55 protein-coding genes and 8 pseudogenes are annotated in these 54714 nt (G+C 51.5%); 33 read left to right on the top strand and 30 right to left on the bottom strand.

The annotated features are described in order from the left end of the window. Positions 1 to 128 precede the first annotated feature (128 nt). Positions 129 to 275, bottom strand: a pseudogene (locus ACK3CV_RS00315) (IS481 family transposase); the annotation flags it as partial. Between the two features lie 75 nt (positions 276 to 350). Between ACK3CV_RS00315 and ACK3CV_RS00310 the strand changes: the two are divergent. Further along, positions 351 to 1528 (top strand): IS3 family transposase gene (locus ACK3CV_RS00310; RefSeq protein WP_489009785.1). Its coding sequence is split into 2 segments (ribosomal slippage): positions 351 to 618 and positions 618 to 1528, totalling 1179 coding nucleotides; the frame shifts between segments, so codons are not numbered across the junction. Here ACK3CV_RS00310 and ACK3CV_RS00305 read toward each other — a convergent pair. The 5 genes and pseudogenes from ACK3CV_RS00305 to ACK3CV_RS00285 all read right to left on the bottom strand — a co-directional run. Continuing rightward, positions 1504 to 2142, bottom strand: a pseudogene (locus ACK3CV_RS00305) (helix-turn-helix domain-containing protein); the annotation flags it as partial. The gene ACK3CV_RS00310 and the pseudogene ACK3CV_RS00305 sit on opposite strands and share 25 nt — an antisense overlap. Before the next feature lie 131 nt (positions 2143 to 2273). Next, a complete protein-coding gene (locus tag ACK3CV_RS00300) occupies positions 2274 to 2564 on the bottom strand; it encodes a type II toxin-antitoxin system RelE family toxin (protein ID WP_164142104.1) in 291 nt (96 codons plus the stop codon). Further along, a complete protein-coding gene (locus ACK3CV_RS00295; protein ID WP_000104338.1) occupies positions 2554 to 2808 on the bottom strand; it encodes a type II toxin-antitoxin system RelB/DinJ family antitoxin in 255 nt (84 codons plus the stop codon). Before ACK3CV_RS00295 ends, ACK3CV_RS00300 begins: the two co-directional genes overlap by 11 nt. Before the next feature lie 156 nt (positions 2809 to 2964). Continuing rightward, complete coding sequence (locus tag ACK3CV_RS00290) at positions 2965 to 3675, bottom strand: tyrosine-type recombinase/integrase (RefSeq protein ID WP_164142101.1); 711 nt, start codon at positions 3673 to 3675, stop codon at positions 2965 to 2967. A 588-nt stretch (positions 3676 to 4263) separates the two neighbouring features. After that, a complete protein-coding gene (locus tag ACK3CV_RS00285) occupies positions 4264 to 4512 on the bottom strand; it encodes a hypothetical protein (RefSeq protein WP_164142099.1) in 249 nt (82 codons plus the stop codon). 283 nt (positions 4513 to 4795) lie between these two features. Between ACK3CV_RS00285 and ACK3CV_RS00280 the strand changes: the two are divergent. Further along, a pseudogene (locus ACK3CV_RS00280) lies at positions 4796 to 5234 on the top strand (transposase zinc-binding domain-containing protein); the annotation flags it as partial. Positions 5235 to 5288: 54 nt separating this feature from the next. Here ACK3CV_RS00280 and istB read toward each other — a convergent pair. Then, entirely contained in the window at positions 5289 to 6089 is an 801-nt protein-coding gene (gene istB, locus ACK3CV_RS00275; protein WP_128868979.1) for an IS21-like element helper ATPase IstB, read from the bottom strand. Then, the gene (istA, locus tag ACK3CV_RS00270; RefSeq protein WP_164142076.1) at positions 6089 to 7261 is read right to left on the bottom strand and encodes an IS21 family transposase; all 1173 of its coding nucleotides are present in this window, start codon (positions 7259 to 7261) and stop codon (positions 6089 to 6091) included. The genes istB and istA overlap by 1 nt, the downstream gene beginning before the upstream one ends. A gap of 102 nt (positions 7262 to 7363) precedes the next feature. Here istA and ACK3CV_RS00265 point away from each other — a divergent pair. Next, a pseudogene (locus ACK3CV_RS00265) lies at positions 7364 to 8128 on the top strand (IS91 family transposase); the annotation flags it as partial. 242 nt (positions 8129 to 8370) lie between these two features. Here ACK3CV_RS00265 and ACK3CV_RS00260 read toward each other — a convergent pair. Then, entirely contained in the window at positions 8371 to 9135 is a 765-nt protein-coding gene (locus ACK3CV_RS00260) for a tyrosine-type recombinase/integrase (protein ID WP_239504679.1), read from the bottom strand. A gap of 429 nt (positions 9136 to 9564) precedes the next feature. Between ACK3CV_RS00260 and ACK3CV_RS00255 the strand changes: the two genes are divergently transcribed. The 5 genes from ACK3CV_RS00255 (at position 9565) to ACK3CV_RS00235 (ending at position 13301) form a co-directional block, all read left to right on the top strand. Beyond that, complete coding sequence (locus ACK3CV_RS00255; RefSeq protein ID WP_164142078.1) at positions 9565 to 10128, top strand: TIR domain-containing protein; 564 nt, start codon at positions 9565 to 9567, stop codon at positions 10126 to 10128. 52 nt (positions 10129 to 10180) lie between these two features. Beyond that, positions 10181 to 11017: a macro domain-containing protein gene (locus ACK3CV_RS00250; protein WP_164142080.1), complete on the top strand. Its 837-nt coding sequence runs from the start codon at positions 10181 to 10183 to the stop codon at positions 11015 to 11017. A gap of 120 nt (positions 11018 to 11137) precedes the next feature. Then, positions 11138 to 12058: an Rpn family recombination-promoting nuclease/putative transposase gene (locus tag ACK3CV_RS00245; protein WP_164142082.1), complete on the top strand. Its 921-nt coding sequence runs from the start codon at positions 11138 to 11140 to the stop codon at positions 12056 to 12058. Positions 12059 to 12086: 28 nt separating this feature from the next. Next, entirely contained in the window at positions 12087 to 12701 is a 615-nt protein-coding gene (locus ACK3CV_RS00240) for a DUF2913 family protein (RefSeq protein WP_164142085.1), read from the top strand. Between the two features lie 36 nt (positions 12702 to 12737). After that, the gene (locus tag ACK3CV_RS00235; RefSeq protein WP_239504680.1) at positions 12738 to 13301 is read left to right on the top strand and encodes a transposase; all 564 of its coding nucleotides are present in this window, start codon (positions 12738 to 12740) and stop codon (positions 13299 to 13301) included. A 102-nt stretch (positions 13302 to 13403) separates the two neighbouring features. Here ACK3CV_RS00235 and ACK3CV_RS00230 read toward each other — a convergent pair whose 3' ends face one another. Then, the gene (locus tag ACK3CV_RS00230; protein WP_164142087.1) at positions 13404 to 13649 is read right to left on the bottom strand and encodes a helix-turn-helix domain-containing protein; all 246 of its coding nucleotides are present in this window, start codon (positions 13647 to 13649) and stop codon (positions 13404 to 13406) included. Positions 13650 to 14150: 501 nt separating this feature from the next. On the opposite strand from ACK3CV_RS00230, the pseudogene ACK3CV_RS00225 reads away from it, so the two are divergent. The 9 genes and pseudogenes from ACK3CV_RS00225 (at position 14151) to ACK3CV_RS00185 (ending at position 19535) form a co-directional block, all read left to right on the top strand. Continuing rightward, positions 14151 to 15353 (top strand): annotated as a pseudogene (locus ACK3CV_RS00225) (IS91 family transposase). 295 nt (positions 15354 to 15648) lie between these two features. Next, a complete protein-coding gene (locus ACK3CV_RS00220; protein ID WP_489009784.1) occupies positions 15649 to 16500 on the top strand; it encodes a ParA family protein in 852 nt (283 codons plus the stop codon). Beyond that, a complete protein-coding gene (locus ACK3CV_RS00215; RefSeq protein WP_435968824.1) occupies positions 16501 to 16794 on the top strand; it encodes a hypothetical protein in 294 nt (97 codons plus the stop codon). 211 nt (positions 16795 to 17005) lie between these two features. Continuing rightward, positions 17006 to 17338, top strand: a complete 333-nt coding sequence (locus ACK3CV_RS00210) for a tyrosine-type recombinase/integrase (protein WP_489009783.1) — start codon at positions 17006 to 17008, stop codon at positions 17336 to 17338. A 272-nt stretch (positions 17339 to 17610) separates the two neighbouring features. Beyond that, a complete protein-coding gene (locus ACK3CV_RS00205) occupies positions 17611 to 18081 on the top strand; it encodes a hypothetical protein (protein ID WP_489009782.1) in 471 nt (156 codons plus the stop codon). Positions 18082 to 18337: 256 nt separating this feature from the next. Next, positions 18338 to 18484: pseudogene (locus tag ACK3CV_RS00200) on the top strand (phage integrase family protein); the annotation flags it as partial. Positions 18485 to 18781: 297 nt separating this feature from the next. Then, positions 18782 to 19057 carry a DUF2913 family protein gene (locus tag ACK3CV_RS00195; RefSeq protein WP_489009781.1) on the top strand — a complete coding sequence of 92 codons (276 nt, stop codon included), beginning with the start codon at positions 18782 to 18784 and terminating at the stop codon, positions 19055 to 19057. A gap of 24 nt (positions 19058 to 19081) precedes the next feature. Continuing rightward, positions 19082 to 19417: a hypothetical protein gene (locus ACK3CV_RS00190; RefSeq protein ID WP_489009780.1), complete on the top strand. Its 336-nt coding sequence runs from the start codon at positions 19082 to 19084 to the stop codon at positions 19415 to 19417. A gap of 25 nt (positions 19418 to 19442) precedes the next feature. Further along, positions 19443 to 19535 (top strand): STM2901 family protein, encoded by a 93-nt coding sequence (locus ACK3CV_RS00185; RefSeq protein WP_489009779.1) that lies wholly within the window; start codon positions 19443 to 19445, stop codon positions 19533 to 19535. Here the strand turns inward: ACK3CV_RS00185 and ACK3CV_RS00180 are convergent. From ACK3CV_RS00180 to gspG, 6 genes and pseudogenes are all read right to left on the bottom strand, one after another. After that, positions 19512 to 19658 (bottom strand): annotated as a pseudogene (locus ACK3CV_RS00180) (IS21 family transposase); the annotation flags it as partial. The gene ACK3CV_RS00185 and the pseudogene ACK3CV_RS00180 sit on opposite strands and share 24 nt — an antisense overlap. A 219-nt stretch (positions 19659 to 19877) precedes the next feature. Beyond that, positions 19878 to 20531: a hypothetical protein gene (locus ACK3CV_RS00175; protein WP_489009778.1), complete on the bottom strand. Its 654-nt coding sequence runs from the start codon at positions 20529 to 20531 to the stop codon at positions 19878 to 19880. Next, the gene (locus ACK3CV_RS00170; protein ID WP_489009777.1) at positions 20512 to 22146 is read right to left on the bottom strand and encodes a GspE/PulE family protein; all 1635 of its coding nucleotides are present in this window, start codon (positions 22144 to 22146) and stop codon (positions 20512 to 20514) included. Before ACK3CV_RS00170 ends, ACK3CV_RS00175 begins: the two co-directional genes overlap by 20 nt. Then, the gene (locus ACK3CV_RS00165; RefSeq protein ID WP_489009776.1) at positions 22146 to 23315 is read right to left on the bottom strand and encodes a type II secretion system F family protein; all 1170 of its coding nucleotides are present in this window, start codon (positions 23313 to 23315) and stop codon (positions 22146 to 22148) included. Before ACK3CV_RS00165 ends, ACK3CV_RS00170 begins: the two co-directional genes overlap by 1 nt. Before the next feature lie 8 nt (positions 23316 to 23323). Further along, the gene (locus ACK3CV_RS00160) at positions 23324 to 23776 is read right to left on the bottom strand and encodes a lytic transglycosylase domain-containing protein (RefSeq protein ID WP_489009775.1); all 453 of its coding nucleotides are present in this window, start codon (positions 23774 to 23776) and stop codon (positions 23324 to 23326) included. 3 nt (positions 23777 to 23779) lie between these two features. Further along, on the bottom strand, positions 23780 to 24199 hold the full coding sequence (gene gspG, locus ACK3CV_RS00155) for a type II secretion system major pseudopilin GspG (protein WP_489009774.1): 420 nt from the start codon (positions 24197 to 24199) through the stop codon (positions 23780 to 23782). Between the two features lie 242 nt (positions 24200 to 24441). On the opposite strand from gspG, the gene ACK3CV_RS00150 reads away from it, so the two are divergent. From ACK3CV_RS00150 to ACK3CV_RS00140, 3 genes are all read left to right on the top strand, one after another. After that, on the top strand, positions 24442 to 25125 hold the full coding sequence (locus tag ACK3CV_RS00150; RefSeq protein WP_489009773.1) for a LuxR C-terminal-related transcriptional regulator: 684 nt from the start codon (positions 24442 to 24444) through the stop codon (positions 25123 to 25125). 169 nt (positions 25126 to 25294) lie between these two features. Then, the gene (locus ACK3CV_RS00145) at positions 25295 to 27286 is read left to right on the top strand and encodes a PKD domain-containing protein (protein WP_489009772.1); all 1992 of its coding nucleotides are present in this window, start codon (positions 25295 to 25297) and stop codon (positions 27284 to 27286) included. Positions 27287 to 27484: 198 nt separating this feature from the next. Continuing rightward, positions 27485 to 29368, top strand: coding sequence for a carbohydrate-binding protein (locus tag ACK3CV_RS00140; protein ID WP_489009771.1), 1884 nt, complete (start codon positions 27485 to 27487; stop codon positions 29366 to 29368). Between the two features lie 130 nt (positions 29369 to 29498). On the opposite strand, the pseudogene ACK3CV_RS00135 reads toward ACK3CV_RS00140, so the two are convergent. After that, positions 29499 to 29654 (bottom strand): annotated as a pseudogene (locus tag ACK3CV_RS00135) (IS21 family transposase); the annotation flags it as partial. 432 nt (positions 29655 to 30086) lie between these two features. Between ACK3CV_RS00135 and ACK3CV_RS00130 the strand changes: the two are divergent. The 8 genes from ACK3CV_RS00130 to ACK3CV_RS00095 are packed head-to-tail and all read left to right on the top strand — an operon-like array spanning position 30087 to position 35572. Then, the gene (locus ACK3CV_RS00130; protein ID WP_489009770.1) at positions 30087 to 30584 is read left to right on the top strand and encodes a hypothetical protein; all 498 of its coding nucleotides are present in this window, start codon (positions 30087 to 30089) and stop codon (positions 30582 to 30584) included. After that, positions 30577 to 31110, top strand: coding sequence for a hypothetical protein (locus ACK3CV_RS00125; protein ID WP_489009769.1), 534 nt, complete (start codon positions 30577 to 30579; stop codon positions 31108 to 31110). The genes ACK3CV_RS00130 and ACK3CV_RS00125 overlap by 8 nt, the downstream gene beginning before the upstream one ends. After that, entirely contained in the window at positions 31107 to 31610 is a 504-nt protein-coding gene (locus tag ACK3CV_RS00120; protein WP_489009768.1) for a hypothetical protein, read from the top strand. The genes ACK3CV_RS00125 and ACK3CV_RS00120 overlap by 4 nt, the downstream gene beginning before the upstream one ends. A gap of 1 nt (position 31611) precedes the next feature. Beyond that, a complete protein-coding gene (locus ACK3CV_RS00115) occupies positions 31612 to 33486 on the top strand; it encodes a secretin and TonB N-terminal domain-containing protein (protein WP_489009767.1) in 1875 nt (624 codons plus the stop codon). A gap of 9 nt (positions 33487 to 33495) precedes the next feature. Then, complete coding sequence (locus ACK3CV_RS00110; protein WP_489009766.1) at positions 33496 to 33969, top strand: type II secretion system protein; 474 nt, start codon at positions 33496 to 33498, stop codon at positions 33967 to 33969. After that, entirely contained in the window at positions 33956 to 34315 is a 360-nt protein-coding gene (locus ACK3CV_RS00105) for a type II secretion system protein (protein ID WP_489009765.1), read from the top strand. Before ACK3CV_RS00110 ends, ACK3CV_RS00105 begins: the two co-directional genes overlap by 14 nt. Further along, entirely contained in the window at positions 34305 to 34823 is a 519-nt protein-coding gene (locus ACK3CV_RS00100) for a hypothetical protein (protein ID WP_489009764.1), read from the top strand. The genes ACK3CV_RS00105 and ACK3CV_RS00100 overlap by 11 nt, the downstream gene beginning before the upstream one ends. Beyond that, positions 34820 to 35572 carry a prepilin peptidase gene (locus ACK3CV_RS00095; RefSeq protein WP_489009763.1) on the top strand — a complete coding sequence of 251 codons (753 nt, stop codon included), beginning with the start codon at positions 34820 to 34822 and terminating at the stop codon, positions 35570 to 35572. Before ACK3CV_RS00100 ends, ACK3CV_RS00095 begins: the two co-directional genes overlap by 4 nt. Here ACK3CV_RS00095 and ACK3CV_RS00090 read toward each other — a convergent pair. From ACK3CV_RS00090 to ACK3CV_RS00030, 13 genes are all read right to left on the bottom strand, one after another. After that, the gene (locus tag ACK3CV_RS00090) at positions 35549 to 38188 is read right to left on the bottom strand and encodes a response regulator (protein ID WP_489009762.1); all 2640 of its coding nucleotides are present in this window, start codon (positions 38186 to 38188) and stop codon (positions 35549 to 35551) included. The genes ACK3CV_RS00095 and ACK3CV_RS00090 overlap by 24 nt on opposite strands. Positions 38189 to 38263: 75 nt before the next feature. After that, positions 38264 to 38869 carry a response regulator gene (locus tag ACK3CV_RS00085; RefSeq protein ID WP_489009761.1) on the bottom strand — a complete coding sequence of 202 codons (606 nt, stop codon included), beginning with the start codon at positions 38867 to 38869 and terminating at the stop codon, positions 38264 to 38266. 26 nt (positions 38870 to 38895) lie between these two features. Continuing rightward, positions 38896 to 40119 carry an MASE1 domain-containing protein gene (locus tag ACK3CV_RS00080; RefSeq protein WP_489009760.1) on the bottom strand — a complete coding sequence of 408 codons (1224 nt, stop codon included), beginning with the start codon at positions 40117 to 40119 and terminating at the stop codon, positions 38896 to 38898. A gap of 290 nt (positions 40120 to 40409) precedes the next feature. Further along, complete coding sequence (locus tag ACK3CV_RS00075) at positions 40410 to 41345, bottom strand: LysR family transcriptional regulator (protein WP_489009759.1); 936 nt, start codon at positions 41343 to 41345, stop codon at positions 40410 to 40412. 935 nt (positions 41346 to 42280) lie between these two features. Continuing rightward, entirely contained in the window at positions 42281 to 43060 is a 780-nt protein-coding gene (locus ACK3CV_RS00070; protein ID WP_489009758.1) for an MrpH family fimbial adhesin, read from the bottom strand. Between the two features lie 341 nt (positions 43061 to 43401). After that, positions 43402 to 43974 (bottom strand): fimbrial protein, encoded by a 573-nt coding sequence (locus tag ACK3CV_RS00065; RefSeq protein ID WP_489009757.1) that lies wholly within the window; start codon positions 43972 to 43974, stop codon positions 43402 to 43404. Positions 43975 to 43984: 10 nt separating this feature from the next. After that, on the bottom strand, positions 43985 to 44473 hold the full coding sequence (locus ACK3CV_RS00060) for a fimbrial protein (RefSeq protein ID WP_489009756.1): 489 nt from the start codon (positions 44471 to 44473) through the stop codon (positions 43985 to 43987). A 13-nt stretch (positions 44474 to 44486) separates the two neighbouring features. Continuing rightward, complete coding sequence (locus ACK3CV_RS00055) at positions 44487 to 44978, bottom strand: fimbrial protein (protein WP_489009755.1); 492 nt, start codon at positions 44976 to 44978, stop codon at positions 44487 to 44489. Positions 44979 to 44988: 10 nt separating this feature from the next. After that, a complete protein-coding gene (locus ACK3CV_RS00050) occupies positions 44989 to 45558 on the bottom strand; it encodes a fimbrial protein (protein ID WP_489009787.1) in 570 nt (189 codons plus the stop codon). A gap of 140 nt (positions 45559 to 45698) precedes the next feature. Next, the gene (locus tag ACK3CV_RS00045) at positions 45699 to 46454 is read right to left on the bottom strand and encodes a fimbria/pilus periplasmic chaperone (protein ID WP_489009786.1); all 756 of its coding nucleotides are present in this window, start codon (positions 46452 to 46454) and stop codon (positions 45699 to 45701) included. A gap of 112 nt (positions 46455 to 46566) precedes the next feature. After that, complete coding sequence (locus ACK3CV_RS00040) at positions 46567 to 49110, bottom strand: outer membrane usher protein (protein WP_489009754.1); 2544 nt, start codon at positions 49108 to 49110, stop codon at positions 46567 to 46569. A gap of 45 nt (positions 49111 to 49155) precedes the next feature. Then, complete coding sequence (locus ACK3CV_RS00035; RefSeq protein ID WP_489009753.1) at positions 49156 to 49686, bottom strand: fimbrial protein; 531 nt, start codon at positions 49684 to 49686, stop codon at positions 49156 to 49158. 81 nt (positions 49687 to 49767) lie between these two features. Continuing rightward, positions 49768 to 50310 (bottom strand): fimbrial protein, encoded by a 543-nt coding sequence (locus ACK3CV_RS00030; RefSeq protein WP_489009752.1) that lies wholly within the window; start codon positions 50308 to 50310, stop codon positions 49768 to 49770. A 121-nt stretch (positions 50311 to 50431) separates the two neighbouring features. Between ACK3CV_RS00030 and ACK3CV_RS00025 the strand changes: the two genes are divergently transcribed. The 5 genes from ACK3CV_RS00025 (at position 50432) to ACK3CV_RS00005 (ending at position 54596) form a co-directional block, all read left to right on the top strand. After that, positions 50432 to 51100, top strand: a complete 669-nt coding sequence (locus tag ACK3CV_RS00025) for a hypothetical protein (protein ID WP_489009751.1) — start codon at positions 50432 to 50434, stop codon at positions 51098 to 51100. Positions 51101 to 51193: 93 nt separating this feature from the next. Next, a complete protein-coding gene (locus ACK3CV_RS00020; protein WP_489009750.1) occupies positions 51194 to 51607 on the top strand; it encodes a hypothetical protein in 414 nt (137 codons plus the stop codon). Continuing rightward, positions 51604 to 53043 carry an FKBP-type peptidyl-prolyl cis-trans isomerase N-terminal domain-containing protein gene (locus ACK3CV_RS00015; protein WP_489009749.1) on the top strand — a complete coding sequence of 480 codons (1440 nt, stop codon included), beginning with the start codon at positions 51604 to 51606 and terminating at the stop codon, positions 53041 to 53043. Before ACK3CV_RS00020 ends, ACK3CV_RS00015 begins: the two co-directional genes overlap by 4 nt. After that, positions 53040 to 53702: a helix-turn-helix transcriptional regulator gene (locus tag ACK3CV_RS00010; protein ID WP_489009748.1), complete on the top strand. Its 663-nt coding sequence runs from the start codon at positions 53040 to 53042 to the stop codon at positions 53700 to 53702. Before ACK3CV_RS00015 ends, ACK3CV_RS00010 begins: the two co-directional genes overlap by 4 nt. A gap of 312 nt (positions 53703 to 54014) precedes the next feature. Then, complete coding sequence (locus ACK3CV_RS00005) at positions 54015 to 54596, top strand: ABC transporter ATP-binding protein (protein WP_489009747.1); 582 nt, start codon at positions 54015 to 54017, stop codon at positions 54594 to 54596. The last annotated feature ends 118 nt before the right edge of the window (positions 54597 to 54714 follow it).

Raw genomic sequence — 54714 nt, 5'->3', positions numbered from 1 at the left:
GCCTTTTCGCCTGCCGGCGACAACATTTTTCTGCATATCTGACATTTTGGTTCCCACTACTATTTGGTGGGAACCACTTTGTCGAATGTGTCAGAAAATCACCAGACGGTACACGGTGTACGCTTACGATAAAGCTGGTAATCATGCTGCTCCACTTTGCCGCAGTACTCTGTGCCCCTGTCAGTCAGTATTCTCAGCATTGGCAGGCCCTCAGATGCATAAAATGGCAACACGCGATCATTCAACAGATCTGCCGCTGTAATCGGCGTTTTAGTAACTGTAGTGGCACAGTGAATTTGGCCACCTGATTAAAGGTGATATTCTCACCTCAACATAAAATAGGTGACTTAATGAACAAGAAAACTAAGCGTACTTTTACCCCTGAGTTCAGGCTGGAATGTGCACAGTTGATCGTTGATAAGGGTTACTCATATCGACAAGCCAGTGAAGCGGTTAATGTTGGTTCTACCACGCTTGAATCTTGGGTACGCCAGCTCAGACGAGAGCGCCAGGGTATTACGCCTTCTGCCACCCCCATTACCCCAGAGCAGCAGCGTATCCGCGAGCTGGAAAAGCAGGTTCGCCGCCTGGAGGAGCAGAATACGATATTAAAAAAAGCTACCGCGCTCTTGATGTCCGACTCACTGAACGGTTCACGATAATTGCCAGGCTGAGCGACAGCCACACGGTAGTCAGACTTTGTTCCGCTCTGGGAGTACACCGTAGCAGTTACCGGTACTGGCAGAAACGATGCGATACTGTTAATCCGGCGCGAGTCAGGTTGTACAGCGAGATACGCCGGGCATGGAACCAGAGCCGTGGCTCTGCTGGCGCGCGCACTCTGGCTGAAATGCTGACCCAAAACGGCATTCCGATGAGCCGTTACCGTGCCGGGCGTCTGATGAAGTCCCTGAGCCTGAGCAGTTGTCAGCCCGGAAAATATCAGTACAAAAATGCCCGTCAGGAGCATACATGCCTGCCAAATCTGCTCGAGCGCCAGTTCGCTGTACCGGAGCCAGACCGGGTATGGTGCGGAGATATTACTTATATCTGGGCAGGAAATCGCTGGTGCTATCTGGCGGTCGTAATGGATCTTTTTGCCCGCAGAGTTATCGGCTGGAGTCTGTCAGCGAATGCCGATACAGCATTGATAAGCAACGCTCTGCGGATGGCATATGAGACGTGTAGCCAACCGCGTGATGTCATGTTCCATAGCGATCAGGGAAGCCAGTATAAAGGCCTGAAATATCAGCAACTTCTCTGGCGTTACAGAATAAAGCAAAGCGTCAGTCGGCGGGGAAACTGCTGGGATAACAGCCCGATGGAACGCTTCTTCCGCAGCCTGAAAACAGAATGGGTGCCAGCGAATGGCTACGTGGGAAAAGACGAAGCCCGGCGGCAAATCAATCGCTATATATTGAATTACTACAATAGCGTCAGACCACATCATTATAACGGTGGACTGACGCCAGAAGAATCAGAGAACAGATACCGTTCTTACTGTAAAACCGTGGCCAATATTACTTGACCACTACAAACATACAGCTTGCAGTGCGCAACCTTCGAGTACGTATCAACGAACGTCTGCTGATAAATACGTCCGACACCTTTCAGGTTGCCCACGTAAAACGTGTCCTGAGAACCCAGATAACCAGGATGCGCGGTTTCAATTTCGCCACAGGCCTCGTCATCACTGGCTTTGCGTTCCAGTGCGGCGATCTGGCTGTCAGTCAGTTCGATACCCTCACGAGCCACTTTTTCTTCCAGTGCTTTCAGACGCTTTTTGAAGTTTTCAAGATTGTGGCGCAGCCAGACAGAGCGGACACCACTTCCTGAGAGAAAAACGCCCTGTTTACGCAGCTCATTGCTGGTCCGGTGCTGACCATGTGCAGGGAACGCGACAGCATAATCAACAACAGCCTGTTCAGTTGCGTCGTCGGTACGATTTTTGAGATTGGGAGCGCGTCGGCTGCGGTTAATCAGCGCGTCCACACCGCCTTCATCAGCCAGTTCGCGATAGCGGTAAAATGTATCACGGGAGACACCCATGATTTTACAGGCTTTAGATACGTTGCTGAGTTCTTCAGCCAGATTGAGCAAACCGGTTTTGTGTTTTATGACGGGATTGGTAGTATGAAGCATGAGAGTTACCTCGTGTTTTGTATAAGGATTCGACACCTATATCAAAACCGGTAACTCTCAACCTTTCAAGGTCATATGTCAGATCAAGTCGCGACTAATACACATTAAATGTAATACTTTTGTATTTCTTTTTATAAGATCCGCTTGCGGGCTGTTTCATAGGCCTTGTCGTCTTCCCGTTTACCTACAGCGACTACCCATATAACAATCTCGTCATCGATAACCTTATAAATCAATCGAAAACCAGAGGCTCTCAGCTTTATTTTAAAGCAGCCGGTCAGATCACCATGAAGACGAGCTGATTCGACGTAAGGGTTTTGCTGAAGCTTTTTTAACTTTTTTTTAAATTGCTCTCGGATCGTCTTGTCGAGCTTGTTCCATTCTTTAAAAGCCCTTTCGTCAAATTCAACATTAAAGGTCATCAACGTTAACCCTGATCCGTCTGGCCGGATTTTTCAGCCTTTCCCGAACGACAGCCAGAATATCAGCGTCTTCATCATCTTCACTGACCATTACGGAGACTTCGGCAAAGGGGAGTTTTTCATTCTCTGCGACATACCGCAGAAACAGACGAAGAGCATCTGAAGGAGACAGGTTAAGTTTTTCAAAAGCTTGGTAGGCATCTTTTTTCAGTTCGTCATCTACTCGGATCTGGATTGTGCTCATTGATGTAACTCCGGTAACGTCATGTGCGACTATTATACCTGTATTATATGTGTAATTACAAATGTAATGCATGGTTCGCCTTGAAAGTAATGACGGCAAAAACTAATGCAATACAAAAAGAAGAAAAATGAATTGCAAGTGTAATACATTGGTATTCTATTTTTGCATCAGCAGGTGCGTATACTCGCGGTGATCCAGTGAGAACGTCACCCCCAACTGCGGCGCCACGTCCAGCGCAAACACCTTCAGGTACACCTCCGTGCTTTCATAACGTTCATGGCCCATGTAGGCCTGCACCACTTTCGGCGGTACGTGATTGAAGAACAGGTGCATCGCAAAGCTGTGCCGGAGCGTCTTGGGATTAATGGCCGGCAGCGCAAATTCAATCCCCTCCTCCCTGGCGCGCGCGACGGCCTGCTGCAGCCACAGCCAGGCTGTTTTCCGGCTGACGTCAAACAAGGGGCGTCGACGGCCGGGCCTGAATGTGGCCAGGAACCGACGCAGCTGATCGACGTAGCCGGCATCGAGCAGCGGCACTATCCGGGCTATCTTTTCATCGGCCGATGGCCGTCCTCTGCCCCGCCGACGCTGTTTCAGCGTGCGCAGCCGAACACAGGGGCGCGGTCCCTCGAGCAGCAGATCTTCCGGCGTCAACGTCAAGGCTTCGGTAATGCGGGCGCCGGTGTTCCACAACGTGGCATACAACATGCGCTGCCGCTCATCAGGCAGATAATGCAGCAACACCGCCACCTCGGGCGCCAGCAGGTATTTAGGGAGGTAAGGTTGCAGCAGCGCCATGCGCCGCAGCGCGAGTGCGGTCTCATACTGCGTCACGGCAATCGGCCGATCGCTGCTGGTCATCAACATGGTACCCCCTCGTAAAAAGCTTATATGTATGTCTTTTGTATTACATATGTAATTCTATTAAATTACATTACCCGCAGATGATCCCCTGCAGGCTGGGCGATGGCCAGCGGAGTGTTGGGCGCCGGCATGTGGTCGGTGCCTGGTCGGTTGCTGATGATCGCTTCCCCCTGGCGGAATTTTAAAGTGAAATACAGATGTATTACATCGGTGCGCTGTGAAAAATCTGCAGGGTAACGGCCCTTGCCCGTTATAAATTTTTCACGTAGCGCAATCTTGCCGACTGCGTCTATTTTGACAGCCCCGTAAAGCGGACGCCACGGGAATAAATCGCCGATGCACCGGTACTGAGGTAACAAAATTCGAAATGAGCGGAAGTTGTTACCACTCTATTTTAGACAAGATGGGGCGAGCGGTAGGCAAAAACCTCCTGCTTTATCGGCGTGTCAGGCGGGAACGGGGCTGGCGGCGATCGGCGGCCGCGGGCTCGCCGGCGAAACAGTCACCTGTTCGGTTACATGCGGGGAAAAAGTGAGATGAAAATGACATTCGGGGGGGGTTAACGTTGTCGCGATGCCGGGGGCGGGAGTCCTAAAGTTTACGGCGCCGCAGTTCGGCATCGATGGCCTTGAGTTGGCGCTTGTTAACTTGGAGCCACTCATGACTGGTCATTCCCCCGCGCGAAAAGATGCGCTCGCGCCATTCCGGGCTTTCCCATCTCGCAATGCGTTGCACATTCTCGATGCCGAAATAGGACAGCGGGAAAATGCGGAAGTAGCGATCCCAAATGATGTAGGCCACCGGAATGGCGGCGATGATGACAGCGAGGAATACTTTCATTCTGTTACTCAAGTAGGGTTGGACAGAAAAGCAGCAGGCGCTGCCTTTTTTATCTAATCACACTCTGGTTCAGGTGGCTTCTGACCGCCGCCAGCATCTGTTCGCATTCCCTCTCTAACTCTGGGTTTTTATCGCGGTACATTGCGTACTCCTGCACCGCTTCAAAAATACGGCAAACTATCAGGCTATCCGTTTGGTGAACAGTAGCCCGCCTGCGGTGGGAGCTAAGACTTTGTAAGAAAGGCGCTTTTTTCAGCTGCTGTAACTCGTTATAATCCCGTGCATGTATATCCCCAGACCCGCAAAACTCCTCTTCCAGATTGATGATGGCTGAGGCCAGTTACTCGCTAAACACGGCGATTCCATCCCTGAATGGACCCAGCTGGTCATAGAGCGCATGCTCGCCTGCGGCACACCCCCATGGACTCCCGCCGATACTGTTGCGCCTCACCCCATTGCTCCCACACCAAATACATTTGCCACAGTTGTAAAGGCAAAGGCTGCAGCGCCTGTGCATGAAGGCCACCGAGCAGTGGATTGCTGAGCAACAGCACATTCTCCCCGACTGCGAATGGCAGCACGTCACCTTCACCATGCCCGACAAACTCTGGCCCGCCTTTGCCAACAACTGGCCGCTGCTCAACCGGCTATTTTCCTGTGCGGCCAACACACTGCTGAAGTGGGCCAAAAAGCTCGGGGTAGAAATTGGCCTGTTTGTTGCGTGTCAACGCCACGATCTTTGACCGTTTTTCACCATTCTTAATGTCCGCTATTCATCAACCAGGTTGACCGCTTTTCTCCAGCGATGCCTCGTTGTTTTCTGGCGCCAGATTTTTGCTCAGCACGCCTGCTTTTCGTTTCTCTCTTAGCCGGTAGCTCTCCCCCTTGATATTCAGCGTCGTTGAGTGATGCAGCAACCTGTCCAAGATCGCCGTTGCCAGCACATTGTCGCCGAACATCTCTCCCCAGTCCGCGAACCCCTTGTTCGACGTCAGGATGATGCTTGCCTTCTCGTAACGTCGATTCAGCAACCTGAAGAACAGGCTCGCCTCCTCACGGTTCATCGGCAGGTAGCCGATTTCATCGAGGATCAGCACGCGCGCATAACTCAGCTGCTGCAGCTGGCGCTCCAGCCGGTTTTCCTGTCGCGCCTTCATCAGCGTCGCTATCAGCCTGTCCAGCGGCATGAACAGCACCCGATGCCCTGCATCGGCGGCCTTTACGCCCAGCGCCACCGCCAGATGCGTTTTCCCCACGCCCGGCGGACCCAGCAGGATCACGTTTTCGCTGCGTTCCACGAACGCCAGGCCAGCAAGCTCTCTCACCACCTTACGGTCGATGCCCGGCTGGAAGCTGAAGTCGAACTGTTCCAGCGTCTTCACCCAGGGGAGTCGGGCCTGTTTCAGTCGCGACTCCATACCGCGCTGATGGCGCCCGCTCCATTCCTGTTGCAGCGCGCGGCACAGAAACTCGCGGTAGTTGAGTTCTTCCTTCGCCGCCTGCTCCAGCAGGTTTTCCACCTGGTACCCCAGATGCTCCATTTTCAGGCGGCCCAACAGCGTTTCCAGTTCATGCATCACAACAGCTCCTCATAAGCACTCAGCGGTCGGTGTTCTACCATGCTCACCTGTTGCCACAGCGGTGCATGGTGCTCCGGAACGGTCTGCCACCCGGCACCACGGTTGTTCAGGCGATGAGTGGCCACAAGCTGCTCATTGCCGTAGATCCTCAGCTCATCATCCAGTGTGATCCGGATGGAGACCGGGCGGCCGCACCAGGCTTCCGGCACGGAGTAACGATTACCCCGTACCTCGATATAGCCGTCCCAGGCCACGTGACGGATATCGAAGTAGCTGGTATCGAAGTCCGTTGCCGGCAACGCCTGCAGGTGCGCTTTTTCTTCCTCGAAGCGGGTCGTCGGCGTTTGCCGGAACTGGCGCAGCTCACGCTGGTCCGCGACCTCAGCAAGCCACTGCTCCAGCAACTGGTTAACGTGCGCGAAGCTGTCGAACTGCGTGTAACGGACGAAGAAGTTGTATTTCAGGTATTCGACCATGCGTTCAACCTTGCCCTTGGTTCGCGCGCGGCGGGGGCGACAAGCCCGGGGCTGGAAGTCATAGTGCTGCGCCAGTTGCAGGAAGCCTGCGTTGAACACCACATTGCCGTTGTGATTTTTCAGCACGGCCGCTTTCTGGTTATCGACCAGCACGGTTTTCACGCCGCCACCGAAGTAACGGAAGGCCCGCACTAGGGACTCGTAGGTGTGCTCCGCATCCTGGCTCGGCGCCGCAAAGACGTGGAGGCGACGCGAGTAACCCAGCGTGTTCACGGCGAAGTTGATTTTGCAGCGCTCACCGGCCACTTCCGCCTCGATTTCTCCCCAGTCATGCTGCAACTGGTAACCTGGCTGGGTTTCGAAGCGTACAGTCTTTTTACCCGGCCGCATTTTGCGTTTGGGCTGGATGTAAGCCCGAAGCGTGGAGCGTCCGCCGGGATAGCCCATCTTTCTGATTTCATGGAATATCACTTCGGCGTTCCAGACGTTTTCGGTCAGCCGCATATCGATGTACTCCATAAAAGGGCGGAGTTTTTCCATTCGCAGTCGCGTCTTACGCGCCGGCGGTGACGGATAACGCAGATACCGTCTGACGGTGCGCTCGGAACAGCCGATTTGGGTGGCAATATCGACAATGTAAGCGCCCTGATGGCGCATTTGCTTTATCATGAAAAAGACCTCTCTGCTCAGCATGTTGATATCCTTTTCGGTGTCGGAACCATCAGGAAACAACATGTTGGATGGAGCGGACAAATCAAATGGTGATTTAGGGACTTATATCACTGGCGCTGACATGCGCTGCATACCTACGGCCGGCAGCTTAACCGGCACCCGCATATTCACCTGTCCGTAACCCGCGGCGGATTGTGCCTTAAACACAACGTCTGGCGGCCGATGTACTTCAAAAAGAAGGTTGTCGAAGCTTACTGGCGTCAGGCTGTCATCAAACTGCTGCGGGAAAGCTACGCCGCGCTGGACTTGCCCGCCGCCGGCTATGAGCACATTCGGGATTATCGCGAGTGGTGCCAGTTCCTTGAGGTCCAGTTCCTGCGGCGCTGGAAAATCCACTTTGCGAAAAAGACCAAACACGTGAGGCAAAACGTCAACTACCTGGGCCGTTACCTGAAGCGCCCGCCGATGGCGGCGTCCGCGCTGCGGCATTACACCGGCGGCGCCGCTGTGCATCACTATTATGACCACCGTACACAGCGGCACCAAAGGCAGGTGCTGAGCCAGGAAGAGATGCTGCTGCGCTACATCAGCCATGTTCCATACCGGCATTTTAAAATGGTGAGGTATCACGGCGTCCTGTCCAACCGTAAACGCGGTGCTCTGCTGCCAAAGGTATATGCGGCTCTGGAGATGGAGGTAAAGATGAAGATGGCCAAACCGGGCTATGCCTCATTGATGAAGCAATTTACGAATGTGGATCCGTACCAGTGCGTGCTGTGCGGCAGCCGGATGGTATTTTCGAGTGCAGAAGCGGGTGTTCGTGCAGAAGACTTGCTGGCCCAACGGCATCAGCGGCTGGAAAAAGAGCGCTGGTTGCTGACAGCATAGGGAAGATCTGCCTGAAATTTGGGTTTACGCTGAAAAGCAATTACTTTTCAGTCAATTGACAATCATGCTGTATTTTTATGGTTTACTTATGAAAGAGGGAAATAATAAGCAACCATATAATCAATATTAGAAATTTAATAATAACCGATTGAGATTCCTAACCATCAAGGTCAATACTGAAATCATTAAATGCGCTTTTCTGTAAAATCGTATTTGTAATTAACAGTAAATACGACTAAAAACTATCTTGCACCAGGCAGTGCCAACAACCGCCGTGCCTCATCGGCCGGCAGAGAGAACGCCAGATCCGGCGTTACATCCAGCGCAAAGATCTTCGTATAGACCTCTGTGTTTTCCAGCCGCTTGTGCCCCATCAACGCCTGCACCTGTTTGATGTGCACACCGTTCATCAACAGATGCACCGCGTAGCTGTGCCGAAACGTGTGCGGGGTGATGGGGCGTACCGAGAAGATCACACCATCCTGGGCGGCACGATGGACCGCCGCTCGCAGCCAGTTGCGCGGTGTTTCCTGACTGGCCACATCCCACATCGGCGTCGCCCGTCGGGTGAGCAGTTTGAACGTCGCAAAGTATTCCTGCAGTCGGCGCACATAACCGGCATCTGGCAACGGTACCGCCCGAAACGGGGCCTCCCACAGCTGCTGTTCTTCTTTGGTTGGCCGACGGCGCGGACGGGGGACGCGTTGCTTTAAGGTGCGTAACCGCACAAAGGGCAACTCGTCATTGAAAAAAACATCGGCCGGCGTCAGCGCCAGCGCTTCGTTGATGCGGGCACCGGTATTCCACAACGTTTCAATCAGCATGCGCTGGCGTAGATCGGGAAGGTAGTCGAGCAGCACCGCAATTTCCGGTGCCAGCAGGTAGCGGGGCACATCCAGTGAGGCGGCAAGGGCCATTTCGCGCAGCCGAACGGCGCGCGCGAAGCCGCCAGGCAGACTGATCGCGCTACGTGAAATCTGTCCCATCTCGAGGGGGATGATACTCAATTTTTTATTCTCCGCACTCTGCGCACTTTTCGGCCTTCAGACTGCTATTGTGCCGTACCGGCACCGGCGCAGTGAAGCCGAATAAATCGGTGATCGGTCAGGACAGCATCGCATAAAAATTGGGGAAAAAACGAAATGTGCGTAAAAAACGCATCCTCTACCGACGCCGGTTTGCACTGGCCTGACGGAAGGGAACCGAAGGTAAGCACCAACCCTCTGTTATCACAGGGTAAATCAGGCGAACACCGGCCGGGCAGGGCGGTTGGGGAGTCTACCGGTAATGCCCAACCGGGGACTTCTCCGTGTAGTTGTAGATAACCACGATCTTAACCTTGGTAACCCTGACTCACATTTTGCTGTATTAGGCCGCGATTTTATGAAGCAGCACAAGTATAATTATTAGGCTAAAATCAATCATAGGAAAATAAAATGTCGTATAAGAATGGAAACTATTGTGCCTTTTACGTACAGTCGCCCTTTAATGAAACCTCATTAGGTGCGCACGCCACAAAGGATTTTGTTTATTACAGTATGTTGAAAGCATGGAAAGGTGCTGACTCCACATTTCCTTTTAATAACTCACATGACAAAACATACAACGTCCGTGATGGAAGTAACTGGGAATCAACACTAAAACCCAGATTACGTGAAAGACTAAGTAATTCAAAAAATATCATTCTATTCCTAAGTGTTCGCACGGTGAGTTCATTGGCATTGAATGAAGAAATAGATTATGGGGTAAATACTTTGGGGTTACCTGTAATTGTTGTCTACCCGGACTATAAAACCAAAACTGACCTGTTAGATGGACAAAGCTTAAAGCAAGCAATACGGAACCTATGGGACAAGCTACCTACTTTCAGAGATTTAATGAGTAAAGTGCCAACCTTGCATGTCCCCATGGATAAGGAACTCATTAAAACCGCATTAAACGATAAAGACTTCATGGTTAACAGTAAAAAGGAAGCTAATATCTATCGCTATAACCCATGAAAAACAAAACGCCATACTCTATGGCGCTACATTTCAATTTCAGGATGAAATCATGAGTAAAGTAGGTTTCTTTGATCGACGGATTTTCGAAAGGTTTTTTAAACTTGCCTCTGCTATAACGGCGTTCATTTCTGCTGCCGTGATTTTTAAAGATATACCAACAGACTCAAAAATAAACTGTGGTATTGCTCTGATCGTAGTTTTAATAATTCTCTACATCTCCTTATGGTTACGGGCAAATAATTTAAAAAGCATAATTTTATCTGTAGAGGGTAGCGAAGTAAACATAATAACCGGTGACATATTCAAACAGGATGGGTTCAAAACCATTGCATTTAATGATTACTTTGACACAATGGTTGACGAAAAAATAATATCAAGCAAAAGCCTCAATGGGGTCTTTTTAAAACAACATTTACCAGGCAGCATTGCAGCGCTAGATGCTCATATTGAACACTATCAATTTGATGATGGTGATTTTTTAGAACACGATGAAGAACGTAAAACCGGGAAAACCAAGAAATTCAACATTGGCACATTGTGCGTTTATGATGACTATCTCATAACTGCATTTTCAAAATTCGACAAGAATAACCAAGCTCGGCTTACCATGCCTGAGTATCTTGAATTCTTGATAAAGTTCTGGGATAAAGTAAATAAAGTTTACGCCCAAAAAAGCGTTTCCGTACCGATCTTTGGTTCAGGAATAACACGTATAAAAGAGCATAAAAACATAACAGATGAAGAACTTCTTAAGATCATGCTCTGGACATTTCGTATCAGTGAAATGCGTTTTAAGCACCCGGCAAAGCTGACTATAGTCATTCATGAAGATAAAATAGATCAGATTAGCCTTCTCGATTTGAAACTGGCTAGGAATGGATTGTAGAACCATTATCGGATAGACCAAAAACATCACAGAAGCCTAATGCAAATTATATTAGGCTTTATGAATGACCAGAAAAATTTAGCTTATTAGACGGATAACGGAACGTGTTACTCTACCATCATGAAAACGACACCTACGGCACACGATGCCTTGTTTAAACAGTTTTTGACTCATCCGGAAACCGCACGTGATTTTCTGGAGGTTCATTTGCCGCCGGCATTACGCCAAGCGTGTGACTTAAACACTCTACGACTGGAGTCCGGGTCGTTCGTTGAAGATGATCTGCGTGCCTACTATTCTGACGTACTGTATTCGTTGAAAGCTGGGCAGGGTGATGGTTACATTTACGCGCTGATCGAGCACCAAAGCTCCCCAGACAAGCATATGGCCTTCCGGTTGATGCGGTATGCGATTGCCGCCATGCAACGCCACCTCGCAGCTGGAAACGACCAGCTACCGCTGGTTATCCCGATTCTTTTCTATCATGGACAAGTTACGCCGTACCCTTACCCGATGAGCTGGCTGCAGGCATTCAATGATCCAACACTGGCCAACCAGCTGTATGGTGGTGACTTTCCGCTGGTCGACGTCACGGTCATTCCGGATGACCAAATCATGCAGCATCGCCGCGTCGCCATTTTAGAATTGCTGCAAAAACACGTCCGTCAGCGCGACCTAGCCGAACTGCTGGAACAACTGGTCACGTTGCTATTGGCCGGTTACACTACAAATGAGCAGCTGACGTCACTGATGAATTACATGCTGCAGGTTGGTGAAACCCGCAACCCGGGCGAACTATTATCAACCCTGGCATCACGGGTGCCGGAACATGAGGACACACTGATGACGATTGCAGAAAAACTAAGAGAAGAAGGGCGCCAGAAAGGGCACATGGAAGGGTGGCAGGAAGGACGTCAGGAAGGAGAGCATGAAGCCGCCATAAAAATTGCCTGCGCCATGTTGGACAGCGGTCTCGATCGCGACTCGGTAATGAAAATGACTGGGCTCACCGCCGACGACCTGGCGCAAATCCGTCATTAATCCATCGTCTTAACGGGCAGGATAGGCATTGTTAGACAAGACCGAATCTATTACCACAGAAAACACCACTTCAACACTCAGCCATCTGGCGTTCTGCGCCCTGGTGGCGCTGGGGCTGGCACGCCAGAACGGTATGGCCAGCACACCGTATGCCGAAAATTTGTTTCTTATTCGCTGGCTGGCCACCGCCCAAAAGCAGAAGCGGTTCCCCAAAAGCGTAGCCATCGACATCAGCTGGCTACTCGAACGCGGGCGTAAGCACGGGCCGGCTGGCAAACTGCGCCAGCACCTGGACTACCTGTGGCGCTCCTGCAGTGGCAATCTGGCCGCACAATCCGATCTGTTCCGACTCACCTACGCCTCAGAAACGCTGAAAGACCAGGGTTGGGACAATTACGTGATGGATGCACGGGAGTGGAAATCCGGAGTTATCCTGACGCCGTCACTTAACAACGGCTTCTACGTCGAAAAAACAGCGCTGAATGCGGCCTTTACCCAGGACGGACGCCACCTGCACCCCGTACCCTTTCGCATCATTGGTGACACTGTCACCTTTATTCGTATCATGACGGAATATGGCCTGAACGCGAGGCTCGTTGACAGCACCCCAGATCACCATACGGTCGCGCTGGAGCCCGCGTAGCATTGCTCCCTGCCAAACCGGTAAAAGGAAACACCGATGACAATGGCCGATTTTCGCCGAATGGCGGCAAAAATGGATCAGCATATGCAGCAGTTGGACGCGCAAGGCGTCACGGAGCCGCACCAGGTTATCAACCGCATGATGGGCTATACCCCTGAACTGCATCAGATTTGGACCGGCACCACGGATAAAGAACTGATGGCATTAACCCAGGAATATCCGGGGTTTTACCGTTACGCCCTCATCATGGAAACTGCGTTCGAGCAGGAGAGCCAGAGGTCATCCCGATCTTATGACGGCATGCCTGAATTCTCTGCAGCCCATAAACACACCATGGAACAGATACTCACCACGGCCGCAACCCTGGAACGGGGATACCTCGCTTATCAGGGCAATGCCCTGTCGGTGTTTGATGAACAAATAATCCGGCTGGGCCAGTCGTTCAGGCTATGGCAGGAATGCGTAGAAGACTTCAGGAAAGTGCTAAATGCCGATGAGAACGTCACCTCCATGCAGCGTGACTACGTTCATGCGGGGTTGACACGGATTGCCGATCGGCTCATGGATTTACAGGCAAAAATCCAGATGCATAGAAAATGATGTCTATGCCGGAACCCCGGAAAATTCCGCATTATTTTTCACTTCATGCGACAACTTATTTGGCTCTATGGGGCGAAGCTGCAACATGCGACATTTGTTTACTCAGCCAGTGGAGATGTCGCCCGCCAGTATTCTGATCCGCTGGCGTAGAGTATGCACCGGCAGAGTATCAATGTCCGGTAACATGGCCACCAGGGACAATGCCTGGATAGCTAACACAATAACCCTCGGCGGCTTAGTCTGCTCATAACGGATGTAAGTACGCATCGAGATACCAAACTCCTCCGCCGCTCGCGCCTGCGTCCAGTCAAGCCCCGTCCGCCAAAGCTTTAACTCGAATCCCGTCATATTTCATCACTCTAAACATGCCAATTTGTCACATTATATCTTTATAACCTTGTTTTTCATACCGGCCAAAATTTTGGCGGGTTCCCGCTAAGAACCCCAATCAGGGCGTCGGAAATTTCGGCGGTTGCGGCGAGCAGGCATAAAATCGTAAGTTTTTGGGTTCAATGCGCGTTAGCGCATGAAGGCGACAAATATGGCCATAAAGAACTTAGATGATGAGGGTCGCCGGTCGCGCGGCGTAGCCGCCCAGTCCAGATAGGTTTCGCCTATCCCATCCCTCGCCCTGGAGAGCCAATCCAGTAACAGCGATGTGGGAGGTTAATTACGCGGTCGGAGTGGTCCCGACAAGGCGTAGCCGCAGACGGGGCGTATCTCCGCGTTGGTGCCCGTTTACGGGCGCTTACGAGCGTGTTAATGAACAGTAGCCCGCCTGCGGCGGGAGCTAAGACTTTGTAAGAAAGGCGCTTTTTTCAGCTGCTGTAACTCGTTATAATCCCGTGCATGTATATCCCCAGACCCGCAAAACTCCTCTTCCAGATTGATGATGGCTGAGGCCAGTTACTCGCTAAACACGGCGATTCCATCCCTGAATGGACCCAGCTGGTCATAGAGCGCATGCTCGCCTGCGGCACACCCGCCATGGGCTCCCGCCGATACTGTTGCGCCTCACCCCATTGCTCCCACACCAAATACATTTGCCACAGTTGTAAAGGCAAAGGCTGCAGCGCCTGTGGCATGAAGGCCACCGAGCAGTGGATTGCTGAGCAACAGCACATTCTCCCCGACTGCGAATGGCAGCACGTCACCTTCACCATGCCCGACAAACTCTGGCCCGCCTTTGCCAACAACTGGCCGCTGCTCAACCGGCTATTTTCCTGTGCGGCCAACACACTGCTGAAGTGGGCCAAAAAGCTCGGGGTAGAAATTGGCCTGTTTGTTGCGCTGCATACCTACGGCCGGCAGCTTAACCGGCACCCGCATATTCACCTGTCCGTAACCCGCGGCGGATTGTGCCTTAAACACAACGTCTGGCGGCCGATGTACTTCAAAAAGAAGGTTGTCGAAGCTTACTGGCGTCAGGCTGTCATCAAACTGCTGCGGGAAAGCTACGCCGCGCTGGACTTGCCCGCCGCCGGCTATGAGCACATTCGGGATTATCGCGAGTGGTGCCAGTTCCTTGAGGTCCAGTTTCTGCGGCGCTGGAAAATCCACTTTGCGAAAAAGACCAAACACGTGAGGCAAAACGTCAACTACCTGGGCCGTTACCTGAAGCGCCCGCCGATGGCGGCGTCCGCGCTGCGGCATTACACCGGCGGCGCCGTTGTGCATCACTATTATGACCACCGTACACAGCGGCACCAAAGGCAGGGGTTGAGCCAGGAAGAGATGCTGCTGCGCTACATCAGCCATGTTCCATCCCGGCATTTTAAAATGGTGAGGTATTACGGCTTCCTGTCCAACCGTAAACGCGGTGCTCTGCTGCCAAAGGTATATGCGGCTCTGGAGATGGAGGTAAAGATGAAGATGGCCAAACCGGGCTATGCCTCATTGATGAAGCAATTTACGAATGTGGATCCGTACCAGTGCGTGCTGTGCGGCAGCCGGATGGTATTTTCGAGTGCAGAAGCGGGTGTTCGTGCAGAAGACTTGCTGGCCCAACGGCATCAGCGGCTGGAAAAAGAGCGCTGGTTGCTGACAGCATAGGGAAGATCTGCCTGAAATTTGGGTTTACGCTGAAAAGCAATTACTTTTCAGTCAATTGACAATCATGCTGTATTTTTATGGTTTACTTACGAAAGAGGGAAATAATAAGCAACCATATAATCAATATTAGAAATTTAATAATGACCGATTGAGATTCCTAACCATCTAGAATACACTAGTAATCCATAATAAATACCTGTGTATTGCATTTGTATTACTACAATCTGCACAGATGACGAAGTTACATCCGCGTCTAAACGTAATACAATAGTATTTCATTGAGAGGGAAATCCCGATGACAGAAGCTCCTGTGCAGTCCATCCTCACGCCGCTGAGCAACACGGTGGCCAGCATCATCGCCATCATGAACAACAAAGGCGGAGCAGGTAAAACCTCCACGATCACTAACCTCGCCATGACTCTTGCGCAGGCAGGCCGTCGCGTGTTGCTTATCGATGGGGATCAGCAAGCCAACTCAACCGAGGTGATGGCCAACGGCAAAAAATACTATGCGCAATATGGCCATACCATCTGCGACCTGTATAACAACCCGCGCTTTAATATTTTTGATGCCATTATTCCGGCCGTCAGCGGCGAAGAGGTGATCGATAACCTGTTTATTATCCCATCAGATCCGTCGTTTGAACGCGTTATGGAAAATTGCCTGACACGTCATCACCGGGAAAAGATTCTGTTTCGCCATTTGCAGCCCGTGATGGACAGGTTCGACTATATTCTGATCGACTGCTCACCCGGTCTGAACCTGTCGACCACCAATGCAGCCTTTATGGCCGATCACGTGCTCATCCCGGTCGATGGCGGCAGCTTCGCCCTGACGGGGCTGGATGTGGTTCTCGACTACCTGGACGAGATCAGGGAGACCCGCTTTACCCAGTTCAGCGTATTCCGCAACGAGTACAATGGCGCCAAGAAGAAAATGAATACCTATCTTCACGATCAACTGGAAAGCAACGATCGGACCAAGGATAACTACCTGAAAACGCGCATCCGCGCCGATGAGAACATCTCACAGGCACAGGTAGCCTGCGTACCGCTCTACTTTTATAACAAGGGCTCGCTGGCCCTGAACGATTACCGCGCGTTGATGCGTGAACTCGAAACCGTCTTATCGAAAGAGGCTGCATAAATGGCTAAAGGCCCCCTCACCCGTCCCGCGATGGTCAAACCGGAACCTGCCCAGGGCGAGACTAAAACCCGCCTTTCCAACGTAAAGGTTAACCGGAACAGAACGACCAGCGAGAACCCGAAGACCATCCGTATGACGCCGGCAGAAAAAGTCATGTGCAGCGAGCTGGTCGATGAGATCCAAGATCTGACCACCAAGACCATCACGGACTCGACGGTGTTACGCGCCGCACTGTACCTGGCCAAAGAAGTTGGCCCGGAGAAAATGCTGGAGATGATCAAAGAGTACCTGTAATACAGATGAATTACATAAGTAATCTTTGTGATCTGCAGCTCGAGGAACCTCGCCCCTGTGTTCGGCTGCGCACGCTGAAACAGCGCCAGCGGGGCAGGGGACGGCCATCGGCAGATGAAAAGATAGCCCGGATAGTGCCGCTGCTCGATGCCGGCTACGTCGATCAGTTGCGCCGGTTCCTGGCGACATTCCGACCCGGCCGCGACGCCCCTTGTTTGACGTCAGCCGGAAAACAGCCTGGCTGTGGCTGCAGCAGGCCGTCGCGCGCGCCAAGGAGGAAGGGATTGAATTTGCGCTGCCGGCCATTAATCCCAAGACGCTCCGGCACAGCTTTGCGATGCACCTGTTCTTCAACCACGTACCGCCGAAAGTGGTGCAGACCTACATGGGCCATGAACGTTATGAAAGCACGGAGGTTTACCTGAAGGTGTTTGCGCTGGACGTGGCGCCGCAGCTGGGGGTGACGTTCTCGCTGGATCACCGCGAATACACGCACCTGCTGATGAAAAATAGAATACCTATGTATTACATTGGTAATTCATAGTGATGTGATATTGTATTACATTATATGTGCTGAAGCCGATGATAAGCGGGCTTTTATCCCGAGCAAGAACGTCGGTGCCACCTGTGTTAGCATGACGGCCATCCGTTGTTTCGTGTGTCAAGATCATCAGGGAGAGTCATGTTGGGAGAGTTTCAAACGTGAAAATTGATATTATTCCATTGGACTTTAAACCTCTATGACAAACGTGCTCAATGCGCGGGGCTTCAACAGAGCGACCGGGCAGATGTGGATGCGGGACATTGGATTGATGAATGGCTAGGCAGAATAAGTACGTCGGCATTGCTGGCTCTCCAAACAGCCCCATAGGTCACCCGGACGGGTTGGCTTGTTATGGGCGCGTGCCGGAGATAGAAACGAAAAATGACTTTATTCCAGCAGGTGACATTTTCCTGCGTGTGGGGAGGCATACAGGGCCTAATCGTGGCTTTGGTGTTAACCATATTTGGGCTGAGCATGAGAAGGAATTAGCCCGGCTTGGCTATGAGACGATCAGTGATGTTGCTCGCTTTGTGCGGGATATTATTCAGCCGGGAGCACCAATTTATTGCGAGTTTAATCATCCGGGTGGGAAGCACAGAACGACCGTTCTAAAATCTGCTTTGGGTATAGTGATACTGGAGCCCAGAGAAGCACCAGAAACTGATTCTGGTTGGATCTATGTGGTTGTAACAACTTACTCGAAGCGTAATCCACATGGCGTACAGATAGGTAGAATTGAATAAGAAAAGGGCGCATATGGCGCCCTTACGAAGGTGTTGGTAGTCGCAGCATTTCTTTAGCACTAAGGGTTCAGAAACCGACTCGTGTCGTAACTACCCGGCAGGTGATCAGCCACCTGACTGCCCGGCACAGAAGGCCTGTATCTGATTTGCGCCCCCTGCGTATGCTCTTGCAGTAAGACAATACTAGACTAATATGGCAGGATATGCAACCGCCATTATCAACGTCAGACGGCACAGGGAGCGACTTCACCGTTGTCTGGCTGTCGCTGCCGATGTAAATCTGACACTCCCTGTCTGGCCATCATACGAGACCGCACTCGCGCTGCGGAGCATGACGCTGCTGCAACCTTACCTCCCTAAATACCTGCTGGCACCCGAGGTGGCGGTGTTGCTGCATTATCTGCTGACGAGCGTCAGCGGGGCAGGGGACGGTCATCGGAAGAGGAAAATATAGCCCGGATAGTGTCGCTGCTCGATGCCGGCTACGTCGATCAGCTGGCGCCAGTTTCGGGCCACATTCCGACCCGGCCGGCGACGCCCCTATCGCTTGAAGCCAGGATAATGAACACAAAAGAAATACACCTGTATTACATTTTTCGCAATGCGTTGCTGGTCACTGTCCGGATTGCCAGTTACACTGGATGGTGATGGATCGCAGAGTCCCTTTAACCATTCGTCAACACGGGCAGGGCAGACAACGTTGTTAGACAAAACCAAATCCGTTACTACGGATAACTCCACCGCAGCACTCAGCCATCTGGCGTTCTGTGCCCTGGCAGCATTGGGGCTGGCCCGCCAAGACGGCATCATTGGCACACCCTACGCCGAAAATCTGTTCCTGATCCGCTGGCTGGCCACCGCCCAAAAACAGAAGCGATTTCCCAGAAGCGTCGCCGTGGATATCACCTGGCTGCTCGAACGTGGCCGCAAGCACGGCCCAGCCGGTAAACTGCGCCAGCATCTGGAATACCTGTAGCGCTCCTGCAGCGGCAATCTCGCCGTGCAGTCCGATTTGTTCCGGCTCACTTACGCGACTGAAACCCTGAAAGATCGGGGCTGGGACAACTATGTGATGGATGCCCGCGAGTGGCGGTCGGAAACTACACCCACGCCGTCCCAGCACAACGGTTTTTACGTCGAAAAAACGGCGCTCAATGCCGCCTTCTCTCAGGATGGCCATCACCTGCAGCCGGTCTCTTTTCGCATTGTCGGCGATGCCGATACGTTCATTCAGGTCATGGCAGAGTATGGACTGCAGGCCCGCCTTGCAGACAGCAGGCCGACATATCAAACGGTAACACTGGAGCCAGGCGAGCACAGCAACGCGCCAACCTGACATCCCCTACGGTAAAGGATAACCTATGGATACGGTTGAAGAATTAAGCGGTACGTATTTCTACAAGGGATATACCCAGTTGACTCCCCAGCAGCCGAGCCTTACGCGCCGGTGGTGACGGATAACGCAAATACCGTCTGACGGTGCGTTCGGAACAGCCGATTTGGGTGGCGATATCGACAATGTAGGCGCCCTGACGGCGCATTTGCTTTATCATGAAAAAGTCCTCTCTGCTCAGCATGTTGATATCCTTTTCGGTGTCGGAACCATCAGGAAACAACATGTTGGGTGGAGCGGACAAATCAAATGGTGATTTAGGGTCCTATATCACTGGCGCTGACACCTGAACCTGTTGTCGGCAATGAGCCTGGTGCCGGCCAACAAAGTAAGTAGCTTGGCGCATCGCGGTGAGAGGGGAGGCTCGCGTCAATTCAGGAGGCCTGTGGCCTTGTTCATGCTATCAGACATAACAGGGGGCATGACGCATGCCCGTCAGGTTGGCCACTAACGCTAATTGTTGCCCACTCTCCAGCTCGGGGAGTGCCATGTGGTAGATGTGCCGCCATTCCCCGGCAGACCGGCAGGCGAAAGTGCTGCCTGGTTCCTTGATGAGTGCAAAGATACCCTCCTCGGGCAGGGGATTCTGCCAGGACAGGAGTAGAGCGCGCAGGGGCGTAGTGATGTCAGACAGGCAGAGATTGATTTCCCGAGTGACCTGATACAGTGTTTGCCAGAGCGTTTCTTCTAATACGAATGCCAGCGCGTTGTGCCCATATCGCATTTCCTCAAAACCGACCCTGATTTTTTTTCCTGACAGATGTGGATAATCTTTCTGCGCCAGTATGGCGCTGTACTGACGTAGTTCATCGGGGGTACCGATCCCTGTCTGCCACGGCACGACCAGATGGGTCACCAGGCTGGCGTCCAGCACGAATTTGACACGGCGGCGCCAGGGCAATCGGCTAGCGCAGGGGCGCAGGAGTCTTTGCAGCACCGTCCCCAGCGATTCATCCGCCTGGCGCTCCGCGTAGCTTATTTCTTTATCGCTCTGAACCAGGCGAACCTGTTGCGGTAAAATCTCGCAGGTCAACACGTTAGGTAGGCGCAATAACACGATTAATCTCCTGTAATGTCGTTTTGCCTTCCAGCACAGCGCGCAAGGCGATGTCGTTGAGCGGAATAAAGCCTTCGCTGAGGGCTATCTCACGCAGATGGCGAGCGGATGAACGGGCCAGTAGCGCGTCTTTCATTGATTCACTGAACGTCAGTACCTCCGCGAGAGCCAGACGCCCGCGGTAACCACTCTGGCGGCATGATTCGCAGCCCTGTCCGCGCATCCAGCGCGGCTGCACGTCGTGCAAGGGGCTTTCTTGCCAGGCGGCCAGTTCCCGATCATCGGGTGTCGTCTCAACCGCACAGGAGGGACAAATGCTGCGTACCAAACGTTGGGCGACCACGCCATTCAGCGCCGTGATCAGGCTGGCGGGTTCAACCTGCATATACAGAAAACGCTCCAGTACGCTAAACGCGTTATTCGCGTGTACGGAAGACAAAACGACGTGGCCGGTGAGTGCCGCCTGGACCGCGATGCCTGCCGTTTCGCTATCTCGAATCTCGCCCACCAGGATCGTGTCCGGATCATGGCGTAAAATTGCGCGCAGCCCTCGGGCAAAGGTTAACCCCTTTTTATCGTTTACCGGGATTTGCAGTACGCTATTGAGTTGATATTCCACCGGATCTTCGATAGTGATGATTTTGCTCTCCCCGCTGTTAAGTTCGCTTAGCGCGGCGTAAAGCGTGGTGGATTTGCCACTCCCGGTGGGGCCCGTCACCAGGACCATTCCGTGTGGCATATGGGTAAGTTGGCGGATGGCCAGCAAAGTCTGTTCACCAAACCCCAGCGATGCCAGGCACAGGTTTTGGTCGTGTGACTTATCCAAAACGCGCAATACCGCATCCTCTCCGTGAATCCCTGGCACGATGGAGACGCGGAAATCTACCGGAAGCTGATGGATCAGCGCTTTGAAACGGCCGTCCTGCGGGATCCGCCGTTCGGCGATATCCATACCGCTCAACACTTTGAGCCGTGAAATGACCTGTTCAGCTTGCTGATTGCCATTACAGTGGCGGATCGTATGCAGGACCCCGTCGATACGATATTTAACCGTTAATCCATCTGGCACGGCGGAAAGATGGATATCGCTTGCCCGGCTTTGTAGCGCATCAAACAGTGTGGCATTGACCAGTTTGACGATAGCATGACTTTCCTGCGCAATGGTTGTTGGCGAAATGACCAACTGGGTCTCATTACTGCTATCGTCACCGTTTTGTTGTTCAAGTTGATCCAGTGTACGTTGCTGTTTGCCTAATATATCCAGTTGTTCATTGACCCAACCTGGCGGCACCAGGGCGGGGCGCAGCGGGAAACGATGCATCCACTGACGTACGGACAGCGATAGCGGGTCCGCCGGCACCAGCCAACCTTGTTGTTGATATTGCAGCGGCAGAACACGGTGTTCCAGCGCATCGGTCAGTGAGACATGGGTAAAATCGGGTTCGGCATTGGCTAACTGTTCCATCGTCAGAGAGGACAGGCCCAGCAAGCGTGCAATTCCCGGCAGGTTTTCAGGGGTGTTATACAGTGCCTCTGCCAGCGTCTGGCCGTTTTGTACCGCCGAATGCAGTAATTCATCCAGCATATCCCCGTTTTGAGCGTGCATCATTGACATCAGGAAAGGCCCCCAGCCAGTTCGAAAATGGGCATATACAGCAAGAACACCACCAGGCCGACAATGCCTCCGACCGCCATCATCAATACAGGCTCGAAGACTTTGCTAAAAGTTTCAATCGCCTGTTCGAGGGCCTCATCGTAGAAAGCCGCGATGCGTTCACACATGGCCGGCAAATCGCCGCTACGTTCGCCGACTTGCAATAAACGGCTGGCGATCGGTGTGGTCAGCGCCTGGCTCTCCAGCATGGTGGACAGAGACTGACCGGCATTAACCCCTGCCAGAGCGTGATTCAAGGCTGTCTGATGAGCCGCCGGCAAGATGCTTCGCGTTAGGTTCAGCGCTTGTGGGACGGGCAACCCGCCCAGCAATAACAAACCCAGCGTGCGATAAAAACGTACCAGAATGGTGAGCTGATGCTGATGGCGCAACCGGGGTAATTTCAGGCATCGTTGCAGCAGTGCCTGACGAACGGCAGCCTGACGTAGGAGAGTCATTACGCCCAGGACAGTCGTTACGGTTGCGGCCAACAAGAGGTAACCGTGGTTCTCCACCAGATTGCCCCACCATAAAATAAGCTGTGCGCTGCTGCCGGGATTTTTCATTCCCGCAAACACCTGACTAAAGCGTGGGATAATGAACCCCAACAAAAAACAAAGGATCAGGCCACCCGCACTCATAACGATGGTGGGGTAAAGCAGAGTGGCTTTTATTCGTTTACGCAATATATCCATGCGTTGCTCATAATGTTGAAAGCGCAGCAATGCCTCTGGCAGATGTCCGGTTTGCTCCGATGAGGCGACAGTATTGAGTAACAGTGCCGGGAAGATGGATGGCTGAGCAGCCATCGCTTGAGAAAGCTGGCTCCCCTGGTAGAGTTTCTCCAGTAGGTGGTGATAAATGTTCTGCACATGCGTTTCATGGCAGTTGGCTTGCAGGGCTTCGATGGCTTCGGTAATCACCAGGCCTGCTTCCAGCAAAGCTACCAGTTCTTGAATAAAAAGATTTAATGGGAAGGTTTTTCTGCGCAATGGGGTGCGGTTTTTTACCTGCACCACGAGATACCCTTCTTCGATAAAGCGGAGTCTGGCATCTTCAGGGGAGTTCGCGGTAACCTGAACGGTCTTGCGATGGGCGTTATCCAGATAAACTACGTCATACAGTTTCATCTCGTTGCTTATCCCTTTGCCCTGTTTTTCTTTAATTTTTGATACTGCTGGGCGACTTTCTGGATATATTTCTGTCGCAGGATCTGTTTTTTAGGTGTGTCGGCATAACCCACATTGTAGGCACCTACGGCATCCCAGGAATACCTGAAATGGCGGATGTTTCCGGCCAGGATCCAGGCGCCGGTCATCACGTTATGGCATGGATCGTCAAGAAGATGCCGAGGCGTGATATTGAATTTTTTCAAGGTTGCCAAATGAGCGCTGTTAATTTGCATGAGCCCATAGTCAACCGTGCCGTTAGGGTTGACATTGGTAGCTCGTACGTTAAGTCCTGACTCAACAATGGCTATCGCTTGCAACAATTCGGGCTCAATACCATAGCGTTGCCCCGCCTGGAACCAGCAATCGGCAAACGATGACGAGGGCAACAGTAATGCCAAAATAAAAAACACCTGTTTCATTGACTAGAATCCGTAAGTCAGTGGCTTTCCGTCCCTTCCATTCGACATGATATCCACTTCATTCAGGCCGTCTTTTTCTCGGGTCGGATTATGCCATTGGTAAGGATTCCCCCAGGGATCGAGAGGGACTTGTTGACTGAGGTAAGGACCGTTCCAGTTTGGCACATTGGCTGGTTTTTTCGTCAACGCGTTCAGACCCTGAGCCTCGCTTGGCCAGGCCCCGTTATCCAGACGATATTGACTCAAGGCGTCACTCAGGGCGCGCATCTGGCGAAATGCGGTTTTTTCTTTTGCCTGATCGACATTAGAAAAAATTTTCGGGCCGACAAAGCCGGCTAGTAACGCAATAATCATGAGCACCACTAAGAGTTCTAACAAGGTAAAACCTCCCTGACTGCGCCAGAGATTCAATGATTCTTTCATCTATGATATTTCTCTTAATGTGTTGGTTTTTGTTGTGAAGCGATATGCTAGTGAAGTTTAGTAAAAAAAAAAACATGAATATTCTTTAGCACGATGAGAATTTACTTATTTTTGCGAGGAATTTCTTGTTTTTATTTAAACATCAATTTCTGACTAGTTCTATAGATGATCCTTGCCTTTCATTGTAATTTCTCGCGCGTCCGGCATTGAACAATTACGATTCTCGACGCGAGGAAGGATTTATGGCTATTAATATTGTAATTGCCGACCAACATACTATCATTCGGCGTGGTGTATTATCGATGATAAGTAGCATGCCAGCTGCTGAGTATGGTCTAGGGGATGGTGATTTCAACGTTGTGGGTGATACAGACTCACCTAATGAAGTCTATACGATGTTGAGTCAATGTAAGGTTGATATCTTGTTTCTTGGTTTTTCGCTGAAAACAAAGAAAACGCAAAGCCTTATCTCAGAGCTAGACGGGACATCCCTGGTCAAATTGCTGGCGAACAAGTTTCCAGACACCCGCATCGTGGTCTTATCCCCTTTCCGGAATCGCAATATCATCCGTCAGGTCTTGTTGGATGGGGCCGTAGGTTATATCAGCCGTGAGACCTGTGAACTAAGTCTATGGCGCACCATTGTTGCCGTCTGCAACGGTGAAACGTACATTGAGCGTAGCCTGATGAATTTTTTATTCCGCAGTAGTATTCTGGCCGAGCAAGAATTGACGCTTCGTGAAAATGAAGTCCTCCGTATGCTTTGTCATGGTCTCTCATTAACGGCGATTGCCAATAAAATGAACTTAAGCAATAAAACCGTTAGCGCTCATAAGATAAAAGCGATGGAAAAACTTGGGGTGAAAACTGACTGTCAGCTCTATTGCCTGCTGTCACAAACTCAGATGTTTGATATCACTATTTAGCAGTCATTAATTTTATCTCTATATATTTTTTTAGATGATGCGATAGAGCCCAGCGAGTGAAAGATGCTTCTTTGATTCTTGGTCTGTTCGAGACATTTCTTCCTTTTCATTTCGCTATAATCGTTTTGAATTTTTTTGTAACATCAATCGTCAATAAACAGGTATTATTTTGAATAAACTCTCCCTGGCTTTACTCATCAGTACATCTTTTCTGGCGCAACCGACTTTTGCAACAGAGGCTAATCGTACCCTCAGCTATTTAACATCATGGGGGAGTTATGATCAAAACTCCGTTGGGGCATTGAATCAATCCAAAGTCGATACCTTCCTGCTTTCTTTTGGTGGCTGGGATAGCGCGGGAGATATCTCTTCCTCCGACAACCTGATTTCTGCTCCGGACTATAATGCGTACTGGCTGCCGTCAGCTTATGTCGCCTGGTCTCAGATGAAGCTGGCCCATCCCGAGAAGAAAATGATGGTGGCATTTGGCGGGCAAACCTATGAGGGGATGTGGTCTCATCTGGGTAATCCTGAGAGCCTCGAAAATATTGCCCAGGGGCTGGTTAAGCTGCTCAAGACGGATTTCCCGGTTTATAAGAAAGGATTGAAACCTGAGGAGATGGAAGGTAAATGCCAGGAGTTTAACTGGGGTGGTTCTGCCTGCAATATGGCCGTTTATCAGCGGGCAGGTACGATCCAGCTCGATGGGATTGACTTTGACTATGAAAAAGAAGCCCGGCTTACCCCACAGGAGAACGACAATCTGTTGGCGCTGGCTAAACGCGTACGTACGCTATTAGGCCCGCAAAGCAAAAAATTACTCAGCCTGACCACCTACCATGTCGGTGCCGATCCCGATGCTTGTGCGAATGCGAACGTTACCGAAGGCTGTTCTTTTATTGAGGATAAACGTTCTTCCCACCACGGTGAAGTCATGCCTTTACTGGTGAAAGGAAAGGATGTTTTTGACTTCTTCAATGTCATGACTTACGACGCAGGCCCTCGCTTTAAGTACGATGTGGCAATGGCAAACTATGCGAAGGCTGTTGGAGATAAATCGAAGATCTTATTGGGTAATACGATCAATGAACAGTGGGGGCCTGAAGGGCGTTTTACTGAGTCACGTGAGAATAATATCGCACGTGCAGCCTGGCAGGCGAAAAACAACTATGGTGGTTTCTTCGTTTGGACTCTGGGGGCATCAACTGCCCAGATGAGTCTCGCAGATCAGGTGCAGTATATCAATGAGATGCACCAGGCGGCAAAAGACGCGAAGGTAACCGACGGTAACCAGAAGCCGAGGGCGGTTGTCGCATTCCCGAAAGAGGTCACGGGGGCGAAAACCGTTATTCTGGATGGTTCGGCATCTATTGATCCTGAAGGTGAAACCCTTAGCTATAAATGGGAACAAACGGGGGGGCCGGCTGTGACCCTCGAAAATGCCGGACAGGCACTGGCCCGATTTACACTGAATACCACGGATAAGGATGTTGACCTGAAATTCCGTTTGACGGTCAATGACGGTGAGCTCGATTCTGATCCATTTGAATTCACGATTAAGCACAAAGCCGAAAGCGCCGTTATTGAAAACCAAAAGCCGACGGCGGTTGCCACATTCCCGAAAGAAGTCACGGGTGCGAAAACTGTTACCCTGGATGGGTCATCGTCAGTTGACCCGGAAGGCGAGGCGCTGAGTTACACATGGACGCAAATTTCAGGACCCAAAGCGACGCTTAACAATAGTCGTCAATCCGAGGCACAACTCATTCTGAGCAAAACGGATAAAGATGCTGAGTTAAAATTTAGCCTGACGGTAAATGATGGTGAGCTGGATTCAGACCCATTTGAATTTACCATTAAACACAAAGCTGAAGAGCATAGCGATGTTCACTATGCCTGGCAGAAAAGTAAAGTTTACGTTACCGGTGATGTGGTGAGCTTCCAGGGAAAACAATATAAAGCGAAATGGTGGACTCAGGGCAATGAACCGGGCAGTAACGATGTCTGGGAAAATATGAATAAAGTGGATAATGAAGCATGGGACGTAAACCGGACTTACCTGGGCGGTGAAAAAGCGAAATGGCAGGGTAAAACGTGGGTTGCCAAATGGTGGGTTAAAGGGGAACAGCCTGGCAGTGGCATAGCCTGGAAGTCAGAGTAATAACTGTAATTCGGAGTAATAAAATGTCGGCGGGCTACCCGCCGATTTTCTTTGTTCATTTAAACGATGTGTTGAAATTATTGAGTGAGTGGAGCACTTCACTATTTTAAGTCCTTTTATATTTGATTGCGACGTCCATTTCACCATTAAGTACAGCATGTTTATAACATGCTATTTTTTATTAAATAGAGATTAATCATGAAGAAAACACTGAAATACACCGCGTTGGCAACCAGCTTGCTCTTGGCCGGACTATCGGTATGTGCACATGCCATAACACTTGATGCGGCGACAAAGATGCCCGATATCAGTGGAAAGAATATTTTGGTCGGTTTTTGGCATAATTGGGCCAGTAAGTCTGATGGTTATCAGCGAGGCACTTCTGCAGAGGTGAACCTTTCAGCTGTTCCCGAGGCGTATAATGTAGTCACCGTGTCTTTTATGACCGGTGAGGGGATCCCTACGTTTAAACCTTATAATATGTCTGATGCGGAATTTCGCAGCGAAGTGGCCGCACTGAATGCGCAGGATCGTGCTGTTTTGCTCTCTTTGGGTGGGGCTGATGCCCATATTCAGCTGGGCAAGGGCGACGCGCAGAAATTTGCGGATGAAATTATTCGATTGGTCGAGAAGTATGGTTTTGACGGACTGGATATCGACCTGGAAGGCGGTGCGATCACTGCCGGTGCCAACGCCACCGAAATTCCGGAGGCGCTGAAAATTGTTAAAAAAAGTTATCCTAAATTTATCATCAGCATGGCACCAGAGTTTCCGCATCTGCGAGCCGGTGGGCCTTATGAACAATTAATTAAAAACCTCGAAGGCTATTACGATTTCATTGCTCCACAGTATTATAACCAGGCTGGAGATGGCGTGGACGTTGCGGGGCGTGGTTGGGTTGCTCAGGGGAATGATGCGGTTAAGGCGGACTTTCTATTCTATCTGACGGATTCTCTTATCCATGGCACTCGTGGCTTTATACAAATTCCTGCTGATAAGTTCGCTATTGGTCTGCCCAGCAACCCAGATGCAGCAAATAACGGTTATGTCAAAAATGAAGTTGATGTGCGTACGGCGATGGAAAAACTCGCGGCTCAAGGGACGCCAATCAAAGGGCTGATGACGTGGTCAATTAACTGGGATGCCGGGCACGACAAGAATGGAAACAACTACGGCTATGAGTTTGTTAACCGCTATGCCGATCTGGTGCATAAATCCCCCTTGCCGACACCGGATATTGAAGCGCCTACGGTGCCGGGCAAACCATTAGCCAGCGTCTTGGCGGAAGGGATCAATCTGAAGTGGCAGGCTTCTACCGACAATATTGGCGTCCATCATTATGAAATCTGGCGTGATAGCGTCAACGTTGCCCAGTCTTTCTTTCCTGTGTGGCAAGATCGGCACGTTAAGCCTGCTACGTTATACAGTTATTACATCATTGCGGCTGATAAAGCGGGCAACCGTTCAGCAGCCAGTGAGTCAACCCAGGTAACCAGCGCTGAGCGGGTTAAACCGATAGAAGATACCGAAGCGCCGAGCACGCCGGAAAAACTGATGCTTTCAAGCGTGACCGAAACCAGCGCATCAATCCATTGGCAACCTTCCACAGATAATGTAGGAGTGGCAAGTTACCAAATCTGGCGGGATGGAAAAGTGGTCGCGAATACGGCCCAAACACGCTGGACGGATAATGCGTTGAAGGCCGACAGTGAATATCATTACCAGATTACCGCGACGGATGCCGCAGGTAACCAGTCGGAAAAAAGCCGGCAGCTGACAATAAAAACGCAGACTGAGCACAGTGGTGACCATGCTCGTTGGAGTGATTCTAAGGTGTATGTGGGGGGCGATATTGTTCGTTGGAATGGTAAAAACTATAAAGCGAAATGGTGGACACAAGGCAATCAACCAGACAGTAATGAGGTCTGGGAATGCCTGGACAAAGATGTCGGAGGGGAGTGGAATATCCATAATGTCTATGTTGGCGGCGATGAAGTGACCTATCAGGGAAAACACTGGGTCGCTAAATGGTGGACAAAAGGGAATACGCCAGGTTCCGATAATGTGTGGCGAGCAAAATAATTCCATGACGCTAATGTAATCACCTCCGCCGGCATTGAGGGAAACCTCACTGCCGGCGAGTATGCTCACTGGTTGTTGATCTGCCTGCTGAATTCAACTCGATGTCCGTTATGCAGCAGCCTGTCCATTAAGGCATCGGCCACTGTCGGAAGCGGGTCACGATATCAGAGATGGTGCTGCTGCCCAGGTTCAGGCACACCGCGATACTCCTGTTGGACAGGTGACAGTCAAATTTCAGGCGTAAAACTTCTTTGATTTTACTCATCCGCGTTCTCAGTCTGGCCATGGTGACACTCCTCCGGAAGATGCGTTATCAGGAGAAAGTGTTGTCCATTGTTTTCAAAGTGAAAAGCGCGAGATTCCGACGACAGGATTATGGATTCCGACAATTCGATCACGTATTCCGAAGCCAGGATCACCGATACCGAAGAGCGGTAAAAAATTGGCCGGTTTAAGTCGGAAACAATGATCGAATTAAATCGGAAAGTGCGATCGGCTTAAATCGGAATCGATGATCGGTTTGGGTCGGAATACGCAATTTCTTCGTTTTCTCTCCGTTAACGCGACAGTGCCATTAATGTTCAAACATGATCATTCGCTTTTTCTGACTAGTACTATAGTGAACCCCCCCCCGCGGCCGCTATCTTTTGACGCCTCAGATTGAATACCCCATTTTTAGCGTTAAAATACAACGTTTTTATTGCAAAGGCGGAGACCGATGGATTTAACATTAGGCACATTACCTCCCTGGGCATGTCGAATATCGATGATAGTGTTCTTGTTATGTTTACCGCTTTTAATCATCACCCGACAAAGTCAGCTGGAAATACAATCTCTGACCGACATATACGAACAGACACAGCACAAATTATTTGTGCATCAACGTGCCGAACGTGCAATTAAAGAAAAACTGCAGCAGCAGAATGCAATCACACACACGGCTCCGGCCTCAATACACAGCCTATTCCCAATAGGACGTGCGTTAAATGACGACGTTACTCTGTTAAGACTGGACGTCAATTTTAAGAAACAGCGCGTCCGGTTGGACGTTGCGGCAAAGTCATTGCCCGCGCTTCTTGATTTTATTTCCCGAGTGCAACGTATCCCGTTACAGGTGGAGTTACAGAAGCACCACAGAGAGAAAAACAACATGCAGATATGGTCCATCCGGGCCACCATGGACATTCACTTATCCGCGGAGGTAGAGAGTGAGTAAATTAAATCTCCCATCATCACGCGCCTTACATTGGGAATGGACGTCTCTCTTAGAAAAAACAGGGCGGTGGCCGCTCGTTTTCTGTTTACTGCCCGTGGCGGTGTTACTTTATTGGCTAATGGTATGCCAGCCGCAAAGCCAACGGCTGAAAACCTCGATTGATGCCATGCAACATCAGTTAAATTCACCGCAGCCCTTGTTAGCAGAAAAAAACAACGAGTTGGAATCGGAATTAAGCGTGACGGAGTATGAGCAGATAAAAATGCTGTTCGATACTTTTCATAAATATCACCTGCATGTTGAGAGCAGTAATTATCAATTTATGCCTGCAGAAGAAAAGGACGCCAGCACACTCACCTTAATTATCCCATTGCAGGGCCAGTGGTTGTCTTTGGCGCAGGCGTTGCGCGATATTTCTCGTGCATTACCGGTTAATGTGGAAACCCTGCAGATGAGCCGACCCGATCCGGATAGCGGCACTCTGTCGATCGCCCTGCAACTGGTACTGCGCAGGGGGGAATTTTGAAACTCCCTCGTTACCTCATTGTGTTACTGACCATCACGCTCGGCCTGGTACTCTGGGTTCAATTCGCTGGACATGAAGAGTCTGAATGGACATCTTCCGCGCCGCCACGTCAGCAAACCGAAGCCACGCCTCCCCGTTCAGTCGGCGCTGAAGAAGAGGAGATCGTTGAACTTTTCCCGATCCCTCGCCCCCCGAAAAAGAGCGGCGCCTCCGGTCAAGCGCCGCAACCGGCGCAAAAGAAGGAACCGGTTTTCCCGCTGCAGGTGGTGGGGGCCTGGTGGGAAAACGACCAAAGGATCGTCATTCTGGGCGGCCTGGAACACCATTATTTGCTTTGCAAACACTGTCAACGTACAGGTTATATCCGCCCAGGTGAAAAACTCCTCCCGGCATGGAAACTCGTTGCTCTGGCCGACGATCACCTGGTCGTGGAGTCTCAGCCGGAACACATGACGAAGCGAATCGAACTTGACGACTTAATCTCTCAACCGGCACGATAATATGAAAACCATCACTGTAACGTTAACACTCGTGTGTTCAATGCTGGCTGGCTGTACCCAGCAGCAGCATGAACCACAAAAAACAACGGCACCAGCCACCCGTGAAGCGTTAATCGCGTCGCTCAAAGCAATTGATCAGGCTCGCATACAGACCCCAGATGACGTCTCATTGCGCACCCGGCAATTGCAAGTGACGGAGCAACTTGTCAGTGGTTATTTGCAAGAAGCCGAACGCGCCGTCACGAATAATAAATATAATCAGGCCTCTTTGTTATGGCACGATGTCCTGGTTTATCAACCTGGCAATCAGAAAGCGCATCAGGGCCTAAGTCGAATTGATAGTGCCCGCGCGATGTATAAACTATACCAGCAGGCAATGGAGCTGCATTCTGATGATCCGGAACAGGCGCTCTACAAAATCCGCCAGATCCTGGAGGAAGAGCCAAACTGGCCCCAGGCCAGGGTGATGCAAGATCATCTGTTGCGCGAAATATCCGTGCAAAATCAGCCGGAAATGAAGTTAAAACGAGATCTGCGGAAACCTGTCTCGTTGAACTTCCGCCATCATAGCTTAATGTCTATTTTCGACACCATCAGCCAATTGACTGGGGTGAACATTATTTACGATAAAGATGTGCCAAAAAGCCTGACCGCCAGCCTGGCGGCGAGGAATACGACAGCTGAAGATGCCTTGAATTTGCTTTTGCTCTCTAACCAGCTGCGAAAAAAAATTCTCGATGGCAATACCATCCTGATTTACCCGGCTTCCCCGAAAAAAGAAAAGTTGTATCGTGATGTGGTCATGAAAACCATATTTTTGGGTTATGCACGGGCAAAAGAGACTAACCCGGCATTACGTAACCTGGTGAAGCTGCGTGATATACATATCGATGAAAGGACGAACTCGGTCACTATTCGCGGCACAAAGCAAAGCGTTGAAAAAGCGGAGCGGCTGCTCATGACGTTGGATCGCCCGGAGGCTGAAGTCACTCTGGCTGTCGAGGTATTGGAAGTCTATTCGAAAGATATTGAGAAATTAGGCGTGAACTACCCGGGCAAAATTGGCGTGGGGTTTAGCGGCATAGAGGGTAAGAGCGAAAATATCGCCATGAATGCGTTTAATGCCGGCAATATGTTTGTCAATCTGGGCAGTTCACAAGGGATCAATGCCGATCTGCAGAAAGTCCGTACGAATGCTAAAGTTCTGGCCAACCCACGCATTCGGGTAAAAAACAATAAAAAAGCGGTTGTGGATATTGGTGAACGCATTCCCGTCCTGACCAGTTCAGTGTCCGACGGTATTTCTCAGGAAAAAGTGGAATATCAGGATGTGGGGTTGAAGCTGGAAGTGATGCCGGATATTAGCGTGGACGGCATGATTTCAATGGATGTCAAATTCCAGCTTAGCTCTCAAGGAGGGGCGGAGCGCTCTAAAGATGGCGTGAATTACTACCGCACCAATAACCGGGAAGCCAATACAGTGCTCAGCAGCCAAAACGGTGAAACACAAATGTTGGCGGGCCTGATCAAAATGAACGACCAGAGCGGGCATTCCGGCATTCCTTTTTTGAGCGATCTTCCCGGTATCGGCCATTTGTTTGGCAGCCATGAGAAAGACAGCGAACGCACCGAGGTGGTCTTGCTCATTACCCCGATGATTGAGCGTAATATCGATCTCCCGGGCAGCCATGTCAGCACCATCGATATGGGAACGGAAGAGATGGAAGGCGACAGCGATTTCCCGTTAAGGGGCCCGAAAACGGAGACGAGCAACGACACGTTTGATGCGCCATCACTGGCACCTCCGGCACAATTTCCCGCGAAGGATACAGCCTTACCTGTGCCGCTCGGCCGTCAGCAACTGATGAAATTCTAAGGCGCCTCCATGAGCAAACAGCAGGGATTTACCTTGATTGAAATGATGGTGACGCTGGCGATCCTGGCGTCACTGGCCGCCGCCGCCATCCCTCTGGCACAACACCAGAAGCAGCATCAGGATGAATATCAGTTACGGGAATCGCTGCGTCAGATCCGCAGCGCGCTGGACCGCTATTCTCAGGCCGTACAGGACGGGCGTATAGATCATGAGTCGGGTGGATCCACCTATCCGGCCACGTTGGATGTCCTCGTGAAAGGCGTAGTGGATAAGACATCGCAAAACAAAACGCGCCTCTATTTTTTACGCCGGCTCCCACGCGATCCTTTTAGCGATAGCGAAGGGCTTCCCAGTGCGGAAACCTGGCGTACCCGCAGCTCAAGCCAACCCCCAGATGATTTTAGCGGGGGAAAAGATGTGTTTGATGTGCGTTCCAGCAGCCATGCCATTGGGTTAAACGGAGTCCCCTATGCGCAATGGTGAAAATGGCTTCACCCTGATAGAGCTACTGGTGGTGATGGCCATCATCGCCACGTTGATGACGCTGGTTACACCGCGTTTCTTCAGCCAGACGGTGCGTGCAAAACACATCGTTCAGGAACACAACCTGAATGCCCTGCACTCAGCGCTGGATGCCTTCCGACGAGACCGTTTCATCGGGCCTGAAAGTTTGGATGACCTCGTGCAAGCCGGTTATTTACGCCGGCTACCCTTAGATCCTTTCAGCCAGAGCCGGGATAACTGGCAAATAGTGACCGACGAACAGGGGCGGATTATCGATATTACGCTCCCTGCTGCAAATAACGGGATAAACGACAATGGCTGGTAACAATCAGGGCGGGTTTACCTATTTGTTTGTTCTGCTGGCATTAACTCTTCTTTCCTTCATGTTGTTAAAAAGCCGGGAAGGTGAACAGATCCGACACCGTCAACAGCAAGAAGAGGAGTTGCTATTTCGCGGAGAGCAAATTCGGCGGGCCATTAGCCTTTATCAGAGCGCCCCCTATGGCAATGGGTGCTATCCCACCCATTTTTCACAACTGCTTGAGGATCGGCGAGGCCTCAAAATACGCTATCATCTTCGCCGCGAATTTCCCGATCCCCTCACCGGCAGCCCTCAGTGGGGAATGCGCTATGATCCTCAAGGCCGCTGGATTGGCGTCAATAGCCTGGGTTACGGCCGGCCGCTTCGTAAAGAAGGGTTTGACGCCAACCTCGACAGCGCGCGTTTTAAAAAAGCGAGCAGCTATTCGGAATGGATCTTTACGGTGAAATCGGATACAACGGCGCCTCTGCCGTCAGCCTGTCAAAGCCCGGGGGCGAGGAAGGGAAAATGACGGAAAGTGTCTTTTTTGCCCTGTTCGGCGCCATCATCGGCAGCTTTCTAAATGTGGTTATCTACCGTCTGCCACGTACCCTGGCCGGTGAACCCTTAACCTTATGCTGGCCCGGGTCCCACTGCCCGGCATGCAAAAAGAAAATCAAGGCTCGCCATAATATCCCCCTGCTCGGCTGGCTGTGGTTGAGAGGACATTGCGCAGACTGCCGGCGCGCCATCCCTGTACGCTATTTTCTGGTTGAATGCCTGAGTGCGGCCCTGTTTCCTCTCATCATTGAGCTGCATGGAATAACGCCGCAAAGCGCGGCTGATTTAATAATCCTGAGCTTATTGATCCCACTGTTCTTTATTGACTTGACGTGGTTGTTATTACCTGACCGCTTAACATACCCTTTGCTGCTGATTGCCTTCGCTCTGGCCGCATCGGGCGACGGACGCATCTGTTTGCCCGAAGCCTGCTTCGCTTCCGCTTGCGGATTCGGCCTCCCCTGGATGCTGAACCAGCTGTATACCTGGCGCCACCGCCATGCAGGGATGGGGATGGGCGATATGAAACTGTTTGCTGGCGTGGGGGCCTGGCTTGGTTGGGAATCGTTAACGCAGGTTATGCTGCTGGCCTCGCTCTCGGCCATCGTTATCACCGTGTTTTTCTTGCATAAAAAAAGGGCGGAGAGGTTCCCCTTCGGCCCTTATCTCATTTCGGCCACGCTGGGCCTTTACTTTTTACGGCACATTCCTCTGGGATGAAAGCAATGCAATAAATCGTAAGATCAATGCGTTGAGTTGCAAGCGATACACAGGAAATACCACTGAATCTTCCTCCCTGAGCGCAAGCTCCATCTGCCGGCACAGATTTACCCCCACCTGAAAGCCCGCTAAGGCAAAACTGCCTTTTTGCCGGTGCAGCACGGCACCGTACTGCTCAGGCTGCTCGGGAGTCATGTCCAACAGCCGTTGGCGATCCTGTTCGCTTCCTCGCTGCAGTTCATCAACGAGTGAAGCGATAATCTGGGGTTGCCCCGCCGCCATTGCCTGAATTTCAGCCATATTCAGGCGCACCAACCCTTGATCTGACAACATCTGACGTAAATCCTGCAACGTCAGGGGCTTGATCAGCACCGCATCCAGACCCGCCTCCAGGCAGCGGAGTTTTTCGTCACTAAACGCATTGGCCGTACAGCCAACAATCACCTGATAACCCCCTTCCGCACTTTCCCGCCGCCGTTGTCGTGTGGCGAGTTCATACCCCGTCATCACCGGCATCTGGCAGTCAGTCAATACCAGGTCAAACGTCTGCCGGGCAAGAAGCCGCTCTGCCTGTTTACCGTCATCACACGTCATGACCTGATGGCCCAGCGTTTCCAGTTGCAGTTTCATCACCACAAGATTTGCCGGTTGATCATCGACGACCAGGATCTGCAAAGAATGTCCCACACTTGCCGGGTTCTGGGAGCTCACGACAGCGGTGCGTTCTTCGACCCTCTCCAGCTGTAGAGAAAAGGTAAAGCCGGAACCGTTTCCGGGGGAGGACCGGATATGCAAGCTGCTGCCCATCAGTTTCAGTAGCTGTGCGCAAATGGCCAGTCCAAGCCCGCTGCTGGCGGGAAAGTTGGGATCCAGTTGGACGTATGGCTGTAAAATCCTTTCCTGCATGTCCTTTGCAATCCCCAGCCCACTGTCCTCTACCTGGAAGGTCAGACGCTCTTTTCCATGAGCTGCGGGTTCACAAGCCACCTTAAGGCGAACAAATCCCCGTTCGGTGTACTTGATGGCGTTACTCAGCAAGTTACTCAATACCTGGCTCAGTTTGGCGCCATCCATGCGGTAAAGCCGTCCACGGCTGGCCTCCAGGTCACTTTCAAGTTTCAAGCCTTTCTGCGCGGCTAGGGCAGTATAGGTATTCACAATTTGCGTTACGAGCGGGTACAACGCGCCGGTTTGCAACTGAAGCTTGATTTCCCCCGCTTCAATTTTGGAGATATCCAGCACCCCACCCACGATTTGCAGCAGTTGGCGCGACGCCGCATAGGCAATATTCAGTGCGGAATCCGCGCCGGCGTGTTTTTGCTGCTCCAGTTCCAGAACGCCAAGGATGGCGTTCATCGGGGAACGGATCTCATGGCTCATGCGGGCCAGAAAATCACTTTTTTCCCGGCTGGCGTTCACCGCCTCCTGTGAGGTAATCGCCAGTTTGCGCTCCAGTCGCTTACGTTCACTGATGTCATACCAACCGATCAGCAAACCCTGTGGGACACGGCGGCTGTCGCAATAGACGACCAGCCACTGCATAATTTCACGCGCCTCACCCTGTATACAGAGAGTGCGGTCGGAAAATTGCGGGTGAAGCGTACTGATGGCCGTGACCCACTCCTGATGCTCAAGGGGCGGCACCATCGGATTATGTCTCAGGAATTGATCCAGCGTCACGCCGATCACCTGCTCAGTCGTCAGTTGCAGTAATGCCAGCAAGGTCTGATTACAGTGCGTTATTTCCCCCACGGGATCGCACACCAGAAGTGGCGTAGGAACACTGTTCAACAAGGTTTGCCAGTATGTCAGGGCATCCTGCAACCCCCGTTCCGCGCGGCGGCGACGCAAGATTTCAGAAAGCAGAAACGCAATAAGAAATAGCGATATAACACTACTCACCGCCACAAAAGAATCAAAAAAGCCATCATTTGATTCCGGACTGGGGTGCATATCGTTGAGCGCAGCGTTTAACAACCAGCGCGTGATAATGGACGACGCGGTTCCAGGCGGGAGGGCATCAATACGTTCATTGACATGTCTGAGCAAGTCTTCCTGACCGGGAAGCAGCCAGAGAGTTTGGCTGCTGCTGATCTCAGGCAGTATTTCACTGCTTAATTGCCCCGGATACAGGTTATGCATGAGCATATCGGCCAAAGCGGCATCGCAAACCAACCCATCCGCAGCCCCGGCATTTAATAGTTTTAATGCCTCACTCAACCCCATGCCTTCTTCCAGCACAACACCGGGCCAGGCCGCGGTAATTTTCGGCCCAACGGGGCTGTTGCGCAGCAACAAAATACGTTGCAGATTCAGGTTCAGCACATGATTAATATGGACGGGAAGATGATTGCTGCGAGAAATCAACGCCCAGTGCTGCTGCAATAAGGGGTGCGAAACCAGTATCCCCGGAGGGGGAATACTGAATGGGGGGGGTAACGCCATAGTGACGCCGCGCTGTTTGAGCATACCCGTGAGTTGCGCTAAGTCAGCCGCCGCTTTAGGCGTAAACGACGTTTCCCCCGGTGTTGACAGCAAATCCAGTAACTCTGGCAGGGCGCCGTTTGCACGCTGCCAGACAGTAAAATCACTGTAGGGTGCGCGATCATCGAGCAAGCCAACCTCTATATTATCCGCGGCCTTCACCAGTATGGGCAACAACAGGCTAAGCAGGAGTAAACGCCTCATCCTTTACAGACCCACGCTGTGCAGATATTCCAGAAGCTCCGCCGTTGAACTGACACCGATTTTATTCATCGCGCTTTTTTTCTGTGCGCTGATCGTCTGTTTAGTCCGGCTCAGCATCGCGGCAATGTCATTCACACTCTTTCCCTGAGCCAGCAGACGCACCACTTCCAGTTCACGCGGACTCATGTCTGCCGAGCCCCCTGCCGCTACCGGAGTGATATAGCGACGCCCCCGCAACAAACTTTCCAGACACAGCGTCAATTCCGCCGTCAGACTTTGTTTATTGATGACCGCATAGACGCCCGCAGCCAGTATCGAATTAATCACCCCCGGATTGGCCAGCACAGTAACCACCACAATAGGCAAGGCGGGATATTTACGTCGCAGCGTGTCAATTAAGCGCAACCCATCAGATTGATGTTGCCCTGGCATGTTAAAGTCCGTGAGCAGAACGTCTGGCAACGCCTTTTCTAATGCCCTAAGCAATTGGTCTACATTCGTAGCTTCATCACTGACGATAAAGCGCTCGTTGAAAGCAGAAGCAATCACGGCGCGCAGGCCGATCAGGAAGACCGGGTGATCGTCGGCAATCACGATCCGTTGTTGCATAGCGAGCTCCCTTTAAGAGAATAGAATTAAGTATAAAGTACCATAGCAGCAACGGCTCCAGGTTGAAGACGATACGTCACACTATGGCAACGCACTCTGTGGTACTGCTTATCGGGAAGCAACAGGCGGAAGGAACACTGCCGGACCGTCTCACTGTTATCCGGCGTCACTGAGATGAACTGTCTAAAAGCGTCGCGATCCTCCGGATGAATTCTGGCCTGAAGCAAAAGCAAAGTGGAGAGTTCCTGAGACGGTATGCCGAAAACCGTTTGATTTCCGGACCAGTCCAACTGCGCCATATCGGAAGAGAACTGCAAAAAAACGGGCTGTTGTTTTTCAAGTAGGTTACGCAACAACAGCGCCTGTTGTTCCTGTTTCTCGTGGCTCAGGGTGTTTTCTTTTTCGCGCATCGCCAGGATCAGGCTCAGGCTGATGACAACCAGCAAATAGAGCTGAGAGACCTGCATCCCCAGAGATTCGTCCATCGCCAACGGGCCATAATCCGATAACGTCGCCAGACTGACCAGCAATGTCAGATACAAAAAATAAACGGTCAGGATACGCAAAGGCCACAACATTGCCAATATCAAGGATCCGCCCATCGCTAAATAGAGCAGAGTCTGAGCCAGCAAAGCGTGATGAATCAGCGCCGGGGGCAACAGGAAGATGGCCGAAACGCCCAATAACACCACCAGCGCTCGCCATGAGACCGTAGGATCCGCCTCCTTGAGAAAACGACGAAAAATAAAGAAAGGCGCCCCTGCCAGACAACCGGTGGCGTTCGACAAAGACCAGGTGAAAAAATGAGTGAATACCACCGGATAATCCAGCAGCATCAGAATGAATACGCTGACCACCCCCCCGGTGATACTGACCATATAGACGCCCAACAATAATAACAGCGTTTCCGTACGCCAGGTGTCATGCCCGAGATAGCGGTGCACGCTGCGCCACATCTTCGCCAGAGGAAAAAGCACCGCGAGGTCAACTAACGCGAAAATCAACGCCACATCTAAAGATCGCCCATACAGCAGGCTGACAAAGATATGCAGCAAGCCGGCGCTGACGCCCCAAAGCGGCCAGTATATGCGCGGGTAAGTGCATAATGCGCCGAGCACCAGCCCGGCCGGTAACCAGACTGAACTGGACAGGCTCCAGGGATCGCGGGTTTCAAGACTAAACATGGCGAGAACAAAATAGAGCAAACAAAACACCAGCCAATACCCAACGCCTTTGCGCCATCGCCTCATCCTGTACTCCAGGTCAACAAACTGAAAACACACGGGTATGTTGTTCGTTTAATCCCCCCCGATACCAGAGCGCGTAGTCTATATTCTCCCCGCAGGAGTATGCAAATTATTATTAATACCCTCCATTTACTCAACGGGTGATGTTCAAGGTGCCAAGAGTCCCATAATGAGACATCTCAATACATAGATAATAGCGTGTTTTTAGTTATTTTATCGTTCAAACACTCGATTGAAGTACCAACGACAAAAAATAAACAACCCCCATTTGTGTTTATCTCATTTAAGAAAAACTAACCTAATCCATTCTCCATAAGCTCTTTCCACCTCACCTCAATATACCGTCTAAAATCACTGAACAAACGCGAATAGTGTTCCCGGTAGCGCCAGACAAGATAAATCTGCAGCCTCGGGAATTTCCACTCTGGGAGAACAACAACAAGTTCATTACTTTTGACATATTTAGAGGCGACCCAGTCAGGCAAAGCCAGGCAAACACCTGCACCTTCCAGCGTCATCTTCAGCAGGCTGGGGATATTATTTGACGTCAGGCTGGTGTCATTTTCTATATTGAGCTCGAAGGACTCCCCTTCCTTTGACAAGGTGAGCGGATAACTCAAAAAAGGGTGTTCGACTTTCATAATCCAGTGTTCAGCTAAATCCTGTGGTGTATTGATTGCACCATGGCGCGCCAGGTATTCCGGGCTCGCACACATGTTAAAGCCCATGGCGCCTAAACCATGATGTACCAAATCGGCGGAATCCAGAATGCCACTTTTCAGAACCAGGTCATCGAATTCGGGTGAAATAACGGTAAGCTCACTCCGGTCGCGCGACAACAACCGAAGCTCAACATCTTTGTTTTCACGCATGTAATCATACACCCAGTGACTGGCTGTCAGTTCACAGAGAATGGATGGGGCAGAAAATCGCAGTTTTCCCTTGATTCTGTTATCACGATTGCTTATTTCAGAAAATAATTCATGGTACATCTGCAGGATTGACTTCGCTCGATTAAACGCGATGTCTCCCGCCGCGGTGATTTCAACCTTATGCGCATTTCGACTCAGCAGAACAACTTCAAGGGTACTTTCCAGTCTGGAGATGGATTTACTGACCGATGCCACACTAAAGTGAAGTTTTTTTGCAGCCAGTGTAAAACTACGCTCCTCTACGACAGTGATAAACACCACCCAATCTTTCATTATCCTATTGTTCTTAAAATGCATAACTCATCCTTTCCTGGTTATTAATATAGTTTATTCCTAGCTAACCCAAAATATAAAAAACGACAAAGCAGGACATACGTCGTCACTTTCCCCTCAGCATTCAGGAAAAATTCATACTTTTCAGCTTGTGACTCACGTAACATCCTTAACATAAAATCAGACCCTGTAAACAATAAAATCGGCAAGCTAATATCAACAAAATGGAAATTTCCCTCATTCCGTTCGGCTTAAAAACTTGACGTAGATCAATAAAGAACAAAAAAAACAAAAAATATCAACATGCTAGAATAAATAAAATTTAAGAATAAACCATTAGAAAAAGACCTTACTCTATTTGATTGCAAGAAATATCTGCCGATCCGGGATGTTTTTCACATAAAATATATCTTCTTTCTCGCACACCGTCGCCCATAAAAATGCGAGATCATCTCAAGCCAACTTTACAGTCTAAAACAACCGACCCGCTTAGCCAGTTAAAAATAAATGTAGCCAGAAACATTGACAATCTACCTACACTGCACCAAAAAGATAACATTATCTGGTTTCATATCTTGGCATCCATGCCCTCACATGTTTTTATTTAGAGCGCATTAAAAAATGAACTCAGGTTATTTAACTTAAATAAAACTCACCATTTCCTATCCGGGAGTTAAAAAACCACCAGCACCACCGTAACGTTTTATACTCCTCGTCAAAATATTTGCATTTAGCCAATTGACGATATAACGCAGTTACCCGATCGGTCAAGGTTATATGATGTACACCGCCACCAAATAGGCGGCAGGGTAATATATTTCATACTTTCCACGCTGAGCACTCAAAAACAATCCCTGAGGAGATACTTCAATAAAACTCATAATCCAAGACTTATTCATAAAAACCAGAGCGTATTAAACAACCCATATTTGTTTAATCAGAAGGGTGTTTATTCATCATTAATAATAGTTCACGCTCAGAATAGAGGACCCACTATAATTTCCCGGTTTAGCCCCACTATCAATATGCAATTCACTACGTATACTGGCCTGATTATCCCCTGCGTGCGTTGCCAATCGACCATGATCCGTACCAGGAAACGAAAGTTTGCTTTGCACCCCTGGCGCAAGAGTTACCGTTTCCTGACTAAGGCTAAGCTGTACAGACATAGGAGAACTGCATCTAACAACAAAATTTTTACTTACCTGGTTCATACCGCTACCAAGGTTGATTGTACCATGATCAATATTTATCTCGTTGGTGGCGATACTACACCACTCAGGGGGGGGAGGAGGGGAATCACAAGCGCCTGCCGGGATATAAACAGAGCCCCATGGCAAATATTGATTACCTCCGGCTTGATCGGCAACACCGAATGCAGGGCAGGCTCTATTCGGGGGAACATTTGTCATAAATGATTGATAGTTTTTAAATTGGTCATATGCACGTTTTGCCGCATGTCCGATGGTTTCACCTGATTTTATTTGCACAATAAAATTTTGCGGCACAGTTTTAAATTTGTATTCACCACTCACCTTATGTGCATACCCATACACAATATATTTCCCGAATGGCGGGATAAAATCTGCTGCAGAGCCAATATCAACGAGTCGGCTTGACACGTAAATCATATAAATCCCTCCACCACTTTGAGATTTATCAATACGAGTTACTGGATACTGACTCGCTGCACAATAAGAACCAACACTCACTAAAAAACAAAACAAAAGAGATCTCATACGTACCTTACCTTACTCGATGAAAATACAAACCCTATCGCACCCAATGATGAATAGCACTAACAGAGCTACGGATAGTTAACAGTCAGCGTGGTGCTGGCTTGATGAGCGCCCGACGTGCCTGATGGTTTCGGTTCTGTTTTTTGAACGATTTATGCTATCCGGTATGCCACACAGACAAGGCTTCCGTTCGCTCGGTGATGAGGTATCGTGAAGGCCGCTGTACCATAAAGTTCAACCGTAGTATCTGCCGAAGCAGACGCCCTGTGGACACTACGCCACAATACGCTGTCAAAAATACGCTTATCGCCTTTATCCCGGTAAAAAATACTGTCCCTCCCCTATTCATATTCCAGCCCAAAGGTTGCCGTAGCGCTAAACTCCCCTCGCTTTATGCTGTGGCCCGTTATCGCTTGCGGCTCCGCCTGCACATACGCTTGAAACGGTACGTAGTTATCCCCTGACCGCAGCGGAAAACGATCGCTGGCCTTATTCAGCGGAACAGGTTTGACCTCCGGGGTTTCCAACCCGATAGCGATGCCGCTGCCAGAACCTACTGCCAGTAATCCTGGCAGAGCGGCACTCTCCGTTCCGATAAAACGCGTCGTGACCGTCGAACCCAGCGACAGGTCACAATCCGCCAGATGAATGGAAAAACGCTGGCTGTGCGTACGGGTGTTGATATACAGGTACTTATCCACGATAACGCCAAAATCCAACGGAATTTCATCCTCTCCCGGCGGGATAACGCACGGCTCCGCCACCAGCGTGCCGTGCAGATGCAGGTTATTGTTCCCGCCCGCCGCCAACGCATGCCCCGACAGCAGGGCAATGAGCGTCGGCGCCAGCAACCACGTTCTTACGCCGGGACACCTCCGCCGCTGCCGCCCGTTTTTTTCCTCAGGGTGTTTCATGACCGACTCCTCACTGATACTCTGCCTGCAGGGTGGCCCAGGCCTCAAACCCGCCTTTTTCCAGCGTGGCGCCGGCTTGCTTCACCGGCACCGCCTCCAATACAGGCGGGCTGTTCAGACTAATCGCCAGCGTGCTGTCCGGCACAAACGGCTTGTCATTCTGGTATATCCGGATACCCAGGCCATCCTTACTGGTCTTCAGGGCTTTCGCATCAAAGCCTGCCGCCGTCCCGTTCAAGCTGAGCTTGAGCGCCCAGCCAGCGTCGCCCCCCCTTTCACAGGCGATCTGGTAGTTCACGCGCTGCCGGTAATTCGTCCCGTCCACCTTTTTAATCCCAACACGGTCGCCAAAGTCCACATCCACCTGTTTTCCCTCATTGATGGTGCAAGGCGGTGGCGCAATCAGGGTTCCGCTCATCGTCATATCTGCTTGCCCCGCGGCCCACAGCGATGACATGTAACCCGACAGCAGTAGGGGAATCATCATCAGTTTCTTCATTCGTTGCTCCCGTTTACTGGTAATCCACTTGCAGCAACGCCGTGGCGCTGAATTTCCCGCCGGGTAGTGTCACACCAGCCTGTTTCACCGGAACCACATACAAATTAGGGGGGGAAGAGTACGTAAAGTTCAGCCAGTTATTGACCGGCAGCCGGGAGCTCTCCTTCAGCACTTCAATCCCCAACCCTCCCACGTTCGTCTGCAGAAGCTGATTATCGAAGGCCGAAGGGGTTCCCTCTATCTGCAGCTTCATCGCCGTACTGACGCCCTTTTCACATTCCGGGTTGTAATACACCGGTTGCCGGTAATTTTTGCCATCGATCTGCGTGGTCAGAACATCCCCGAAGTCAATGACGATAGGTTTGCCGCCATTGAGGCTGCACGTCGGCGCCACCACGTTCACTTTGACGGTTACGTTCGTGACCGCGGGCGCCATCAACGGCACCGCCCCCAGCACCCCGGCCAGCAAATAATGCGCCTTCAGTTTCATCAGTACGTTGCCCACAGGCTTCACCTCACTCATAGTCCAGATGAAAATCCACCACTGCCCGGTAACTGCCCGCCACCAGATCTGCCGGTGTGCGTTCGGGGGTGACGGTATAACTCAGCGTGTTCTGCCCCGGAGCCAGCAACAGCGCCGCTCCCCGCTCACCCGGCTGGACATCCCGCCCCGTACTGTCCGCCAGCCTCAGACCGAGGCCGGAGACCCCCTGCGCTTTCAGCAACTGCGGGTTGTCGGCATCCCGTGGCGCCTGAAAACTGACGGTCACCGCAGGCTGGTCGTGCGCCCAGGTCAGCCCGCCGGTACGCTCGTCACGGGTGCCTGCCGGACTGCGCAAACAATCTTCCAGCCGCAGCTCAAACCACACGGGACGCCCCCGGTCGCCGAGCCCTTGCAGACGCCCCGTACCTATTTCCCCGAGCGCCACATCCTGCCGCGCACTGCCCATTTCCAGGCGGCAGGCGCTCGCGGTCAGCGCGCCGTGGACATACAGCGCACCATTGGCGCCTTGCACCTCCCAGTTATCCGTCGCGACCACCGGAAAGGCCAGAAACAGAACCCCTCCCATAAATAACGTCGTCATGAACATCAGCCCGGTGATGGCACCGTAATGCTCCCCCACTTTCCGCACCCTGAGGCATGCGCGCAGGGTGTGTGTTATTTTCGCCATTCGCTTTCTCCTGTCCCGGTTTCCGGTCCCCTCTGTGGCGGAGGCCATGACGGCTAGTTGCCTGTCTTTTCCGGTATCACCACACATGTCATCCCGGCACAACGGAAGGTCAGCTGCGGCCGGCCACCGTAGTCATTGATGTAGGTCAGAACCGGGCTATTCCCCACGCTGGCAGCGCTGACCGTCAACGGCAGGTTCCCTTTTGGCGGCAGCATCATGGGCTCAAATCCCTTCACCCCCTCCACCCCTTTCTTCACAGCGGCATCCACCAGGGTGACATAGTACGGCGTGGGATTATTGACCACATATTTCCCCCCCTGACGGGTCAGGGTCAGTTGCTCCTGCGGCGCCGGACCGCTTTTGTCCATTGTTCCGATAGCCGCCGGGCGGTAAAACAGTTTGATGCGTGTCTGCAGGGCTATCTGCAGCGTGTTAGGTTTGGTGCTTTTCGGCGGAATTTCTCGCAGGTTGAAGTAGTACACCGTTTCACGATCCTGGTGTAACAGCTTCGCCGCCGGCAGCGCCTGAATTTTTATCTGGCTGGCCTTGCCCGGTTCGATACGCTGCACCGGCGGCAACACCGTGAGGGGGCTCTGAATTTTGTTGCCTTGCTCATCTTCAAGCCACCCCTGCGCCAGATAGGGCAATTGCTTGTTCTGGTTGCTGATATTCAGACTCACCGACTTCTGGGCGCCGTCAAACACCACCCGGGTTCGATCCAGCGCTATCGCGGCCTGGCTCTGCCAGGCCACCAACCCACTGGTCAGAACCAGTCCGGTCACCACGGCCTTCAGTGAAATCGCCGGCATGGCGATTGCGTCATATTCGTGTTGTTTCATCACCTGACTCTCTCTTTCGTATTCTTTCGTTTCCGGATCTGTACCGGTCCGGTGTTATTCATTCTGTAAATGATTCTCTGCACTACCGCGCTGGCTCATCGTTCTCGCCCACGTTCAGGGCATGGCAGGGCAGCAACAGCGTATTCATCAACATCTCTGCCGGTAACGGGGCCGGCAGCCGGACCTCGCACTGCGCCCGCCCACTCCAGTGAACCGTCATGCGTTCGCCGGCCTGGATACCACTCAGATACACGCTGCCGCCATCATTCAGGAGCCCGGTTTCTTGCTTACGAGCATTCATCACCGTCGCACCGAACGGCGGCTCACTGCCATCCGCCAACTTGATAATGGCCATCGCTTTCTCGCCGGCAATCACGCCGAACTTACGGTAACCAATCGCACCTTCGGTCAGGGTCGCCTGCACCACCGATTTCGTGGCTTCCGCGTTATCCCCCAGGTTATCCAGGTCAATGCTGGCCTTATTGCGGTAGTAACTGTTGACGTCACCGATCACCGCCTTACCCCATGCGTTGGTCTTGCTGGTGTTGCCGTAACCCCGTACCGGCACATTCGGCACCCCCCCGGTATCAATCAGCATGCGGGTGCCGCCCGGCATACCGGCCCGGTGCAGAGCGCCGCCATTAGCGGTCATTGTCATCCCCCCTTGCGCGGAGAGACCCAGAGCGCTGTATCGTCCGGCCTGATAGCTGGCATTGGCGCTTACCCTGGCAATATCGCCGTCATGATCGTAATAACCGGACACGTCTGCCCCACGACGCGAGCCCCCCACGTTCAGCTGATAGTTATCCCGGTCATTAATCCGGCTGTAATACCCCACCTGCTGAGTGACATCATTCCGATTGGCCGAGGCGTTATAACTGACCGTTGCGCCGTCGCTCCACGGCACAGAGAGGGACAACCAGCCGCCGTCATCGCGCATGTTGTTGAACTTATTCCGGTACGCCGATAACGAGAGGCTGACGCTACGAAAACGCCCCACATCGAAATAACGGGACACCATCAGGTTGTAGCGGTCATTCGCCGGCCGGTCCCAGTACGTTTGGTGGCTGTAGTTGAGATACGTGCTGAGTCCCCAGTCACGGAAATGCTTATTGAAGGACACGGTGTACATTTCTTTGTTGTTGCCGGTCCGGTAGCCGTAATAACGGGCATCAAGGAACTCACTCATGCTCATGAAGTCCTGCTCCGAGAATCGGTATCCCGCAAACGTCACCTGACTGTCATATTCATCAAAATTCTTCGAGTAACTCAGCCGGTATGACCCACCGCTGAGCGTGCCGCCTTCCTGCTGCATCCGGGCCCGCGACTGAGTGACATCAAATGACAGCGCGCCCAGTAACATCAGGTCGCGACCGATACCCAGCGACAGGGCGTTGTAATCCCCGCCGACCAGCGCGCCGCCGTATAATGACCAACCGTTGCTGACCCCCCAGGAAAACTCACCGGTACCAAACAACGGCCCCCGCGAATGATGGCTGTAATCCGAGGGTTTACCGGCCGCCAGCTTGAACCTGACCGAGCCCGGGCGCGTCAAATAAGGGATGTTCGAGGTGTTCATGGTGAACTCCTGCACACTGCCATCCTGTTCTTCAACCCGCACATTCAGCTCGCCGCTGACCGCATCGTTGATGTCCTGAATACGGAATGGCCCCTGCGCCACGGTGGTTTCATACAACACCCGGCCCTGCTGACTGATCACCACACGAGCGTTGGTTCGGGCCACCCCCACCACTTCCGGCGCGTAACCGCGCAGATTCGGCGGCAGCATCGCGTCATCCGACACCAGCGTGGCACCGGCAAAACGGAAGCTGTCGAACATGCCGGAATCGAGATAACTCTCTCCCATGGTCAGCTTTGAACGCAAAGCGGGGATAGCCCGATAAGCGTAATAGCGGCTCCAGTCCAGCCGCTGGTTGGTGGATTTCCCCGACCCGGTCTGATGGTCGAGATTCCCCTGCCAGTCGGCACGAAGTCGCCAGGCCCCCATGTTGACGCCTGCCGTACCGTTACCACTCAACTGATAACCGCCCGCTCCACGCTGCTGTTGTTTTTGCGAACGAGCATTGACGTTATAATCGAACAACAGACCGGGGATCCCGTTATCCCAGCGTGACGGCGGGTCCCAGTTCTCAGCGGTATATTCCAGAGATGCCTGGGGGATACTCAGGTAAAGCGATGCCGTGGACAGGTCACCCCGAACCTCCATCCCCTGCACGCTGCTTTCATCCAGACACTCCCCGCGGTGCCACCAGGTCAATGCGCTGAGCGTCTGGGATTTAAACCCCAACTGCCCTGCCAGGCTTTTGCTGATGCAGGCGCGGCTGCCTTTATTACCGTTACCGCCAGCATAAAAAGGGATAGACTGCTCCGGCAGATCGTTTTTATTGACATGCACCACCATGCCGTAAATGCCCGGCATGATATAACCGCCATGCGAGAACTGGCTGAGGTCGATATTATCCCGGTCATGAACATCTAGCACATCCGTATTAAACTGAATATCCTCTGCCGCATAAACCAGTGTGAACGGTGACCCCAGTGCCAAAGAAATGCAGACCCACAAAATACCAACGCGAGTCATATGACCAACAGGAGAATGTCCCATACCTTTACCTTTTTAATAATCGTCATATCAGGTCAATGAGAATATTCAGAAGTAATCCAGCTTAAAGCGTATGGCTGAATAATAATCTCCCGTTCTCAGGGCACGACTGTTCGCTACCAATTTCATGGTGTAATTCAGATGTATATTTCCCGGTACGATATTCTGCGGCGGCAATGCCTTTCCCGGAAAAACAGGAAGCCCGACATCACTGATTATCTGCAACGCGACACCCGATGCTTCGCCACTGACGCCAAATAAATGCCCCTCCCGATCGCCATCGAATGTCACCTGAAACTGGCGCCAGTCCTGATGCCCCGGATGCTCGTAGGAACAATCCACTAATTTGATTGAAAAGGGCTTACCGCTCCCCTGACCATCGCGCATAATATCGGCTAGCGGCACCACGCCCATATCGATGGTTTGCGCCATGCTATCCACATCGATGGCGCAGGCAGTGGCAATAACCGAACCCAGCATGCTCACCGTGCCATGGCCTTCTGAAAATGAAACGGCCTGAGCGGGCAATACCACGGAGGAAACCAGACAAAGCCCTACGACAGAAAGTTTATTTTTCACGTGTCCTCCCGACCATTACCACATCCGATCTTTTGCATGCAGATTTGCCTGCACGCAAAAGATCTCATCTCGGGTAAGTCGTTACTCGTAGGACAAGGTAAAGTTGGTGACTGCCGTGAAACTCCCTGGAACAACGGTGGCTGTATCGCTGGCTTTTAACAATTTGGCCGCAAATTGCAGCGTATTATCACCATCTTGCAGCGTCTGAGCCGGTGTCTTCTTGCCCAGCTCGAACTCTTCATCATTACTCCCCATCAACGCAATGTTGACACCGCCGGCGGAACCCAGAACACCCAGATGTTTCGGATTGGTCTTATCCGCTGAGCCGGTAAACGTGGTGGTCACCGTCTTCAACGTGGTGGTATCACACTGCTCGAGTCTAATGCTGAACCTTGTTCCCTCTGTGCCACCGGCCTTTTTAAGCGCGGCGGTTGAAATCTGCCCCAATGGAATGACCTGATTGACGTCCTCTGCCTTAATTGAGCAAGGCGCATCAATAACCGCCCCCACGAACTTCACGGAACCGCTCCCCTGATTAACATTAGACTGCGCATTCGCAGCAGAAGCCGACATTCCCAACGCCACCAGGGTGGCAAGAACGACTTTATTTATTTTCATGGACATGACATTAACTCCCCTATTTTCGATAGTAGAAAAACTTGTTTTTTAAATTAGAAAGTAATCCACCACGTAATTTACAAGACAGTATCCCAAACAAATTCAGTAAAGAACCCGCCAATACAATGTGGAGAACAAAAAATCAAACTGGGCAGAACCTTGCCCGGCCCGACTAATCCTTACAAAAATAATTGAAATAGAAAACCCCAAAACCAAATATCAAAACAAAAACAAAGTATTTAATGGCAATAACACGTACAACCAGGGTTGCGACAGAACAAAAAAAGAAACAAACAAGAATTACCGATGCATTGTATCGACAAAGCCCTACCAACGGAAATTCAGGGTCGTAAAAAAGAAAAAAGCCGATATAATTAACGAATCCAACCGGGTGTTTTACCTTTGGGCATCTCAATTACCATTTGTCAAAGAAAGAAAAGGAAAACACACTTTTCCACTATTGAAACAATACCAAGAATCACGAGGACTACACAGGATGAAAACGTATTCTTCCTCAGCACATTCCCGGCAACCCCCCTTATATTTTGGCATATTAAAGACATTATCTGATTTCACTCTAAAACTTGGAAGTTATAATTTACCTCCGGCCACAGAATGGCCGACAACGCGGCAAATTGCTGACATGCACAACATCAGTATTTATAAAGCGCGAACGCTATTGCTGACATTGGCAGATATGAAGCTGGTTATTGTCAGTGAACACCCTATCAACAACTCTTTGCGCTGGTATCTGGCTCCCCCCAGAGGGGAAAGAAAACCATACAAGCCAGGATGATCTCCTCTACCGCTTGAGGGCTAATTTCTTATATTCACTCCCTGTTCAGTCAGGCTGACGAACAGGTTCATTAAGGTAAAAATAGAAACGATGATGTCCACTTTCCCCCATCGCACCATCCGTTACGGAATATTGTGTCTTCTGCTTGTCGGGGCAACCGGCTGTCAGAACGTTCGCGCCGTGAAGAACATCCCGGCTCCGCACGCCGATCAGGGCCTGTCGCCAGAAGCGCAACGCAAACAATACGAAGCCGAGCGGCTTAAATTGTGCCAGGAACAGTTAAGCGCCCTGCGCAACATCGACCAGAAGCAGTATGAGCACTATAAGCAGGGCTTTGACAGCCTGATGAGTGGTGCATCGGCTTACTCCCGGCTGCGTTCCCGGGTTAACAGTGACACACAAGATACGGTCGATGCCTTATACCGTTATAAAGTCAGCTATCTGTGCGCCGGCGTGAATCAGTCGGTACTGGCCGGGCTGGCGGCACAGGGGGAGAAGGTTAAATGAATCTGCGGCGACAATTCCTGAACGGATGTTGTGCAACTCTGCTGCTTTCCGGTCTCGCACAGGCCGATGATGGCGTGCCCGCCCTGTTGCAGTTTGCTGAACAGTACCAGGGGCAGGCTCAGAGTGACGCAGCCCCCGCCCGGAAAACGGACGGTACGCCCGAGCGCAAAGCAGGAAAAAGCGGGGAAGGAGCAGGAAAACCAACGGCGACGCCCCGCCAACAACAACGTGGCCATGATGAACGGTCATGGTCCACCAGAACCTTCACCCTGCGAAATGACCTGCGAGAGCGGGAGCAGCAGTTGGCTCGCCAGAGCAGAGAGTTGGCCTCTCTGAGGCAGGAAATTGCGGCGTTGAAAGCGCAAAAATCACCGCCGCCCGAGGTGGCTAAACCAGCATTGCCGGACACGACGCTGCTGCAAACATGGCTTGCGGATCTCGGCAAGGCATGGCGCGGAACCCCTGATGAGGCGCATACCCGCGCCCTGTTGGCGCAGGCGGAAACGAGTGTCTCTCAGGCAAAAAAAGCAGAAAAGCTTGCCGGCAACCAGTCGGAGGCATTCCGTGCCGAAATGAAAACGGCACAGGCGGCCCTGAAGCAACAACAGCAACAGAGCGACAAAGCACAGGGAGATCTGCACAGAGCGTTACAGGAAGGAGAACAAAAATTTGCAGAGCAACAAAAAACGCTGCAAACGGCGCAAAGCGAACTGGCGGTATTGCGGCAACAGCAGCGGTGGGTGCTGACCCCGGAACAGCTGGCCGATAAACAGCGCCGTCTGTCGTACGCAGCGGGCAGTGCGCTGGGTCATGATATTCAGGACATGATCAATGAGCGGAAAAGTTGGGGGGTCTCTGTCGAGCGCGACAGCCTGCTGGCCGGCGTTATTGACAGCGTCTCGGGCCGGCTGCTGTTGCCGCAGGCGGAACTGAGCAAACTGACAGAGCAGGCAGATGCCACCGCCAGTCAAGCGCGAGAAAAACGGGTCAGCGAGCAACAACAACGCGATAACAACTACCTGACTGCCTTCCGTAAACAGAAAGGGGTGAAGCAGTCTGGGCTGGGCTTCTGGTACCGGGTGGATTATGCCGGGCGCGGAGAACTGGCAAAAAACGCAGTCATTGATGTGGTGGTGAAAGAAAAACTGACCGACGGCACTGTGATTCAGGATATGGATCTCAGTGGCAAGGTCTTGTCGCAACCGCTCTCGGATTACCCGCCGTTATTCCGGGAAGCGATAAGTCACTTGCACGATCACGGTTCTCTGACGATGGTGGTCCCCCCGGCGCTCGCCTACGGCGAAACGGGTTACCCACCCAAAGTGCCCCCCAACGCCACCATGATTTACGAGCTGCGCATTGACAACAGCCAGGCGCAGAAAAACCCGTCAACTGACGACGAACAGAGAATCGCGGCATCGGGAGTGCGCGGATGAACACCACCCTGAAAATCGCTATTTCCGAGGAAAATAACTATTTCCGCCTGGGGCTGCAGGCCTTGCTGACGCTGTACTTTGGCACCATAGGGGTAGACGTGCAGCATGTCAATATTCGGGATGCTCAGGAAGCCAACCTGATTTTCTGCCACTATCCGGCTGGCGCCTTGAGTTGCTTCTGTCACCTCGCAACACACGCCGCCAACAGGAAAACCCTGTACTTTACCCTGCAGGAAAAGGATCAAAGACCAAGCTTCGCCATGCCCCTACGATGTCCACAGGAATCCGGCGTCATCTGTTACGCTATGTCTCGGGTATCTGTACTGCGCATAGTGAGTACGGCGCTGGAGTCCCCTTGGTTATATCCGAGCGGGAAACGGAACCGTCACACGGGTTGCACCTGTTCGTCCCCCGTATTCACTCCCCGCGAACGGGAGATCCTGCGTTACACTCGCCAGGAAATGCAGGTGGGACAAATTGCGCGCCGGCTGGGCCTCAGCGCCAAAACGGTCAGCGGGCATAAAATAAGGGTGATGCGCAAACTGGGGTTTCACCGCGACATGGATCTGTACAATTGGCTCCGCCAAACCTCACCGACGTTATACCACCATACCGGCAACCATCTTCAGGAAAAGTCAGCCACGTCTGATCCAGGTTAATATTATCGCTACCAGCCTGACCAACACAATACATTATTACCCTAGACCCTGGGTTGAAGTTAACTCAATTTAATTTTTAAATATTATTTAATTCAATTTAAAAATCGACAACATTAAACTTCAAAAGTAAAAATAAAATCCATAAAATAACGCAAAAAAAATAACCACAACGCCATGATTTACCGATAAAAAACCAAAACAGCCGAAGACTTGATTTTAAATTAAATATAATGCGACAGCTAATACTTTCATGCCATTGATAGTATTGCTCCGGATTTACATTACCCCTTAACCCACCTTAAAAGGATAAATATGTGGGCTGTCGAAATACAACACATCCGTAAACGTTATCTGATGGGGCAGATCAGGGTTAACGCGCTGAATGATATTAATATCAATATTTCACCACGTTGCTTCACTGTTTTATCCGGCACGTCAGGCAGCGGGAAGACTACCCTGCTTAATTTAATCGGCGGGATAGATACCCCGGACAACGGCAAACTGATCGTTGCCGGTCAGGATATGGGAAAGCTGAATGACAACCAGCGCAGCGCCTTCCGGGCTCATCATATCGGTTTTATCTTCCAGAACTTCAACCTTATCCCGGTACTCACTGCGTATGAAAATATAGAGCTGCCACTGATATTACAACACGCCCCGCCCGCCCATCGCCGGCGGTTAGTCGCAGATATGCTGGAACGCGTCGGCCTGGCGGATAAAGCCACGGCCTTACCCGGCCAACTTTCAGGCGGGCAACGCCAGCGGCTGGCAATTGCCAGAGCGGTGGTTCACCAGCCCGCCCTGGTTCTGGCAGATGAACCCACCGCCAATCTAGACGAAAAAACCAGCACCTCTATTTTGCAGCTCCTCCGTCATTTGCAAAAAGAACAGTAGCCCGCCTGCGGCGGGAGCTAAGACTTTGTAAGAAAGGCGCTTTTTTCAGCTGCTGTAACTCGTTATAATCCCGTGCATGTATATCCCCAGACCCGCAAAACTCCTCTTCCAGATTGAT

The sequence above is a fragment of the Serratia sp. TSO36 genome (assembly GCF_057808395.1).
The sequence above is the reverse complement of the archived record's forward strand: the minus strand, read 5'-3'. Positions and strand labels throughout refer to the sequence as shown.

Bases quoted from the DNA above. Each gene is read 5' to 3' on its own strand.
- ACK3CV_RS00300 (WP_164142104.1), bottom strand. From the start codon at position 2,564: ATGACCTTTAATGTTGAATTTGACGAAAGGGCTTTTAAAGAATGGAAC.
- ACK3CV_RS00295 (WP_000104338.1), bottom strand. From the start codon at position 2,808: ATGAGCACAATCCAGATCCGAGTAGATGACGAACTGAAAAAAGATGCC.
- ACK3CV_RS00290 (WP_164142101.1), bottom strand. From the start codon at position 3,675: ATGTTGATGACCAGCAGCGATCGGCCGATTGCCGTGACGCAGTATGAG.
- ACK3CV_RS00285 (WP_164142099.1), bottom strand. From the start codon at position 4,512: ATGAAAGTATTCCTCGCTGTCATCATCGCCGCCATTCCGGTGGCCTAC.
- istB (WP_128868979.1), bottom strand. From the start codon at position 6,089: ATGCATGAACTGGAAACGCTGTTGGGCCGCCTGAAAATGGAGCATCTG.
- istA (WP_164142076.1), bottom strand. From the start codon at position 7,261: ATGCTGAGCAGAGAGGTCTTTTTCATGATAAAGCAAATGCGCCATCAG.
- ACK3CV_RS00255 (WP_164142078.1), top strand. From the start codon at position 9,565: ATGTCGTATAAGAATGGAAACTATTGTGCCTTTTACGTACAGTCGCCC.
- ACK3CV_RS00250 (WP_164142080.1), top strand. From the start codon at position 10,181: ATGAGTAAAGTAGGTTTCTTTGATCGACGGATTTTCGAAAGGTTTTTT.
- ACK3CV_RS00245 (WP_164142082.1), top strand. From the start codon at position 11,138: ATGAAAACGACACCTACGGCACACGATGCCTTGTTTAAACAGTTTTTG.
- ACK3CV_RS00235 (WP_239504680.1), top strand. From the start codon at position 12,738: ATGACAATGGCCGATTTTCGCCGAATGGCGGCAAAAATGGATCAGCAT.
- ACK3CV_RS00230 (WP_164142087.1), bottom strand. From the start codon at position 13,649: ATGACGGGATTCGAGTTAAAGCTTTGGCGGACGGGGCTTGACTGGACG.
- ACK3CV_RS00220 (WP_489009784.1), top strand. From the start codon at position 15,649: ATGACAGAAGCTCCTGTGCAGTCCATCCTCACGCCGCTGAGCAACACG.
- ACK3CV_RS00215 (WP_435968824.1), top strand. From the start codon at position 16,501: ATGGCTAAAGGCCCCCTCACCCGTCCCGCGATGGTCAAACCGGAACCT.
- ACK3CV_RS00205 (WP_489009782.1), top strand. From the start codon at position 17,611: ATGGCTAGGCAGAATAAGTACGTCGGCATTGCTGGCTCTCCAAACAGC.
- ACK3CV_RS00185 (WP_489009779.1), top strand. From the start codon at position 19,443: ATGGATACGGTTGAAGAATTAAGCGGTACGTATTTCTACAAGGGATAT.
- ACK3CV_RS00170 (WP_489009777.1), bottom strand. From the start codon at position 22,146: ATGTCAATGATGCACGCTCAAAACGGGGATATGCTGGATGAATTACTG.
- ACK3CV_RS00165 (WP_489009776.1), bottom strand. From the start codon at position 23,315: ATGAAACTGTATGACGTAGTTTATCTGGATAACGCCCATCGCAAGACC.
- ACK3CV_RS00160 (WP_489009775.1), bottom strand. From the start codon at position 23,776: ATGAAACAGGTGTTTTTTATTTTGGCATTACTGTTGCCCTCGTCATCG.
- gspG (WP_489009774.1), bottom strand. From the start codon at position 24,199: ATGAAAGAATCATTGAATCTCTGGCGCAGTCAGGGAGGTTTTACCTTG.
- ACK3CV_RS00150 (WP_489009773.1), top strand. From the start codon at position 24,442: ATGGCTATTAATATTGTAATTGCCGACCAACATACTATCATTCGGCGT.
- ACK3CV_RS00140 (WP_489009771.1), top strand. From the start codon at position 27,485: ATGAAGAAAACACTGAAATACACCGCGTTGGCAACCAGCTTGCTCTTG.
- ACK3CV_RS00130 (WP_489009770.1), top strand. From the start codon at position 30,087: ATGGATTTAACATTAGGCACATTACCTCCCTGGGCATGTCGAATATCG.
- ACK3CV_RS00115 (WP_489009767.1), top strand. From the start codon at position 31,612: ATGAAAACCATCACTGTAACGTTAACACTCGTGTGTTCAATGCTGGCT.
- ACK3CV_RS00110 (WP_489009766.1), top strand. From the start codon at position 33,496: ATGAGCAAACAGCAGGGATTTACCTTGATTGAAATGATGGTGACGCTG.
- ACK3CV_RS00105 (WP_489009765.1), top strand. From the start codon at position 33,956: ATGCGCAATGGTGAAAATGGCTTCACCCTGATAGAGCTACTGGTGGTG.
- ACK3CV_RS00100 (WP_489009764.1), top strand. From the start codon at position 34,305: ATGGCTGGTAACAATCAGGGCGGGTTTACCTATTTGTTTGTTCTGCTG.
- ACK3CV_RS00095 (WP_489009763.1), top strand. From the start codon at position 34,820: ATGACGGAAAGTGTCTTTTTTGCCCTGTTCGGCGCCATCATCGGCAGC.
- ACK3CV_RS00085 (WP_489009761.1), bottom strand. From the start codon at position 38,869: ATGCAACAACGGATCGTGATTGCCGACGATCACCCGGTCTTCCTGATC.
- ACK3CV_RS00080 (WP_489009760.1), bottom strand. From the start codon at position 40,119: ATGAGGCGATGGCGCAAAGGCGTTGGGTATTGGCTGGTGTTTTGTTTG.
- ACK3CV_RS00075 (WP_489009759.1), bottom strand. From the start codon at position 41,345: ATGCATTTTAAGAACAATAGGATAATGAAAGATTGGGTGGTGTTTATC.
- ACK3CV_RS00070 (WP_489009758.1), bottom strand. From the start codon at position 43,060: ATGAGATCTCTTTTGTTTTGTTTTTTAGTGAGTGTTGGTTCTTATTGT.
- ACK3CV_RS00065 (WP_489009757.1), bottom strand. From the start codon at position 43,974: ATGAAACACCCTGAGGAAAAAAACGGGCGGCAGCGGCGGAGGTGTCCC.
- ACK3CV_RS00060 (WP_489009756.1), bottom strand. From the start codon at position 44,473: ATGAAGAAACTGATGATGATTCCCCTACTGCTGTCGGGTTACATGTCA.
- ACK3CV_RS00050 (WP_489009787.1), bottom strand. From the start codon at position 45,558: ATGACGACGTTATTTATGGGAGGGGTTCTGTTTCTGGCCTTTCCGGTG.
- ACK3CV_RS00045 (WP_489009786.1), bottom strand. From the start codon at position 46,454: ATGCCGGCGATTTCACTGAAGGCCGTGGTGACCGGACTGGTTCTGACC.
- ACK3CV_RS00040 (WP_489009754.1), bottom strand. From the start codon at position 49,110: ATGGGACATTCTCCTGTTGGTCATATGACTCGCGTTGGTATTTTGTGG.
- ACK3CV_RS00030 (WP_489009752.1), bottom strand. From the start codon at position 50,310: ATGTCCATGAAAATAAATAAAGTCGTTCTTGCCACCCTGGTGGCGTTG.
- ACK3CV_RS00020 (WP_489009750.1), top strand. From the start codon at position 51,194: ATGTCCACTTTCCCCCATCGCACCATCCGTTACGGAATATTGTGTCTT.
- ACK3CV_RS00015 (WP_489009749.1), top strand. From the start codon at position 51,604: ATGAATCTGCGGCGACAATTCCTGAACGGATGTTGTGCAACTCTGCTG.
- ACK3CV_RS00010 (WP_489009748.1), top strand. From the start codon at position 53,040: ATGAACACCACCCTGAAAATCGCTATTTCCGAGGAAAATAACTATTTC.
- ACK3CV_RS00005 (WP_489009747.1), top strand. From the start codon at position 54,015: ATGTGGGCTGTCGAAATACAACACATCCGTAAACGTTATCTGATGGGG.